This is a genomic window from Yoonia maritima, from assembly GCF_003003285.1.
In the GTDB taxonomy this organism is placed as follows: domain Bacteria; phylum Pseudomonadota; class Alphaproteobacteria; order Rhodobacterales; family Rhodobacteraceae; genus Yoonia; species Yoonia maritima.
In genome coordinates, this window is record NZ_PVTP01000015.1 from 1 (window position 1) to 56,510 (window position 56,510).

The 56,510-nt window shown below is 55.1% G+C and carries 54 protein-coding genes (1 of these 54 running past the window's edge); 28 read left to right on the top strand and 26 right to left on the bottom strand.

Annotated features, from left to right (window positions below; all coding sequences use genetic code 11):
• Positions 1 to 436 precede the first annotated feature (436 nt).
• Both CLV80_RS16810 and CLV80_RS16815 read right to left on the bottom strand, forming a co-directional pair.
• On the bottom strand, positions 437 to 2,017 hold the full coding sequence (locus tag CLV80_RS16810) for a Mur ligase family protein (RefSeq protein ID WP_106359107.1): 1,581 nt from the start codon (positions 2,015 to 2,017) through the stop codon (positions 437 to 439).
• On the bottom strand, positions 2,014 to 2,772 hold the full coding sequence (locus CLV80_RS16815) for an alpha/beta fold hydrolase (RefSeq protein ID WP_165793410.1): 759 nt from the start codon (positions 2,770 to 2,772) through the stop codon (positions 2,014 to 2,016). Before CLV80_RS16815 ends, CLV80_RS16810 begins: the two co-directional genes overlap by 4 nt.
• A 157-nt stretch (positions 2,773 to 2,929) precedes the next feature.
• On the opposite strand from CLV80_RS16815, the gene CLV80_RS16820 reads away from it, so the two are divergent.
• Complete coding sequence (locus CLV80_RS16820) at positions 2,930 to 4,048, top strand: ATP-binding protein (protein ID WP_375342204.1); 1,119 nt, start codon at positions 2,930 to 2,932, stop codon at positions 4,046 to 4,048.
• Here the strand turns inward: CLV80_RS16820 and CLV80_RS16825 are convergent.
• Together CLV80_RS16825 and CLV80_RS16830 are read right to left on the bottom strand one after the other, a co-directional pair.
• Entirely contained in the window at positions 4,034 to 4,534 is a 501-nt protein-coding gene (locus CLV80_RS16825; RefSeq protein WP_207766609.1) for a D-Ala-D-Ala carboxypeptidase family metallohydrolase, read from the bottom strand. The two genes, CLV80_RS16820 and CLV80_RS16825, sit on opposite strands and share 15 nt — an antisense overlap.
• Entirely contained in the window at positions 4,531 to 5,421 is an 891-nt protein-coding gene (locus tag CLV80_RS16830) for a LysR substrate-binding domain-containing protein (protein WP_106359109.1), read from the bottom strand. The genes CLV80_RS16825 and CLV80_RS16830 overlap by 4 nt, the downstream gene beginning before the upstream one ends.
• Before the next feature lie 143 nt (positions 5,422 to 5,564).
• Between CLV80_RS16830 and katG the strand changes: the two genes are divergently transcribed.
• Entirely contained in the window at positions 5,565 to 7,778 is a 2,214-nt protein-coding gene (gene katG, locus CLV80_RS16835) for a catalase/peroxidase HPI (RefSeq protein WP_106359110.1), read from the top strand.
• Between the two features lie 74 nt (positions 7,779 to 7,852).
• Here the strand turns inward: katG and CLV80_RS16840 are convergent, their stop codons facing one another.
• Both CLV80_RS16840 and CLV80_RS16845 read right to left on the bottom strand, forming a co-directional pair.
• On the bottom strand, positions 7,853 to 10,972 hold the full coding sequence (locus CLV80_RS16840) for an efflux RND transporter permease subunit (protein ID WP_106359111.1): 3,120 nt from the start codon (positions 10,970 to 10,972) through the stop codon (positions 7,853 to 7,855).
• Positions 10,969 to 12,111, bottom strand: coding sequence for an efflux RND transporter periplasmic adaptor subunit (locus CLV80_RS16845; RefSeq protein ID WP_106359112.1), 1,143 nt, complete (start codon positions 12,109 to 12,111; stop codon positions 10,969 to 10,971). The genes CLV80_RS16840 and CLV80_RS16845 overlap by 4 nt, the downstream gene beginning before the upstream one ends.
• Positions 12,112 to 12,406: 295 nt before the next feature.
• Here CLV80_RS16845 and CLV80_RS16850 point away from each other — a divergent pair, with 295 nt between their 5' ends.
• From CLV80_RS16850 to CLV80_RS16885, 8 genes are all read left to right on the top strand, one after another.
• Positions 12,407 to 13,846, top strand: a complete 1,440-nt coding sequence (locus tag CLV80_RS16850) for a pyridoxal phosphate-dependent decarboxylase family protein (protein WP_106359113.1) — start codon at positions 12,407 to 12,409, stop codon at positions 13,844 to 13,846.
• Complete coding sequence (locus CLV80_RS16855; protein WP_243394608.1) at positions 13,833 to 14,225, top strand: rhodanese-like domain-containing protein; 393 nt, start codon at positions 13,833 to 13,835, stop codon at positions 14,223 to 14,225. The genes CLV80_RS16850 and CLV80_RS16855 overlap by 14 nt, the downstream gene beginning before the upstream one ends.
• On the top strand, positions 14,222 to 14,944 hold the full coding sequence (locus CLV80_RS16860) for a 5-oxoprolinase subunit B family protein (RefSeq protein WP_106359114.1): 723 nt from the start codon (positions 14,222 to 14,224) through the stop codon (positions 14,942 to 14,944). Before CLV80_RS16855 ends, CLV80_RS16860 begins: the two co-directional genes overlap by 4 nt.
• Positions 14,944 to 15,951, top strand: coding sequence for a 5-oxoprolinase subunit C family protein (locus CLV80_RS16865; RefSeq protein ID WP_106359181.1), 1,008 nt, complete (start codon positions 14,944 to 14,946; stop codon positions 15,949 to 15,951). The genes CLV80_RS16860 and CLV80_RS16865 overlap by 1 nt, the downstream gene beginning before the upstream one ends.
• A 10-nt stretch (positions 15,952 to 15,961) precedes the next feature.
• Positions 15,962 to 16,720 carry a LamB/YcsF family protein gene (locus CLV80_RS16870; protein ID WP_106359115.1) on the top strand — a complete coding sequence of 253 codons (759 nt, stop codon included), beginning with the start codon at positions 15,962 to 15,964 and terminating at the stop codon, positions 16,718 to 16,720.
• A gap of 100 nt (positions 16,721 to 16,820) precedes the next feature.
• A complete protein-coding gene (locus CLV80_RS16875) occupies positions 16,821 to 17,651 on the top strand; it encodes a bifunctional allantoicase/(S)-ureidoglycine aminohydrolase (protein ID WP_106359116.1) in 831 nt (276 codons plus the stop codon).
• Positions 17,651 to 18,388 carry a class II aldolase/adducin family protein gene (locus CLV80_RS16880; RefSeq protein ID WP_106359117.1) on the top strand — a complete coding sequence of 246 codons (738 nt, stop codon included), beginning with the start codon at positions 17,651 to 17,653 and terminating at the stop codon, positions 18,386 to 18,388. The genes CLV80_RS16875 and CLV80_RS16880 overlap by 1 nt, the downstream gene beginning before the upstream one ends.
• Positions 18,389 to 18,640: 252 nt before the next feature.
• On the top strand, positions 18,641 to 19,492 hold the full coding sequence (locus CLV80_RS16885; protein WP_106359118.1) for a hypothetical protein: 852 nt from the start codon (positions 18,641 to 18,643) through the stop codon (positions 19,490 to 19,492).
• Between the two features lie 117 nt (positions 19,493 to 19,609).
• Here the strand turns inward: CLV80_RS16885 and CLV80_RS16890 are convergent, their stop codons facing one another.
• Entirely contained in the window at positions 19,610 to 20,290 is a 681-nt protein-coding gene (locus CLV80_RS16890) for an endonuclease/exonuclease/phosphatase family protein (protein ID WP_106359182.1), read from the bottom strand.
• 45 nt (positions 20,291 to 20,335) lie between these two features.
• Between CLV80_RS16890 and CLV80_RS16895 the strand changes: the two genes are divergently transcribed.
• The gene (locus CLV80_RS16895) at positions 20,336 to 20,995 is read left to right on the top strand and encodes a DUF2238 domain-containing protein (protein WP_106359119.1); all 660 of its coding nucleotides are present in this window, start codon (positions 20,336 to 20,338) and stop codon (positions 20,993 to 20,995) included.
• 3 nt (positions 20,996 to 20,998) lie between these two features.
• On the opposite strand, the gene CLV80_RS16900 is transcribed toward CLV80_RS16895, so the two are convergent.
• On the bottom strand, positions 20,999 to 22,003 hold the full coding sequence (locus CLV80_RS16900; protein ID WP_106359120.1) for an NAD(P)/FAD-dependent oxidoreductase: 1,005 nt from the start codon (positions 22,001 to 22,003) through the stop codon (positions 20,999 to 21,001).
• A 48-nt stretch (positions 22,004 to 22,051) separates the two neighbouring features.
• Between CLV80_RS16900 and mnmC2 the strand changes: the two genes are divergently transcribed.
• Complete coding sequence (gene mnmC2, locus CLV80_RS16905; protein WP_106359121.1) at positions 22,052 to 22,735, top strand: tRNA (5-methylaminomethyl-2-thiouridine)(34)-methyltransferase MnmC2; 684 nt, start codon at positions 22,052 to 22,054, stop codon at positions 22,733 to 22,735.
• Positions 22,725 to 23,588: a DMT family transporter gene (locus tag CLV80_RS16910; protein WP_106359122.1), complete on the top strand. Its 864-nt coding sequence runs from the start codon at positions 22,725 to 22,727 to the stop codon at positions 23,586 to 23,588. Before mnmC2 ends, CLV80_RS16910 begins: the two co-directional genes overlap by 11 nt.
• Here CLV80_RS16910 and CLV80_RS16915 read toward each other — a convergent pair.
• Positions 23,585 to 25,600: a lytic transglycosylase domain-containing protein gene (locus CLV80_RS16915; RefSeq protein ID WP_243394610.1), complete on the bottom strand. Its 2,016-nt coding sequence runs from the start codon at positions 25,598 to 25,600 to the stop codon at positions 23,585 to 23,587. The two genes, CLV80_RS16910 and CLV80_RS16915, sit on opposite strands and share 4 nt — an antisense overlap.
• A 147-nt stretch (positions 25,601 to 25,747) precedes the next feature.
• Between CLV80_RS16915 and dapA the strand changes: the two genes are divergently transcribed.
• Positions 25,748 to 26,620, top strand: a complete 873-nt coding sequence (dapA, locus tag CLV80_RS16920; protein ID WP_106359123.1) for a 4-hydroxy-tetrahydrodipicolinate synthase — start codon at positions 25,748 to 25,750, stop codon at positions 26,618 to 26,620.
• 229 nt (positions 26,621 to 26,849) lie between these two features.
• On the opposite strand, the gene CLV80_RS16925 is transcribed toward dapA, so the two are convergent.
• Together CLV80_RS16925 and CLV80_RS16930 are read right to left on the bottom strand one after the other, a co-directional pair.
• Positions 26,850 to 28,037, bottom strand: coding sequence for a winged helix-turn-helix domain-containing protein (locus CLV80_RS16925; RefSeq protein WP_106359124.1), 1,188 nt, complete (start codon positions 28,035 to 28,037; stop codon positions 26,850 to 26,852).
• Positions 28,034 to 28,477, bottom strand: coding sequence for an ion channel (locus tag CLV80_RS16930; protein ID WP_106359125.1), 444 nt, complete (start codon positions 28,475 to 28,477; stop codon positions 28,034 to 28,036). The genes CLV80_RS16925 and CLV80_RS16930 overlap by 4 nt, the downstream gene beginning before the upstream one ends.
• Positions 28,478 to 28,585: 108 nt before the next feature.
• Between CLV80_RS16930 and smpB the strand changes: the two genes are divergently transcribed.
• From smpB to CLV80_RS16955, 5 genes are all read left to right on the top strand, one after another.
• The gene (smpB, locus tag CLV80_RS16935) at positions 28,586 to 29,059 is read left to right on the top strand and encodes an SsrA-binding protein SmpB (RefSeq protein ID WP_106359126.1); all 474 of its coding nucleotides are present in this window, start codon (positions 28,586 to 28,588) and stop codon (positions 29,057 to 29,059) included.
• Between the two features lie 114 nt (positions 29,060 to 29,173).
• A complete protein-coding gene (locus CLV80_RS16940; RefSeq protein ID WP_106359127.1) occupies positions 29,174 to 29,455 on the top strand; it encodes a hypothetical protein in 282 nt (93 codons plus the stop codon).
• Positions 29,456 to 29,647: 192 nt separating this feature from the next.
• Positions 29,648 to 30,514 carry a 3-mercaptopyruvate sulfurtransferase gene (sseA, locus tag CLV80_RS16945; RefSeq protein ID WP_106359128.1) on the top strand — a complete coding sequence of 289 codons (867 nt, stop codon included), beginning with the start codon at positions 29,648 to 29,650 and terminating at the stop codon, positions 30,512 to 30,514.
• On the top strand, positions 30,514 to 31,698 hold the full coding sequence (locus CLV80_RS16950) for an amino acid aminotransferase (RefSeq protein WP_106359129.1): 1,185 nt from the start codon (positions 30,514 to 30,516) through the stop codon (positions 31,696 to 31,698). Before sseA ends, CLV80_RS16950 begins: the two co-directional genes overlap by 1 nt.
• Before the next feature lie 168 nt (positions 31,699 to 31,866).
• Positions 31,867 to 32,823, top strand: coding sequence for an L-malyl-CoA/beta-methylmalyl-CoA lyase (locus CLV80_RS16955; RefSeq protein WP_106359130.1), 957 nt, complete (start codon positions 31,867 to 31,869; stop codon positions 32,821 to 32,823).
• 10 nt (positions 32,824 to 32,833) lie between these two features.
• Here CLV80_RS16955 and CLV80_RS16960 read toward each other — a convergent pair whose 3' ends face one another.
• Positions 32,834 to 33,259 carry a hypothetical protein gene (locus CLV80_RS16960; protein ID WP_106359131.1) on the bottom strand — a complete coding sequence of 142 codons (426 nt, stop codon included), beginning with the start codon at positions 33,257 to 33,259 and terminating at the stop codon, positions 32,834 to 32,836.
• Positions 33,260 to 33,400: 141 nt separating this feature from the next.
• Between CLV80_RS16960 and CLV80_RS16965 the strand changes: the two genes are divergently transcribed.
• Together CLV80_RS16965 and CLV80_RS16970 are read left to right on the top strand one after the other, a co-directional pair.
• Positions 33,401 to 34,363 (top strand): acetyl-CoA carboxylase carboxyltransferase subunit alpha, encoded by a 963-nt coding sequence (locus CLV80_RS16965; RefSeq protein ID WP_106359132.1) that lies wholly within the window; start codon positions 33,401 to 33,403, stop codon positions 34,361 to 34,363.
• A 6-nt stretch (positions 34,364 to 34,369) separates the two neighbouring features.
• Positions 34,370 to 35,062: a M50 family metallopeptidase gene (locus CLV80_RS16970; protein WP_106359133.1), complete on the top strand. Its 693-nt coding sequence runs from the start codon at positions 34,370 to 34,372 to the stop codon at positions 35,060 to 35,062.
• On the opposite strand, the gene CLV80_RS16975 is transcribed toward CLV80_RS16970, so the two are convergent.
• Genes CLV80_RS16975 through CLV80_RS16990 form a run of 4 tightly spaced genes read right to left on the bottom strand, consistent with a single transcriptional unit; the run spans position 35,052 to position 37,933 of the window.
• Positions 35,052 to 35,660, bottom strand: a complete 609-nt coding sequence (locus CLV80_RS16975) for a pyridoxamine 5'-phosphate oxidase family protein (RefSeq protein WP_106359134.1) — start codon at positions 35,658 to 35,660, stop codon at positions 35,052 to 35,054. The two genes, CLV80_RS16970 and CLV80_RS16975, sit on opposite strands and share 11 nt — an antisense overlap.
• Positions 35,653 to 36,381 carry a lysophospholipid acyltransferase family protein gene (locus tag CLV80_RS16980; RefSeq protein WP_106359135.1) on the bottom strand — a complete coding sequence of 243 codons (729 nt, stop codon included), beginning with the start codon at positions 36,379 to 36,381 and terminating at the stop codon, positions 35,653 to 35,655. The genes CLV80_RS16975 and CLV80_RS16980 overlap by 8 nt, the downstream gene beginning before the upstream one ends.
• Positions 36,378 to 37,262, bottom strand: coding sequence for a cell division protein FtsX (locus tag CLV80_RS16985; protein WP_106359136.1), 885 nt, complete (start codon positions 37,260 to 37,262; stop codon positions 36,378 to 36,380). The genes CLV80_RS16980 and CLV80_RS16985 overlap by 4 nt, the downstream gene beginning before the upstream one ends.
• Positions 37,259 to 37,933 carry a cell division ATP-binding protein FtsE gene (locus CLV80_RS16990; RefSeq protein WP_106359137.1) on the bottom strand — a complete coding sequence of 225 codons (675 nt, stop codon included), beginning with the start codon at positions 37,931 to 37,933 and terminating at the stop codon, positions 37,259 to 37,261. Before CLV80_RS16990 ends, CLV80_RS16985 begins: the two co-directional genes overlap by 4 nt.
• A 169-nt stretch (positions 37,934 to 38,102) precedes the next feature.
• Here CLV80_RS16990 and CLV80_RS16995 point away from each other — a divergent pair, with 169 nt between their 5' ends.
• A complete protein-coding gene (locus tag CLV80_RS16995; protein WP_106359138.1) occupies positions 38,103 to 38,954 on the top strand; it encodes a zinc-ribbon domain-containing protein in 852 nt (283 codons plus the stop codon).
• Positions 38,955 to 38,961: 7 nt separating this feature from the next.
• Here the strand turns inward: CLV80_RS16995 and CLV80_RS17000 are convergent, their stop codons facing one another.
• The 5 genes from CLV80_RS17000 to argH form a co-directional block, all read right to left on the bottom strand.
• A complete protein-coding gene (locus CLV80_RS17000; protein ID WP_311135537.1) occupies positions 38,962 to 41,583 on the bottom strand; it encodes a TIGR02302 family protein in 2,622 nt (873 codons plus the stop codon).
• A gap of 43 nt (positions 41,584 to 41,626) precedes the next feature.
• Positions 41,627 to 42,895: a diaminopimelate decarboxylase gene (gene lysA / locus CLV80_RS17005; RefSeq protein ID WP_106359139.1), complete on the bottom strand. Its 1,269-nt coding sequence runs from the start codon at positions 42,893 to 42,895 to the stop codon at positions 41,627 to 41,629.
• A 72-nt stretch (positions 42,896 to 42,967) separates the two neighbouring features.
• Positions 42,968 to 43,306 carry a DUF2834 domain-containing protein gene (locus CLV80_RS17010; RefSeq protein WP_106359140.1) on the bottom strand — a complete coding sequence of 113 codons (339 nt, stop codon included), beginning with the start codon at positions 43,304 to 43,306 and terminating at the stop codon, positions 42,968 to 42,970.
• Positions 43,306 to 43,479 carry a hypothetical protein gene (locus tag CLV80_RS18520; protein WP_165793412.1) on the bottom strand — a complete coding sequence of 58 codons (174 nt, stop codon included), beginning with the start codon at positions 43,477 to 43,479 and terminating at the stop codon, positions 43,306 to 43,308. Before CLV80_RS18520 ends, CLV80_RS17010 begins: the two co-directional genes overlap by 1 nt.
• Entirely contained in the window at positions 43,476 to 44,864 is a 1,389-nt protein-coding gene (argH, locus tag CLV80_RS17015; protein WP_106359141.1) for an argininosuccinate lyase, read from the bottom strand. Before argH ends, CLV80_RS18520 begins: the two co-directional genes overlap by 4 nt.
• Positions 44,865 to 44,877: 13 nt before the next feature.
• Here argH and CLV80_RS17020 point away from each other — a divergent pair, with 13 nt between their 5' ends.
• Complete coding sequence (locus CLV80_RS17020) at positions 44,878 to 45,438, top strand: TlpA family protein disulfide reductase (RefSeq protein ID WP_106359142.1); 561 nt, start codon at positions 44,878 to 44,880, stop codon at positions 45,436 to 45,438.
• Here CLV80_RS17020 and CLV80_RS17025 read toward each other — a convergent pair.
• Positions 45,435 to 46,004, bottom strand: coding sequence for a YqgE/AlgH family protein (locus CLV80_RS17025; protein WP_106359184.1), 570 nt, complete (start codon positions 46,002 to 46,004; stop codon positions 45,435 to 45,437). The genes CLV80_RS17020 and CLV80_RS17025 overlap by 4 nt on opposite strands.
• A gap of 111 nt (positions 46,005 to 46,115) precedes the next feature.
• Between CLV80_RS17025 and CLV80_RS17030 the strand changes: the two genes are divergently transcribed.
• Entirely contained in the window at positions 46,116 to 46,910 is a 795-nt protein-coding gene (locus tag CLV80_RS17030; protein ID WP_311135538.1) for a protein-disulfide reductase DsbD domain-containing protein, read from the top strand.
• On the opposite strand, the gene CLV80_RS17035 is transcribed toward CLV80_RS17030, so the two are convergent.
• Genes CLV80_RS17035 through CLV80_RS17050 form a run of 4 tightly spaced genes read right to left on the bottom strand, consistent with a single transcriptional unit; the run spans position 46,907 to position 53,139 of the window.
• Positions 46,907 to 50,305, bottom strand: coding sequence for an efflux RND transporter permease subunit (locus CLV80_RS17035; RefSeq protein ID WP_106359144.1), 3,399 nt, complete (start codon positions 50,303 to 50,305; stop codon positions 46,907 to 46,909). The genes CLV80_RS17030 and CLV80_RS17035 overlap by 4 nt on opposite strands.
• On the bottom strand, positions 50,305 to 51,762 hold the full coding sequence (locus CLV80_RS17040; RefSeq protein ID WP_106359145.1) for an efflux RND transporter periplasmic adaptor subunit: 1,458 nt from the start codon (positions 51,760 to 51,762) through the stop codon (positions 50,305 to 50,307). The genes CLV80_RS17035 and CLV80_RS17040 overlap by 1 nt, the downstream gene beginning before the upstream one ends.
• A 58-nt stretch (positions 51,763 to 51,820) precedes the next feature.
• Positions 51,821 to 52,363: a molybdenum cofactor biosynthesis protein B gene (gene moaB, locus CLV80_RS17045; RefSeq protein WP_106359146.1), complete on the bottom strand. Its 543-nt coding sequence runs from the start codon at positions 52,361 to 52,363 to the stop codon at positions 51,821 to 51,823.
• Positions 52,360 to 53,139 (bottom strand): uracil-DNA glycosylase, encoded by a 780-nt coding sequence (locus CLV80_RS17050; RefSeq protein WP_106359147.1) that lies wholly within the window; start codon positions 53,137 to 53,139, stop codon positions 52,360 to 52,362. The genes moaB and CLV80_RS17050 overlap by 4 nt, the downstream gene beginning before the upstream one ends.
• A 183-nt stretch (positions 53,140 to 53,322) precedes the next feature.
• On the opposite strand from CLV80_RS17050, the gene CLV80_RS17055 reads away from it, so the two are divergent.
• The 4 genes in view from CLV80_RS17055 to plsY are tightly spaced (at most 40 nt apart) and all read left to right on the top strand, a layout consistent with a single transcriptional unit that may run on beyond the window.
• Positions 53,323 to 54,279, top strand: coding sequence for an aspartate carbamoyltransferase catalytic subunit (locus CLV80_RS17055; protein WP_106359148.1), 957 nt, complete (start codon positions 53,323 to 53,325; stop codon positions 54,277 to 54,279).
• Between the two features lie 6 nt (positions 54,280 to 54,285).
• Entirely contained in the window at positions 54,286 to 54,807 is a 522-nt protein-coding gene (locus CLV80_RS17060; RefSeq protein ID WP_106359149.1) for a hypothetical protein, read from the top strand.
• A gap of 40 nt (positions 54,808 to 54,847) precedes the next feature.
• Entirely contained in the window at positions 54,848 to 56,128 is a 1,281-nt protein-coding gene (pyrC, locus tag CLV80_RS17065) for a dihydroorotase (RefSeq protein ID WP_106359150.1), read from the top strand.
• On the top strand, positions 56,128 to 56,510 hold the 5' portion of the coding sequence (plsY, locus tag CLV80_RS17070) for a glycerol-3-phosphate 1-O-acyltransferase PlsY (RefSeq protein ID WP_106359151.1). Its footprint extends 226 nt past the window's final position; only the first 383 of its 609 coding nucleotides appear in the window; the start codon lies at positions 56,128 to 56,130; its stop codon lies beyond the right edge, outside the window. Before pyrC ends, plsY begins: the two co-directional genes overlap by 1 nt.

The following is a 56,510-nucleotide window of genomic DNA, read 5'->3' on the forward strand; positions in this document are numbered from 1 at the left end:
ATGGCGCGCCCCGCCTCAAATACCTCAAAATTTCTTACCGCCCCCGATCCATCCCTCAGCGTCTCCGCTTCCGTCTGACCCGTCCGGCGCCCCGTTAGAGCGTCTCTGCTCGTCCGGTAAGGGGGTTCTAAGGTTACCGCCCGGGACCCGCAACCCCTTTTTTGATAAATCGCAAAGTTTTTGCGTTAAATAGAATTTAACAAACAAATTCAAACACATAACAGCCACACGTCATCAAGAAAAAACCCGCCAACGCCATTTTCTTAAGCAGAAAGCAAACACATCACACAATATGTAGACTTATCCACAGAATAGCCCACAAGCAGACCAGGAATCAAACACACCCAACCCAACCAAAACACCAAAACACACACCAAAGAATCAAAAATCCCGGCAAAATGCCGGGATTTTTGATTCTTAAGCTGCTCATCCCGCATTAAAGAAAGCGCTGCTCCTCTAAGAGGTCAGGAAGATCGTTCTCGTAAAGCACAACATCCTTGGTTTGGATGTCCGCATCAATCTTGGCGCGCGCCTCATAGAAGGATGCTACCTCGATCACATTGACCTGCCCTTTATCAAGGCCATCAGCGAAGCTACGGATCCGGCTTGGGTTCACTACATATATAGTGTCACAGAAATCATTGCAGGTCTGGGCAAGTCGGGCGTGCACCGCGTCATGCTCTAACCCAAGCTCAGCGACACCCGGCGTCACAAGGATCGCGCGACCGCCACGTTCTTTGGCAAGATCGTGCATCGTGGCAACGGCAGACTTAAAGCCCAGCTCATTCGCGTTATACGCATCATCAAGAATCAGCGGCTCGCCGGGGTTTTCGACTTTTTGCAAACGGTGCGGGATTTGCGAGACGGTCTTGGTAAAGAACGGCAGGTCGTCGACGAGCGCAGGATCAACATGCAACGTCAAGACAACGGCCAGCGCGGCGTTCATCACGTTATGATCGCCTAGCAATGGCAGATCAAAGCTAGCATCAGCATGCGATCCATCAACCCAGTGCAAGCCAATCGTCCAGCCACCACCTGCAGCCGTTTGCGCATTCACAATCACGTCCGCATCTTGCGCACCGACTGAAATGACCTGCTTACCGTATTGTTCTTTTAGTTTTGCAAACGGCTCATGGCGCAACACATCGACATTGATGATGGCAGTGCCGTTGTTGCTACACACATATTCTACCAGTTCTGACTTTGCCCGCGCGATTGCTTCGATGCTGCCAAAGCGTTCCGTGTGTGCGTCGCCCACTGCGGTCACGATACCAAGGGTCGGCTGTGCAAAATCGCAAAGCCGTTTGATTGACCCTTCACCATATGCGCCCATCTCGGCGATGAAATACTTGTGCGACCATTGCAGGCGCTGGCGGATATGGCGGGTCAGCCCCAGCACAGTATTAATACTGCCCCGGCTATAGAATACGGGGGCTGATCCCTCGAGGATTTCTGCAAGGATGTGTTTAACCGTCGTCTTACCAAAGCTGCCGGTAATCCCGATCCGTTGTGGATCCATGCGTGCCAGCTTTTCGCGGGCCTCTACTATATACTTGTCGTTGATGCGTTGCTGGAACGGTGCAAGCACCTGATTGGCAGCGATCAAGGCAAAGGGGGCAAGCTGAATGGTGATGATCGCGAAGATCAGCCAGTAGAAGCTTATCAAGAACGGCAAAACCAAGAATGCTGCCGCAAGCAGATAGATCCGGCGTGCGCGTTCGGTCATCGCAAGCGGCTTTTTAAAGCGGTACCTTTTCTCGTCCCAGATGATTGCGCCCAGCGTCGCTGCAAGGATCAACATCACGACGGCGCTTGGGCCTGTCATCAACATGATTACCAGCGCGATCAAAATGGCAGCACTTGCACGCACATCGTACAGGCGTACCGATTGCAGTGCGCCGACATAGCGGGCACCGTCGTATTCCTCTTGCTGGAAATACGCGAGCAGCGTGCGCAGTCGCGTTTGTAGCAAATAGCCAAGCGCACCCATGACGATCAGTTTAGCGAGAATAATCATGTGCGGGCCTCGGTCAGGATATCTTTGATCACGTTTGCAATCTGGTGCCGTCCGCGTGTCAGCACAGACAGGTGATCGAATTCAGGACACTCTATATAAGTAGAGTTCGGGATATGAGCGTGCAGCACCCGGCCTTCGGCTGGCGGGGTGGCGGTATCCTTTGATCCGTAAATCAAATGCGTCGGCGCGATGATACGCCCTACATCATTTGTCTGATCTTCCTTCACCGTCTGGATAAAGATGTCCCGCATCCCAATCTCGCGACTATGGACATAATCGGCACTGCCGTATTTCTTTTCTAGGTCGATGATCTCGTAGTCATCTGTCGCGCGGGCCTTTTTGCGTTTGAACAAGAAGCTACGCCATTGACCACGAAGCTGTTGCCAAAGAGAGCGAGGAAGTTTCACCCCTGCCCCCGCAACAATCACCATCTGTGCAATCGGGCTTTGCTGTTGCGCAGCTAATCGCAGCCCCACACGACCACCAAAGCTGTGGCCGACCCAGATACACGGTTTATCACCAATCTTTTCAGCCAGAACCGTACGCATGTAGTCGGCATAGTCATTCGTATCCCACGCATCATCTGGGCGGGGTGTATCGCCAAAGCCGGGCAAATCAAAAAGAATGCAGCGCGCCTGCCCTGCAATCAATTCCGCCACGGGCAGAAAATCTGCATGGGTTCGCCCCCAACCGTGGGCAAAGACAACAACTGGTCCATCTGGTTGCCCCAGCTCGACGCTCGCGATTGGCTTCATCCGCATTCACCTTTTTATCTATTGGCACCACCTGCTGTGGCGCTTGCCTGCCCTTGGACGTATAACTATCACTGAGGCAAACGATATTCTAGGACAGTACAACGTGACCAAGCTAAATATAGCAGTTGTCTTTGGCGGACCAACCCAAGAACACGACGTGAGCGTTGTCAGCGCCCAGCAGTTGATGGATGCCGCCGATCTGCGCAAGCTCAACATCATCCCGATTTATCTAGATTTCGAAGGGCGCTTTATGCAAGGCGCACGCCTGCGTGATCTTGGCGCGTTTCGGCCCCGCCCCGGTGGGCTAAAGCAAGTAACATTTGCATGGGGCGACAATGGCCCTTGTATTAATGCCGCTGACGGCAGCTGGTCTAAGAATATTGACTGCGTATTACCAGTGTTTCACGGCCCCTACGGCGAAGATGGCCGCATCCAAGGCATGATGGAATTGCTCGGCATTCCTGTCACTGGGTTTAACGCCACGAATTCTGCCATCGCGATGCGCAAAGACGCGACTAAAGCGATTGTTAAAACCGTTGGTGTAAATGTGGTTGATCACGTGGTCGCAAACCATGCGACCCTGCAAAATCCCAAAGCCTTTGCACAAAAGGTCGCCCAGCAAATTGGCTATCCTGCGATTGTGAAACCTGCCAACCTTGGGTCCAGCATCGGGGTCGGCATCGCGACTGACGACGAAACCTTAATCGCGCTTAGCCAAGCGGTGCTGCGCCAAGACGGATTTGCGTTGATCGAACCGAAGGTTCAAAATCTGGTCGAATACAATGTCGCGCTAACATATCGCGACGGTCAGATTTGCCATTCCGCGATCGAACGCCCCAAATCATCCGCTGACCTATTAGATTTTAAAGAGAAGTATCTCGCCTCTGGAGACGGCGGCCCACCCAAGAAGGGCGGCAAATTGGGGAATTCCCCCGTGCCATCACAAGGGATGCTTTCACTAACCCGCGACATAAACCCGGACATCCCCGAAGGGCTGAAGGCGCGCATTTACGAATACGCATCAGCTGCATTTTCGGTGCTCGGGCTACGCGGTGCACCACGGATCGACTTTATGGTCGATAGCGAAACCGGTGAACTGTGGTTCAACGAGATCAACCCGATCCCCGGATCATATGGGTTCTTCCTTTGGGAAGCTGCTGATCCGCCACTCCTGTTTTCTGAACTGATCCAGCATTTGGTGGAAGAAGCGATTGGCGACAGCTTAAAAACCTTTGACGATCCGGTACCGCAAGGGGCACATCTACTTCCCCGCTAGGTCGAAATAGTGAAACCCATCATGAAAGGCGTCGCCATCAAAGGTCGACACCTTTTTTCGATTCCCCATGGCCACACAAGACACATGCACCCAGCCATATTCCCCGCAACGCGGGTCGAACTTTTCAAGGATCAGTTCATCGAAATCGGTATTGTCGATAAGCCAAAGCGCCAGCGTGTCATTCGCAATACCACCCATCATGATATCTGCCGCCTCGCCCCGCAAATGCTGCGAATCCGGCAATCCACCGATTTCAGCATTCAAACGGGGGCAGCGATATCCACTAGTGATAAACAACGGGAGATCGAAGTGGGTAATCGCTGGCTGCAATACCTGCTGACAAAGCCGGGTTAGGTTTTCAACCACACCCACCTCTTGCGGCAAGTTATAGATGCCCTGCTCTGCCGCTGTATCGCTTTGGCAAAACGTGAATAGATCCAAATCCGCAGATAACATCGGATTCAATGGGTTCGTTTTATACGTCATAGTTGCCCCGATTTACGGACGATATCGCACAATGCGTCGAACTGGTGCGCCAGCGGATTTGTTTTGCGCCAAATCATCCCGACTGTTCGGCTGGGTTCTTTTCCGGTGAAACGATCCACGCAAACCGGCGCAGCCCGCCCTTCGACTGGAATCGCCATTTCTGGGATCAACGTCACCCCAATGCCAGCGCCGACCATCTGCACCAACGTCGAAAGCGAACTGCCATCCAATCCTTCACGCGGGACAGCGGTTTGGATGTTGCAGAACGAAAGCGCCTGATCACGAAAACAATGGCCCTCTTCCAGCAATAGTAAGCGCATAGCCCGTAATGCGTCCGGACTGGGTACTGGCAGCTCTGCTTGGGATTCATGGCGTACCAAAACCATGCTTTCGTCGAACAATGGGACCTCGGTCATCCAAGGTTCCGACACAGGCAAGGCAACAATCGCAACATCAATCTGACCATCAGACAGCTCATCGATTAATCGCGGCGTCACGGTTTCCCGGATATGCACATCAAGTTCGGGGTGGGCTTCGTCCAGATGGCTAATCAGTTTGGGCAGAAGATAAGGCGCGATCGTGGGTATCACCCCGATCCGCAAACGTCCGTATAATCTGCCACGGGCCGCACGCGCCATTTCACCCAATTCATCCACCGACTGTAGTATGGTCCTCGCCCGCCCAGCGAAGCTTTCGCCAAATGATGTCAGGCGTACATGCCTTGGGCTACGCTCAAAAAGCGGCGTTCCAAGGCTTTCTTCTAGCTCTTTAATCTGAACAGACAAAGCAGGTTGCGAGATAGAACAAGCATCTGCTGCGCGGCCAAAATGACCGTGGCGTGCAAGTGCTTCGAAATAGCGCAGTTGTTTGAGCGTCAAATTCTTCATAAGATGAAGTTATCGTAACAATTAAAAAATGCAACTTAAACTAATTCTAAAACTATGATAATTGACGACCGAGCGGTGGGGAGAGGCCCCGGTCGCGACAGCTTAGCTAATATAAATAGACCCAGCCAGGATCGGAGAAAAAGATGGACGGAGACAACGTCGGGAAATGCCCCGTTGCACACGGAGGTGCAGTGCACACTACATTCGCAGGGCGGTCAAACCGTGACTGGTGGCCAAACCAGCTAAACCTGCGCATTCTGCACCAGAACACACCAGCATCTGATCCGCTTGGCGCGGATTTTGATTATGCGGAAGAGTTCAAAAAACTAGACCTCGAAGCAATCAAGGCCGACCTAACTGCCTTGATGACAGACAGCCAAGATTGGTGGCCTGCTGACTATGGTCATTATGGCCCGTTCTTTATTCGTATGGCTTGGCACAGTGCCGGTACATACCGTACGGCGGATGGCCGCGGCGGCTCGCGTTCAGGTACACAGCGTTTTGCGCCACTGAACAGCTGGCCAGATAACGGCAACCTCGACAAGGCACGCCGCCTGTTGTGGCCAATCAAACAAAAGTACGGCAACCAGATTTCTTGGGCCGACTTGATGATCCTGACCGGCAACATCGCGCTCGAATCTATGGGTTTCAAAACCTTTGGTTTCGCTGGCGGCCGCGAAGACATCTGGGAACCAGAAGAAGACATCTATTGGGGTGGCGAAGCTGAATGGCTAGCGACTTCCGATAAAGAAGGCAGCCGCTATTCTGGTGAGCGTGAACTAGAAAACCCGCTCGCTGCGGTTCAGATGGGTCTGATCTACGTCAACCCAGAAGGCCCAGACGGCAACCCTGACCCACTGGCATCTGGTCGTGACGTACGTGACACCTTTGCACGTATGGCGATGAACGACGAAGAAACTGTTGCGCTGGTTGCGGGTGGTCACACATTCGGTAAGGCACACGGTGCGGGCGACCCAGCACTTGTTGGTCCTGAGCCAGAAGCGGCACCAATGGAAGCGATGGGCTTTGGTTGGACCAACGCATTCGAAAGCGGCAAGGGTGTTCACACCACGACAAGCGGCATCGAAGGCGCATGGAGCCCAACACCGATCAAGTGGGACATGACATTCCTTGAAACTCTGTTGAACAACGACTGGGAGCTTACGAAATCCCCAGCCGGTGCGCACCAGTGGAAACCTGCGAACGGTGCAATGGCTGATGCCGTGCCTGATGCGCACGACGGATCACGCCACGCGCCAATGATGACAACGGCAGATATGTCGCTGAAGCTCGACCCGATCTATGCACCAATTTCCAAGCGCTTCTTGGAAAACCCTGCAGAGTTCGCAGACGCGTTTGCACGTGCTTGGTTCAAACTGACACACCGCGACATGGGTCCAAAGTCACTGTACCTTGGTGCTGACGTTCCCCAAGAAGATCTGCTGTGGCAGGATCCAATCCCTGCTGTTGATCACGACCTGATCGACGACGCCGATATCGCAAAGCTGAAAGCTGACTTGCTTAGCTCTGGCCTGACAATCTCGGAACTCGTTTCTACAGCTTGGGCGTCTGCATCTACATTCCGTGGTTCAGACAACCGTGGTGGTGCAAACGGTGCGCGTATTCGCTTGGCTCCTGCAAAAGACTGGGAAGCAAACGAACCAGCAAAGCTGGCAAAAGTTCTGGCTAAACTGGAAAGCACCCAAAGCGCGTTCAACGCGGCACAGTCCGGCGGCAAGAAAGTATCGATTGCTGACTTGATCGTTCTGGGCGGCAGCGCTGCTGTTGAACAAGCTGCGAAAAATGCGGGCCACAATGTGACTGTTCCGTTCACACCGGGCCGTACCGATGCGTCGCAAGAAGACACCGATGTCGAAAGCTATGACGTGCTAGAGCCGCTTGCAGATGGTTTCCGTAACTACCTGCAAAAAGACTTTACCGTTCCGGCTGAAAAGCTGCTGGTAGACCGTGCTCAGCTTCTGACGCTTTCCGCGCCAGAAATGACCGTTCTGGTTGGTGGCCTGCGCGTACTTGGCGCGAATGTCGGCGATAGCAAAAGCGGCGTCTTCACAGACAAAACTGATGCACTGACCAACGACTTCTTCGTGAACATTCTGGACATCAAGACCGAATGGAAACCAGTCGAAGGTGACGCGAACCTGTTCGAAGGCCGTGATCGCACAACTGGCGAAGTCTTTGGCACAGGCACACGTGCTGACCTCGTGTTTGGTTCCAACTCGCAGCTGCGCGCAATCGCAGAAGTTTACGCGCAAGACGACGCAAAAGCGACGTTCGCGGACAACTTCGTTGCTGCATGGACCAAGGTGATGGAACTTGATCGCTTTGATCTAAAGTAATCAACAACACGTAAGAAACGAAAAGGGCGCGACCAGCAATGGCCGCGCCCTTTTTCTATTGGTCCAGTGTCGGTTTATTCTGCCGGCATTGGCGCCGCGTTCCCGGCAAAGCGTGCCGCCCGGCGTTCGCCCAGCATCAACATCGCAGGTGTCACCAGCAACGTCAGGATGGTCGCAAAAACCAACCCACCTGCGATGGCGCTAGACAGTTCGGTCCACCATTGGCTGGACGGCGCGCCATAGACGATTTCGCGGGTAAAGAAGTTGATATTCAACCCAATTACCATCGGCATCAGACCCAGCGCAGTCGTCACCGAAGTCAGTACAACAGGGCGCAAACGCTGCGCACCTGTGCGCAAAGCAGCCTCTAGCGAAGATAGCCCCTCTTGCTTGAATTCGTTGAACGCGTCGATCAACACGATGTTGTTGTTCACAACAATCCCCGCCAACGCGATCACACCGATCCCGCCCATAACAACACCGAACGGACGCCCGGTGATCATGAGGCCCAGCAACACGCCAGCAATCGAGAAGATGATCGCGGACATGACGATGAACGCCTGCCAGAAGCTATTGAACTGCGTGAGCAGGATCACAAACATCAGACCAATCGCCGCGACGAATGCCCCCATCAAAAAGATCATGGATGACGCCTGATCCTCTGCTTCACCACCGAATTTCACGTCGATACCAGCAGGTAGACCAAGATCCCCCAAACCGTCTTCAAGAGCAACCGTCAGATCGTTTGCCAAAACACCCGGTGCAACGTCAGCAGAAATGGACACTACGCGTTCCTGATCAATGCGCGTGATGATTCCACTACGTGGAGCAGGGATAAACGACACAAAGTTCGAAATCGGAACGAGACCCGACGCAGTTGGAACGCGCAGTGATTCCAGCTCTGCAAGCGTCCGGTCGACCGCTGGGAAGCGGACGACGATGTCGACTTCTTCGTCGGTGTCGTCAGGGCGATAGTCAGCAACGGTAATCCCGCGCGTCAAAAGCTGAACCGCCTGCCCAAGCAGGGCAACGTCAGCACCGCTGCGTGCAGCCTCTGACCGGTCAACGCTGATTTGCCACTCCACACCCGGACTTGGGCGACTGTCGACAACGTCGATGAACCCGCCCATGCGTTCCATTTCATCTAAGATGATTTGAACGCTGGCTTCTTGATCGGCAGTATTGTTACCACGGATTTCAAGGTTAATCGGCTTGCCACCACCCGGCCCACCAGAGTCGGTTTGGACCTGAATATCGATACCTGGAATCTGCGCCATATCCGCGCGAATGTCTTCGGCAATCAACGCCACCGGACGGCGGGTATCCCACTCTGTCAGCTCAAGTTGGATAGAACCAATCACATCGCCGGTGCTGGCCGATGACCCTGACCGAGAATAGATGCTCGCGATTTCATCATAGGTTTCGAGCCGTGCTTCGACCTGTCGGACAAGCGCATCTTGTTCGTAGACAGAGAAGTTGTCTTTGGCGCGCACTTCTACCTGCGCGTAATCAGGTTCGACCGATGGAAAGAACGTCAGCCCGTTACCAAAGGTACCGTAAGCAACAAACGAACCGACCAGCGCCATAACCGCAAAGCTAAGCGTAATCCAAGGGCGCAACAGCGACCATTCAAGAACACGCACATAGCCGCCCATAAAGCCGGTCATCTTGCGTGGATCACCGCGTTCCGCCGCATACATTTGCGCCTGCGCCTTAGCAGACTGCGGTTGCCGCTTGCCGATGATGCCGCCCATCACGGGGATGAAAATCAGCGCCATGAATAGCGATGCCGCCAATGTGCAAATAACCGTAATGGGTAAGAATTTCATGAACTGGCCAACGATGTCTTTCCAGAACAACAGCGGCAGGAACACGCAAAGTGTTGTCGCCGTCGACGCGATGATGGGCCATGCCATCCGCTTAGCCGCTTCGGCATAGGCCGCTTTGGGCGATCGTCCTTCATGAAGATAACGATCCGCCAATTCGACGGTCACAATCGCCCCATCAACCAGCATCCCCACAACAAGAATAAGTGAGAAGAGCACAACGATATTCATTGTGTAGCCCATCATGAACAGCACAGCGACACCCGTCAGGAACGCGCCCGGAATAGCAAGACCAACCAGAATGGATGACCGGAAACCAAGTGCATAAACTACAACAACCATCACAAGAAAGATCGCCGCAATCACGTTCGCCTCTAGGTCCGAAAGCATTGAAACCACGGTTTCGCTTTCATCCAGCGTATAGCGGATATGAACGCTTTCAGGCCAAGCTTCGCTCGACTTGGTTACGACCTCACGGACAGCAGCGACTGTTTCAATAATGTTCGCGCCAGAACGTTTCTTGATCTCAAGCGCAAGCGCAGGCTGGCCATCAATCCGGGCGAACCCTGTTGGGTCAACAAAAGTCCGGCGGACTGTCGCAACATCCCCAAAGGTCACAACCGTTTGGTCGCGCACCATAACAGGTAGTTCCATGACGTCCTCTAGGTCTTCGATCAGACCGGGAACTTTCAAAACCAAACGCCCTGCTTCGCTCTCGATTGCGCCAGCGGCAATCAGTTGGTTGTTGCGCGTGATAGAGCCGATCAATTCGTCAAATGACAAATTGTAAGTCTCGAAAACCGTCGGATCGATAAGAACCTCTAGCAATTCAGTACGCTTACCACCCACATCAACCTCAAGCACCCCACCCAGAGCCTCAATATCGTCTTTCAGGTCCTCGGTGATGGTGTTTAGCGTCCGTTCGGGTACCGGCCCTGACAGAATGACTGTCAAAATCGGGAACAGCGCAGTGTTGATTTCGGTGACCGTGACATTCGCGTCTTGAGGAAGCTCATTCTCGGCTTTGTCAGCCGCTTCACGTACCCGATCAAGCGCCTCGTCAGAATCAAAGCCCGGCTCAAACTCAAGCTGCACACTTGCGTGACCCTCGCTCGCCATACCTGTCATCGACTTCAGGCCGGTCAACGACGCAAATTCAACCTCCATTGGGCCAACAAGAACGTCTTCGGAATCTTCGGGTGAAATACCGTCTAGGCTCGTTGATACATAGACAATTGGAATTGGGACTTCTGGGTTACTTTCTTTTGGGATCGCAGAATAAGAAACTGCACCCACAATAAGCAAAAAGACTAGGACCAGTTGGACAACCTTGCTGCGCTTAAAGGCAGCGTCAATTATGGCGTTCATTGCGATGCATCCGCTGTTTGGTCAGCAACAGGCGCACGCGGGTTAACAACATCACCCGCATTCACAAAGCCTTGGCCAACTGTGATAATATCGGCTTCGTCAGGCAGCCCGGTAACCCAGATACCATCCGGTTGCGCCCGCACGATAGAAACCTGACTAAACGCTACGACGTCACCTTCGGCTACGGTTTTCACCCCAAGATCACCACTGGTGCCAAGCGACAAAATCGCGGGAGAGATAAAGTGACCACGTGCCTGCCCCGTCGGTATCTCGATACGCGCACTTAGACCCGCTGGCATTTCGCTGTTTGGGTTATCAACGGTAACTTCAACACGAAACGTTCGGGTTTGGGCGTCTGCATTACTGCCAATAAAGCCAATCACACCGACACGTTCTTCGCCGGTGATAAAGGAAACCTGCGCGGTATCGCCCTTGTGCAATCGGGAAAGCGCTTGCTGGGGAACTTGCACGACAACAGTTAGTGGATCGTTGTCCAAGACTTCGGCAACGGTATCCCCGTTAGTTACAAACTCACCTTCATCAAGTGTCATATCATTCAAACGGCCGGAAAATGGTGCCGTGATTACAGTGTTATCCAACTGCTCAACCGCGGCGGTTACCGCAGCTTCTGCCGCTGCCTCGGCAGCGCGGGCAGCAGATACACGATCCTCGGTCGCAAGACCGCGATCTTGCAAAGAAACAGCGTTGTTGTAATCGCGCGTTGCTTGGGCAAGTTGCGTTTGCGCCTGTAGCACTTGGGCTTCGATTGTCTCAGCGTCGATCCGACCGATTTCTTGACCGGATGTCACCAGATCGCCGCGTTCGACCAGAACCTCGATGATTTGACCGCTTGCTTTGGCACGAATCTCAGTCGACCTATCAGGAATAGATTGCCCTTCAGCAGCCAGCACCAACTGCACATCTTGCGCCGCCGAAGGAAGAACGGCAACAGTCACCAAGCTTGGCGCGTTATCATCTGCGTTTTCTTCTTCAGGCTCTGTTGGGGCAAAATAACCGCTTCCCATCCAGCCGACCATCGCCAGCCCCATCAGTATGGCCACCCATTTTGACCGCCCCGCTCCTTTGTCGCCATCAAACGTAAGTTTGCCGGTCAAATCCGGAGAACCATCCTGAGACATGTCGTTTATCCTTCGATATCAATAGAGCTTTGGCCGGGCAGAATGCCACACCGCAATCCGCCCCTAGTTAGGGCCGCAGGTCCATGGTTTCCAGTAGGTCATCCCAGAAAAACGCCGGCACATTCGCAAATTGGTCACACATTATGAGCATTTGCCCAGAAATATGTCACCTATGTCGCGCAACCCGGATCTGACCACACTAGATGAAGCCCCTCTTCAGTATTTCAAAAAAGTGATATCACGACTTGTCATTTCTTCGCGCAACCTTCCTATTCTGCATAAATAGCGAGGCAACATGACTGAGAACTCTCTGGACCCTGAAGATTGGGACGCGTTTCGTGCAAGAGCGCACGCGATGTTGGACAAATCAATCGACAAGATGGCAAATGCACGCGAAGGGTGTGTTTGGACGCCTGTACCAGATGATCTTAAATCGCCGCCTCCGTTTCCGGTCCACGGCGACGCAAACAAGGCCGATGATCAAATGGCCGCCCTATTGCCATACGGCGTTGGTAATACCCACCCTCGTTTCTTTGGGTGGGTTCACGGGGCTGGCACGCCATCAAACATCATGGCCGATATGGTCGCGGCTGCGATGAACGCGAATTTAGGCGGACGTGACCACGGCGCAATTTACATCGAAAAACAGGTTGTGAACTGGTGCAAATCGATGTTCGGCTTTCCAGCAACCGCAAGCGGGTTGGTCGTATCTGGGACATCCATCGCGACATTGGTGGCCTTAAAAGCTGCCCGCGATCGCATGAGCAACTTTGCCTCGCGCCAATCAGGCATCCAAGCAGGCCGGTTGGTCGGCTACACATCTACCCAGACCCATTCTTGCGTTGCGCGGACCTTTGATATGCTTGGGCTGGGTACAGATGCACTGCGCAAAATCCCGGTGAACGACGCGTTTGAAATAGACACTAGTGCACTGCAATCCGCGATCTCCGCCGACCGTGCTGCGGGTCTAACGCCTTTTGCCATCATCGGAACAGCGGGCGCGGTGAATGTCGGTGCAATTGATGATCTAGAAGCGCTGGCAGATATCGCGAAAACCGAAAAACTTTGGTTGCATGTCGATGGCGCATTTGGCGCGACTGCGATCTTAAGCGACAAAATCAAGCCGCGCCTATCGGGCCTTACCCGCGCCGACAGCATCGCGTTTGATTTCCACAAATGGCTTCATGTGAATTACGACGCTGGTTTTGTGCTGATCCGAGACGAAGATGCACATCGCCGCGCTTTTTCTGAACGGCCCGATTACCTGAAGGGCACTGATCGTGGTGTCGCTGCGGGAAACCCTTGGCCGACTGAATATGGGCCGGAACTGTCACGCGGGTTTCGTGCGCTCAAAATTTGGGCGCAGCTTGTGGAACACGGGACGGAAAAGCTGGGGCAGTTGATTACGCAAAACTGTGATCAAGCGCAGTATTTGGCCGAACTCATCGACGCTGACCCAGTTCTGGAAACGCGTGCCCCTGTCGCGCTGAATATCTGTTGTTTTAGCTATGTCGCGTCAGGCACCGACCTGAGCCGTTTGAACGAAGAAATCGTGATCCAGCTACAGCTGCAGGGGATCGCGGTACCGTCAACCACGCTGATCCACGGCCAAACCGTGATCAGGGTAAACATCACAAATCACCGAACGACGCGTGCCGATCTGGACATCCTGGTCGACGCTGTGCGTAAAATAGGCGCGCAACTGGTCGAAGGGGGCGAATTTGCGACAGCTTAAAACGACAGCGGCGGCGATGGTCGCCAGCGCCCGCGCCAAAATCACGGAAATCGACACCGCTGATGCCATCCAGATGGCTGATGATCCAGACGTCGTGTTCGTTGACCTGCGCGATGTGCGTGAACGCCAGCGCAGCGGCGCGATCCCCGGCAGCTTTCACTGTCCGCGCGGCATGGTCGAATTCTGGGTCGACCCCGACAGCCCCTACTTCAAAGACATCTTTGCTCAAGACAAACGTTTCGTCTTTCACTGTGCCTCTGGCTGGCGATCCGCGCTGACCGTCGCAACCCTGAGCGAAATGGGGTTTGAGGCGTCACACCTGAAACACGGGTTTACCGACTGGGTGGCCAAGGGCGGACCAATCGAAAATTGCCTATGACCGAACATGAAATCTGTCCACTAGGCGTCGACGGCGTATTGGTACGTTTCGCGCGCATCTTAACGGACGAAGCCAACAGCCAAGCGCTCGCGTTTCGGGCGCAAGTCATACATGCCGAACTGCTAGGCGTGACCGAGGTTGCCTCTTCTCTGACCTCTGTCAGGGTCGGCTTTGATCCGCAGCGAACCAACCGTGCCGATATCACACAGCACATCGTGGACCTTCTTGAACGCCCTGAAAAGCAGGACAGTGGCCCCCGCCGTCTTTGGCGCATCCCTGTGGCCTTTGGTCCTGCCCACGCGCCGCAATTGGCACAGGCTGCAGAACTGGCAGGCGTAACACAAGAACAAGCTGTCAAAGAAATCACATCGCAACGCATGCGTGTGATCGCGCTCGGGTTCGCCCCCGGGCAGCCCTATCTAGGGATGCTGCCGCCACATTGGGACATACCGCGCCAAAGTGAACTGACCCCCAAAATGCCCAACGGCGCTTTGGTCGTCGCCGTACGTCAGCTTATTATTTTCGCGGCGGACGCGCCGACCGGATGGCGGCATATCGGGCAAACCGCATTTCGGGTCTATCAACCCGATGCCCCGGAGCCTTTTGCATTCAACCCCGGCGACGCCGTGGAATTTTGCGCCGTCGCGGACAGTGAATTAATCGCATTGCAAAACCGAACCGACACCAATGGCGGCGCCACATGCAAGGTACTGTGCTGATGCCGACACTTACGATTCACAGCATCGGCCCCGGTGTCACCGTGCAAGATTTAGGACGTCCGGGGTGGACCGTCCAAGGACTATCAACCGGCGGCGCAGCGGATCGGCTAGCGATCCTTGAGGCGGCAGCGTTACTGGGAACACCGCCACAAGCAGGGTTAGAGATGATGGGCTTTGGTGGGGTGTACAGCACGGACACCGACACCCGCATCGTCCTGACCGGGGCGCACATGCAGGCAACCATCGGCGACAGCCCTGCCCCACATAACACAACTATCCTTCTACGGGCCGGACAACGGCTAAACATTGGCGGCGCAAAACACGGTACCTTCGGTTATCTGTCGTTCGCAGGCGGCATCCAGACCGATCTCGTGTTGGAAAGCAGGTCCACGCACCTAACCGCAGGTATCGGAGCAGTGCTACAAACGGGCACCACGCTGCCACTTGGCACAGACAGTGACACCACGTCCGCCCCAAAGCGGTTAACAACTGACGATCGGACCACTGGTGGAACGATCCGCGTGATGCCCGGCCCCCAGACCGCATTCTTTAGTGACGACACGAAAGCCAGCTTTGCGCAGACGACATTCGTTCGAAGCCCGCGCGGCAATCGGCAAGGGGTCCGACTTGATCACGATGGGGCCGGCTTTTCGCTAGATGGCGCGCTCAATATCACTTCCGACCTCATCGTACCGGGTGACATTCAGATGACAGGCGAAGGGGTGCCCTATGTCTTGTTGTCAGAATGCCAAACGATTGGGGGCTATCCCCGCATAGGCACTGTGCTACCCGCCGACTTACCCAAACTTGCCCAAGCCGCCCCGGGAACAAAACTGCGCTTTGCGTTCATCAGCCTTGCCGATGCCGACGCAACGGCCGTTTCAGACACGACATTGTTGGCGAACCTACGCAAAGATTGCCAGCCAATGATCCGTGACCCACATGACATAGTAGACCTGCTTAGCTATCAATTGATCAGCGGTGTTACCGCCGGGAACGACCCATAGGGAGAATACCATGACACGCAAAGTCGATTTAAACGCGGACATGGGCGAAGGTTTTGGCCCGTGGTCAATGGGCGACGACGCAGCACTGCTTGATATCGTGACGTCGGCCAATATTGCCTGTGGTTTTCACGCAGGCGACCCAGATGTCATGGCCAAGACCATGGCCCGTGCCGTCAAAAACGGAGTTGGGATTGGAGCGCATCCAGGTTTTGCGGATCTTAAGGGCTTTGGCAGAAGGCAACTGCCTATTCCCCCTGATGAAATTGCCAACGCTGTGGCCTACCAATTGGGTGCTGCGCAAGCCATGGCGCGGCGTGCCGGTGGGCAAGTGCGTCACCTTAAACTTCACGGGGCCTTGTCAAACATGGCCTGCGTCGATGCCGATCTAGCTCGTGTTTGTTTTGAGACCGCGCTAGCCGTCGATCCCGACATCATCATCATGGTTCTCGCCGCGACCGCGATGGAAGACGTTGTACGCGATTTGGGCTGCGCTTGGGCGGGAGAAATCTTTGCGGATCGCGCCTATAATGACGACGGTACATTGGTCGACCGAAGGCTGCCGGGCGCCGTGCTGCACGATACGGCCATTGCCGCCCCCCGCATTCTTGAAATGCTCAAAGCGGGGGCCATCATCGCCGAAAGCGGCAAACGCATCCCCTGCGAAATCGACACGATCTGCCTGCACGGGGATACGCCAGCGGCTGTCGAAATGGCCTGCGGCATCCGGGATCACCTGCAAAACGCAGGAATTACACTGCAAACACTATAGATTTCTGCACCTTCAAAGATTCCAACTAAATCCTTTCATGCGCTTCCCCCTATCGCTTGGGACGAGGGTACCGTTAACTGCCCCTAAGGGAGATAAATCCATGACAACCGCACCATACTATAGCCCCAAGGGCGGGCTACCTCCGCAGACCCAACTGCTGACCGACCGCGCGATGTTTACCGAAAGCTACGCAGTTATCCCCAAGGGCACGATGACTGACATCGTGACCAGCTATTTGCCACATTGGGAAAAGACCCGTGCCTGGGTTCTTGCGCGGCCAATGTCGGGATTTGCGGAAACCTTTAGCCAGTACATCATGGAAGTCGCCCCCGGTGGTGGCAGCACGCGCCCAGAACCTGATGCAACTGCCCAAGGGGTGCTATTTATTGTCGACGGTGGGTTTACCCTGCGGATCGGCGACGAAACTCATCGGTTGAAAACAGGCGGCTATGCGTACCTACCGGCGAGCTGTGAATGGGCACTGTCGAACGACACCGACGCCCCGGCAACATTCCACTGGGTCCGCAAGACTTATCAGGCCGTCGACGGGATCGACGCGCCGGAACCATTTGTGACGCATGAAGCAGATGCGACGAAAATCGAAATGCCGGACACTGACGGTAAATGGGCCACGACACGCTTCGTTGAGCCAACAGACATGCGCCACGACATGCACGTGAACATCGTGACGTTGGAACCCGGCGGCGTCATACCATTCGCCGAAACCCACGTCATGGAACACGGGCTGTACGTCTTAGAAGGCAAAGCCGTGTACCGCCTGAACCAAGACTGGGTCGAAGTCGAAGCCGGCGATTTCATGTGGCTTCGCGCCTTTTGCCCACAAGCCTGCTATGCTGGCGGTCCGGGGCCATTCCGATATCTACTTTACAAAGACGTGAACCGGCACATGCCGCTAGGTAGGCCCAAATAATGCCAGAACTTGATTACTACAAAGAACGCTGCGCACTTGCCGCCGCGTTCCGCCTCGCGTTTCGCGAAGGTTGGCACGAAGCGGTCGCAAACCACTTTAGTCTCGCGGTGTCGGACGATGGTAAGACGTTTTTGATCAACCCTGCCGGACTACATTTCAGCCGCATCAAAGCGTCTGACCTGATCCTGTGGCACGCCGATGGCCCTGCGCCAACGGTTGGTCAAGAAAATGCGCCCGACCCCACGGCTTGGGCCATCCACGGCGCGTTCCACCGTCATGAGCCACGCGCCCGTGCCTGCCTGCATGTACACGCCGACAACGCTACAGCGCTATCATGTATTGTTGGGGCGGAACTTCCGCCAATCGACCAGAACACTGCACGGTTTTTCCGGCGTTACGGATATGACGACGGATACGGCGGCATGGGATTAGGATCAGAGGGCGAGCGGATTTCCAAAACCCTAGGCCCGCACCGCATTCTGGTGATGGGCAACCACGGTGTGATGGCCGCCGCCGAAAGTGTCGCGCGGGCCTTTGATGAATTATACTACTTTGAACGCGCCTGCGGTACGTACCTCAAAGCCGCCGCAACAGGCCTGCCATTAAAGGTACTAAGCGACGACATCGCCGAAAAAACCGCCCTCGATTGGGAAGACTACCCGATGGAAACATGGGATCAGCACTTTGAGGCAATGTGCGCGATATTGGATCAAGAAGGGTCTGATTATCGGGACTGATTGGTCAAATTTGTTGTTAAAAGAATAACCGCTTTGCGGGACAAAGCGCCATTTCGCAGTGGTGGTATCAATGTCCGCATTGCGTTTAACGCTCACCGTCGTGGCCGATTGCGAGATCGTCAGGGAAGCAATATTGGTCAATTCAAACAGACCTGTGTCTCAAAAGGTTTTGCTTGCTTCATCCAACTTTTGACCTTTGACTGTAGTTTAGAGGCTGGGAACCAGCTCTGTCGAATACTGGAAACTACGAAAATGAAGCAGCTCGACTACCTTTCAAATGTTCTCGCCGGATGGGTCGGCTTCCTTGCAGCTTGGGCGCTTTGGCGACAATCGCGTACGATACTGAACTATGGGTGGTCAGGTGTCGGCACTCAGACACAGGGGGTGTTTGTCGTTTCACTCCTGTTGATCGGGTTGGCTGTCGCATTTTTGGTTTTGTCTTCGCGTGGGAGCCGGCGCGCGCTCTTCGTTTTTGGCGTGCTTGCCACATTAGTAGTGGCCCCGCCAATATTTGCCGGATCACGCCATCGTCTAGATATCTTTGGTTACAATTACTACGCAATGTTTGAGTGGATTGCATCCGCATGGACACAACTGGCATTACTGGTTCTGGCAACGCTTTCGATCTTGGGCTTGATGGGACGGCGCATGACCGGGGCGTTTTCTCGGCCCGGTGAACCACGCGAGAACGTTGACGTAGCGCGTATCCGCGCCGAAACCGTCTACTGGGTTGTACTAGTTTGGTTTTTGGTGACGGTTTTGAACATGTCGGGTCTTTTGGGTTATCGTTTCTGGCCAAATATCATAAACGGGTTTGAGGATTTCGGCGTCCGATCCTTACGTATCTCAGCGGTACTCGCTTTGCCGATCGCCCTGGTGATTGCGCTGTGGTTCCGCTCTGGTGCTGCACTTTGGTTGCTGGCGGTAAACCTGGTTGCCTATGACCTCCATCGGCTCCTTGAATGGGGGAGCTATTGGCCAGAAGATGGGCTCTCTTCGTTCTCCCCCACTAAAGATTTCTATCTCGAACACCCGTTTATGAGGCTCGCAGAGCTTGCGGCCGTGCTGTGGCTGGTCCGAATTGGACTACTACGCAAACCTTAGAGGATGGGACGGAAAAGTTTGAAATGCCCAATGATCTGATCCTCATGTCCGACATTCGCTGCATCGCCGAGAAGTTGAAGTTTGGGCTCACTACCGTCATTCGTGGCACGTATTTCTCTAAACAACATCCGCCCATATTGGCAGATGGTCCGATGCATGTCTCGCTGGTCCTTCTTGCACGACACCTGCGTCGAGTAACTCTATTTTTGATGACATTGCGATCCGATCCAATGCCGCGATGGGCCGCGCTGCGTGGAAGCTGTGGCCGGGGGCGTGGACGTTGAATTGACCTAGCGCCTCCAAACCTTTGTGCGGGGACCATTCGTTGAAATCGCCTGCAACAATAACCCGTTCGGCCCCTTCGACGGCTTTGGCGATCGCATGAAGCTGCCGCACACGGTGACGCCGCATGAGCCCAAGATGGGCGGCGACGAAACTGAAGGCAGGCAGATCAACGCGGACAGCGCCACGCGGTTCTAGCCCCGGCAGGTCGATATGCGTGACTGCGCCAATTTTCATACCCTTACGGACCAAGATCGCATTGCCGTGCCAGCCAAGGCTGACGGCATTACGCGCGACAGGGACGATTTCGAAATCAGTCTCGGCCTCGATCACGTTTCGGGCCAGCGCACCGGGGCGCGCACCCAGTCGTAAATCCGCCTCTTGCAGGGCAATCACGTCGGCCTCGAGACCGTTGAGAACCTGCACAATACGCATCGGATCACGCCTGCGATCCAAACCTTTGGCTTTTCTTATGTTGTAACTCGCGACCCGAAGGCCATTATTAAATGTAGACATGTTAAGAAAGATGGGGGCGCGACCTTCAAATGAAAAGGCCAAGCCATGATCGCTGACAAGGTGCTGAAACAAAGCAGGGTTATGCTCGTGCTTTGGGGATTACTGTTGCTTTCGGCAATTGTAGCCATGTTTGCAGGGCGTTGGTCATTGGCGTTTGTCGCATTCAGCACGCTGGCGTTGGCGATTGCGCCGGTATTCTTGGCCTCTCGCCTTAACCTGACACTGCCTCTGCCCTTTCTTGTTGCAACGACCCTGTTCACCTTTGCGACCGTTTTTATGGGCGAAGCTTTCGATTTTTATGAGAAGGTCTGGTGGTGGGATATTGCCCTACATGGCGGGTCCGCAGTTGGGTTTGGACTAATCGGGTTCTTGTTCGTTTTCATGCTATTCGAGGGAGATCGCTACGCTGCCCCGCCCGCCGCGATCGCTTTTATGGCGTTCTGCGTGGCGATTACCGTCGGTACAATGTGGGAAAATTTCGAATACCTGATGGACCTGACGTTTGGACTAAATATGCAGAAATCCGGACTGCAAGACACGATGGGTGACTTGCTGGTTGATAGCGTCGGCGCCCTGTTGGGCGCACTGTCGGGCTACGTCTTTCTAAAAGGGCATCGTACAGGCGTAACGACCATTCTGATCCATCAGTTCGTAGAAATGAATAAACGACTGTACCGCAAGTCCAAGGATCGGCTGCGGAAATAGCTCTTAAGGGTGGAACCCGACCGGTATGTTGTCGCGGTCGTTTAGCAACAGGTCGGCCATTACCTCGCCTGCTTTTGGAGCCATACCAAAGCCAATCTTAAAGCCACCGTTCGCGACGAATTCACCGTCGCGCGTGGGGTGCCGCCCTAGGATCGGTGATCGGCTACGGCTGCGCGGGCGTACGCCTGCCCAGCGTTCGATCACGGGCGCATTTTTCAGAACTGGAAACGCCGCGATCGCGCGGGTTAGCACGTCGTCCAACTGTTCGTCTGTACTGGTCGGATCATCAAATTCCCGTTCAGACGTCGACCCAATTGCAACCGTGCCGTCCCTGTGCGGAATGATGTGTAGCGCGTCTGCAAATAGCTGCGGCTTGCCTGACGCATTGAATTCCAGCACTGCAGCCTGACCTTTGACACCACCGCCGCCCAGTTCTGCGACGCCTTTCCACCCCGTCGCCCAAACGACCTGCCCGGAAGCCGTGCCAGTCGTATCGACGGAACCGCCAAGCGCAATCACCGCGTCAGCCAAAGCGCGGGTCGCGCGGCGTGGGTGGATCAATGCAGACAGTGTATCGCGAACCAAAAGGCCGGTGGGCGATGGCGGTATCCAATCGCCTTGACCTGCGGGGACGACCTCCCAAATCGCTTTGCCTTTCCAAAGCTTGGCGGCAGTGATCGCCCGATCACGCGCCAGCGTAACTGCCCGGTCATCGGCCAAGGGCTGAAGCCTACCTGACCGTGAATAGCCAACGTTAGACTCTGAAATAGACTCTACTTCGGCCCAAAACTGTTCGGCCAGGATCAGGCTTTCGAATTGGAACGCTTTCTTTTCATTCCAGTTCTCGGGAACATGGGGGGCAAGTGCGCCGACGACACCACCGCTTGAACCTGCAGCAACCCCATTTGGGTCGATCACTTGGACCTTCGCTCCGCGCCGCGCACAGGCATAGGCCACCGACAGCCCAAAAATGCCAGCGCCCATTACTGTCACATCAGCCGTTGCCATTCCGGTTCCTTCCGCCCAAAGATGGGCTGACTCCTAAGGCATGACCTCATGACAAACCAGACCGCAAAACTTGACTGGCGGGACGGCCGTGTGCCGATCTCGACCCAATTCGATGATCCTTACTATTCGCTCGATAATGGGCTGGCTGAAACACGGCATGTGTTTTTGGACGGAAACGACCTGCCCGCCCGTTTTGGCGGCACCTTTCAGATCGCCGAGCTTGGCTTTGGTACAGGCCTAAACCTATTGGTGACTTGGGCGCTGTGGGATCAGGCAGGGCGTCCCGGCCAATTGCAGTTTACGTCGTTCGAGGCCTTTCCGATGGCAAAGGAAGACATGCGAACCGCACTGGCCCATTTCCCCGAGGTCGCCGAATACGCAGACGTTTTGCTTGACCACTGGTCGCCGGGCGACGGGGCGACACAGTTGCCGGACGGTCCATTGCTTGATGTGATCGTTGGGGATGCTCGCGAAACTGTTCCGGCATGGAACGCCAGCGCAGACGCATGGTTTTTAGATGGGTTTTCACCCGCCAAAAACCCAGAGCTATGGGGCGCGGACCTGCTGCGCGCCGTTGGTGAACACACAAAACCCGGCGGAACTGCGGCAACTTATAGCGCTGCTGGCCACGTCCGCCAAAGCCTGACCACGGCTGGGTTCACCGTAACCCGCACCCCCGGATATGGACGCAAACGCCACATGACACGCGCAAGGATCGACGATGCAGAATAACGCGCGGCTTGGCATCATGTTCATGATCGCCACTACTTTTGTTTTTGCGATCCAAGACGGAATTTCGCGCCATTTGGCAGGAAACTATAACGTCCTGATGATCGTGATGATCCGGTACTGGTTCTTTGCCGCCTTCGTGATCACCATCGCGAAAAGGCAATCCGGTTCTATAAAAAAGGCCGCAGCGACAAGCCAGCCTATCCTGCAAATCACGCGCGGCATTTTGCTATCGCTTGAGATTTGCGTGATGGTTACTGGGTTCGTGGCACTTGGACTGGTCGAAAGCCACGCTGTTTTCGCATGCTATCCGCTATTGATCGCAGCCCTATCTGGCCCGGTGTTGGGCGAACAGGTCGGATGGCGACGTTGGACTGCCATTGGGATAGGCTTTGTCGGTGTGCTGGTCATTTTACAGCCGGGCTATGCCGTCTTTGCGCCAGCTGCGATGATCCCATTGATCGCGGCATTAATGTTCGCGCTATACGGCCTTTTGACCCGATACGCGTCACGCAAAGATACCACGGTAACCTCGTTCTTTTGGACGGGCGTCGCGGGTGCTGTCGTCATGACCATCGTCGGCGCGTGGTCATGGGAACCAATGACCAGCCAAGATTGGGCATGGATGGCGACGCTATGCGTTACCGGCGCCACTGGCCACTGGCTGTTGATCAAAACCTATGAAGTCGCCGAAGCCAGCGCGGTGCAACCATTTGCATATCTACAACTGGTTTTTGCCAGCGCTATTGGCGTTTTTCTGATGGGCGAAACCATACGGCCCAACGTGGCACTGGGCGGCGCGATCGTTATTGCGGCGGGGCTGTTCACCCTGTGGCGGGCACGACAAAAGTCTTAGCCGTCTTCAGGTCGGGCAACTGGCCGCTGCTGAGTCGGTGTTTCTTCTTGCGGCTGGCGCTCTGGGCGGGTCCTTGGCCGCAGCAATGGCTTTTCACCGATGAGCAGATCAGTGAACGCAATCGGTCCCGTTTTACCGGTTAACCGTGCCTCATAGATCGGTAGGCTTTCGGTCACCCGCATCACGTAGTTTCGTGTCTCGCGAAATGGGATGTGTTCGATCCAGTCGATTACATCCATTTCACGCAAACGCGGATCACCACGTTCTTCCATCCACGTACGCGGACGGCCCGGCCCTGCGTTATATCCAGCGGCAATCATCACCGGTGTCGGCCCAAACTGTTCTTGCAAGCCAGCCAAGTACTGCGAACCCAACGTGGCATTGTAGCGCCAATCATTCGTTAGCCGACCACGCGAATAGGGCATATCCAGCTGTCCGGCGACCTCCTCTGCGGTGCCTGGCATAAGCTGCATCAACCCAAGAGCCCCGACAGGGCTGCCGATCGTTGTGTTGAATTCGCTTTCGCGCCGGGCAATCGATAAGGCAAGCGCCGGGTCAACCGGCAGGTCCATCTCTGCCAGATCATGGATAGGGTAATAAAGCGATGGAATGATGATTCCCCGCGTTACGGCCGTTTTTCCCAATAACAGAGTATAATATTGCTCGTTTAAGTGGTCGAGATAGGCACCTACTTGTGCCAACTCTACTGGCGATAGTGTCTTGCCCAGCTCTGCAAAGAACGTCACCGCTGCGCCACGTTCACCACCAGCCAACAGCATGAAGGCGACCTTTGTCAGCTCCCGTTCAAAGACGAGCGCTCCCTTCCATTCCACGTCTGTCCCGACGAGAAACGGATCAAGCGGACGGCCCAGCTTTTCTGCGGCAAGCAGACCGTAAAACGCTGTGTGATGCGCTGCGGCCGCGCCATAAGAAAGCGTGGCCAAATCCGCGTTATTCATGACCGCATGCGTACGCCCCATCCAATACTGCATCCGGCTGCTAGAAATCGGGCCAGACACAGCCGCCGACGCCTTTTCAAAATGCTCTAACGCGCGTGATGGGTCGCCAAGATATGTGAGCGCGAGATAGCCGGATAGCCACTCTAAATCGGCATAAAACGCACCTTCATCCAGATAATGGCGTGACGCGATAAGGTATGCTTGTTCGGCCCGACCTTCGCGCATTTCCCAGCGCGCAAGCACACGGCGCCAACCTGCCCAGCGGAATGGGTCGCCCAGCGCCGCGCGGCTGGTTGAACGCTCGCCAAGCATCACAACCGCATCGGTCCAATCACCACGCTGCGCGCGCCAATTATAGCGGTCATATGCGAATCCTGGGTCTTCGCGCAGGGACGCAGGGACGGCTTCGTAAAGCGGCAGCATATTCCGTTTGCCCGCGATATAGCCGATCCGCGCTTCAGCTAGCGCGCGCTGATCAGACTCTATCAAAGGCAACATGCGTGTCGCATCGGTCCGCCTAGATCGCCACAGCATCGCGTCAGCCCGCGCCACATGATAGGGTGCTAGCACATCTGAAAAGGCAGACATCAACGCGTCTTGGCCGTCGTCAGTTAACCCAAGTTCCAGCCAAGCCGTCCGCAAATATTCATGCGCTTTCTCGATTTCTCCGCTTGTCATCAACGCTTCGGCTAGGCGGGTGGCACCTTCGCCGGTTTGGGGCGGATTATCGGCAAACCATGCGATGACTTCATCAGCCGTATGGCCCTTTTCAATCAAAGGTTCGGCCTTAGCACGCAGCCGATCTAGACCCGGCCAATCCGGATGCGCAGAAACAAAACGACGGTAGTCCTGAAAATCAGCATCACCATCACGTAACCGCAACCATGTTAGAACTTCGGCCGTCAAAGGGTCCGCTTGCGAAGCCAGATTGTAGGCGGCATCCCAGTCAACACTGGCTGCAGTTAACGCGGCAACTGCCTTTGGGTCGACCTCTTGGGCCATCAGTGGCGCAGACAGGAATGTCACGGCCATCGCAAAGGTTATATTTCGCATCAGAGTCACCGCACCGTCTGTTTTCAAATAAACTAGCGTTGCGGCTCGTAATAACAACTCACAAACTTGGCAATCGGCAGAAACCCGTCTAGGGTCCGCGCGATTTTACCGGGCGATTCAATGCCCACAGCAACAAGGATGCGTGTCATGTTCAAAGGGTCACTCCCCGCCCTCGTCACGCCGTTTAAAGACGGCCAAGTGGACACTGATGCGCTGAAAAAGCTGGTGGACTGGCATGTGGATCAGGGGTCACATGGTTTGGTTCCTGTGGGTACAACAGGCGAAAGCCCAACCCTGACACACACGGAACATGACGCTGTGGTTGCTTGCGTGGTCGAAGCCGCTGCTGGCCGCATTCCAGTGATCGCAGGTGCTGGTTCGAACAACACAATCGAAACTGTGCGCTTAGTTAAGGCAGCAAAAGCTGCGGGTGCTGACGCCGCGCTTGTGGTGACGCCATACTATAACAAGCCAACACAGGCTGGGCTGATTGCGCATTTCAGCGCCGCTGCTGACTGTGGTCTTCCGATCATCATCTATAACATCCCCGGTCGTTCGGCTGTCGATATGACACCTGAAACGATGGGCGCATTGTCAAAACTAGACATGATCGTTGGTGTCAAAGATGCGACTGGTGACCTGTCCCGCGTGCCAAAACAACGCATGGCCTGCGGTACTGATTTCATGCAGCTATCCGGCGAAGACGCGACTGCGCTAGGCTTTAACGCCCACGGCGGTTGCGGATGCATTTCGGTGACTGCGAACGTGGCGCCCAAACTATGTGCGGAATTCCAAGAAAGCACGCTGGCTGGCGAATACGACAAAGCGCTGACCCAACTGGACCGCTTGATGCCCCTGCACGAAGCGATCTTTACAGAGCCCGGGGTAGCGGGTGCGAAATACGGTATGTCGTTGCTAGGTCTATGCAGCGAAGACGTCCGCTCACCTCTGACAGGGCTAACTGATGGCACCAAAGAAAAAATGCGTGCCGCAATGGTGCACGCTGGCTTGCTGAACTGATCTTTTGGGATGGGTGACATCACCCGTCCCAAATTCATCACCCGGCCGTTGCGCACCCACCGAACGGTGGCTTTTTGCGTTACAGCCCGAATCTTTCATTAACCCCTTATTTCATTGAGGTATGCTCTGTCGGCGATACGTCGGCTAAGCGTCGGACCTATGGCCGGTATTTCCGCGCTTAAGAAGACGCACGGTCTAACCGCAAACAGTGCGCCCAATTCATGCATAGTCATCTGACCCAGCCCGCTGCATAACGCACCTCTTCGCATCCACCAAACACTGCTGCCCGGTCGAGTTCAACCTCTAACGCCTTGATCCGTCCGCCCCCCATACGTACGCCCGGTTCGGCCCAGAACGCGGTCACAGTCAGCACTGTTCTGTCGCGTTTCATGTCGATCCGGCCGATTAGTCGGCCTCCTTCGATCACGGGAAACACGTAGTAGCCGTATTTGCGCTGCGGCGCGGGTACAAAGATTTCGATCCGGTAGTGGAAACCGAATAACCGTTCTGCCCGTTTGCGGTCGCGAAGTGCGGGATCAAACGGGGAAAGGATGCGTAGGCGCGATACCGGTGCCGCGACGGGCCGGTCCATCACTTCGGGCCATGCAAAGGACCGACGTAACTTGCCGTCAACACCTTCGACGTCCACCTCAATAATACGGTTGTCGGCTAGCGCGGTTGCGCACCATGCTTTTGCCTCTGCCGGTGTGACGTTGTCCCAAAACGCCGCCAGTTCGCCACTCGTGGCGAACCCCAAACGATCCAATGCGCCAACGCAGCACCATTCGATTGTGTCTTGCGTATCAGGCTGGTGAGCACGGAAAGCATCGGGAATGACCCGTTCAGTCAGGTCGTAGACTTTGGTAAATCCATCGCGGCGCAGGACCGACAATTGCCCTGAGCGCCACAGGAATTCGAGCGCTGTCTTTGACGGGTGCCAATCCCACCAACCGCCGGAACCACGGCTTTCGTCTTTGCCAACCTGCCCTGATGTGCAGGGTCCGTCGTCCGAGATACGACGCAGGACTTCTTCGGTCTTAGACATAAAGTCGTCGCGCCGCTCATCCTTCCATCGATTTGCGAGCCGGGCTTCGTCGCGTTGAAATCTCAGACGCCAATGTGGAAAACTGGCAATAGGGATCGCAGCGGCGTCATGGGTCCAATGCTCAAACACTTGCCGATCCCGATGCAGCAGGTTTTGCAGCGCGGCAGGACGATATTGTTGCCGGCGCGACCATAAGATTAGGTCGTGCGCACGGGCGAATGTGTTCACGCTGTCGAGCTGCACAAAACCAAGATCATCAATAGCGGCCGCCAAATCCGCGCCTTTACCTGGTCCAGACGGACGCGATGTTAGACCATGCCTTTCTAGGAAAATATGTCGAGCACGTGTGTTCGTCAGAATAGGAGCGGTCATTCAGAATGCTTTCTAGTCGCAAGTTGCTGAAGGCGGACCTGGCGCAATGCCTCGACCAATAATGCCGTGACCATGCCAATGTTTAGCAACCCGTTTGCAGCGGCCAAACCGCCCAGCAAACGCCACTCCATCGGCAATAAAATATCCCCGAAGCCAAGCGTCGTAAACGCAACCAGAGAAAAGTAGACTGCAGGCTCCATCGCGTTGAACACGCCAAGTCCACGCAGCGCAAATGCCCAGATCCAAACGCCAATGGTCATTTGAACCATCACCCAAATCGCGGCAATGCATAGGACCAACATCAGCTTTGGCCGGTGCGGTTCGCGGGTCAACCATGGATGGAGACGCATAGTCATCACCTCCATCACCCAAAAGCTAAGCCCCGCAACGAAAATGGATACCAGCAATAGAGCGGTGCCAAGAGCAAGTTGGATGAACATGACGACGTGCCTCGTGGGGTTTTGAACCCACACCATAACCGCCAAGCACATAATGCAAAGCGGCAATCCCTTGTTCCGCACTGCAACATGCCCTATCTCCGCCATACTATGGCAAAGAAACCTGAAAATAAAAATTACAAAGTCATCGCTGAAAACCGGCGTGCCCGGTATGATTATGCGATTGATAGCGACCTTGAGGTCGGGATCATTTTGCATGGCTCCGAGGTGAAATCGCTGCGCATTGGCCAGTCGAACATTGCTGACAGCTATGCGTCAGTTGATGACGGTGAACTGTGGCTGACGAACGCCTATATCGCGCCTTACGATCGCGCGATGTTCAGCCACGAAGAACGCCGCAAACGCAAACTTTTGGTCAGTCGCAAAGAGCTGTCGAGGCTTTGGAACGCGACGAAGCGCGAAGGCATGACGTTGGTCCCGTTGGTGATGTATTTTAACGACCGCGGATTAGTCAAACTGAAGATCGGGATCGCTAAGGGTAAGAAAAACCACGACAAGCGTGCGACCGAAGCAAAACGTGACTGGGGCCGCCAGAAACAACGCCTGCTTCGCCACGGGGACTAATTGTCGCAGGAAAACCTTTGCTGAATCCGAATCATTGGTTAACCTTCCTTCCAAGCGCGGTAACGGATCAGACCGACGCATTAAAAACAACGATCCACTTGGAAGGGACGAACTATGGAACAGATGATTATTCAGCTCATCTCGGGTGCTGTTGGCGGAAACGCCGCAGGTACCGCGATGAAGGACCTGTCACTGGGCACAATCGGTAACACAATCGCAGGCCTTATTGGCGGTGCAGGTGGTGGCCAACTGGTTGCATTACTAGGTAGTGGTGCAGCGATGGCGGGCGGTAGCGGCGACATTATGGGTATGGTCACCCAAGTCGCTGGTGGCGCTGGCGGCGGTGCTATCCTGACAGCGATTGCAGGTATGATCAAAAACAAGATGTCCAGCTAATCACGCCACGACAGCTTACTTGCGCCTCCGCCATTTGGCGGGGGCGCAATGCATTTCGACAGCGCCTTCGTGTCAATTCCACGCCATTTTATCAATTAAATCGCGCTCCACCTGACCTAGGACTGCAGTCGGACTTGTCATAATACACAGCGCAGGCTACCCCTTCGGCAATTGCCACGAAAGGTGAATGCCATGACAAAATCTGCGCCCGATGACCCCAAAACACTGGTCAGCACAGACTGGCTCTCCGAGCATCTTAAAGATCCCGATTTACGCATATTTGACGCATCTTGGTATTTGCCAGATGCAGGCCGTGATGCACGCGCCGAGTTTGAAAAAGGCCACATCACCGGCGCGCGATTTTTTGACATAGACGAGATCAGCGACCTACGGTCGGAACTACCGCACACAGTACCCCCTGTTGAAAAGTTCATGTCGCGGATGCGCGCGATGGGCGTAGGTGACGGCCATCAGGTGGTTGTTTACGACGGCAGCGGACTGTTTTCCGCCGCACGCGTTTGGTGGCTTTTCCGCCTCATGGGGCAGACCAATATCGCAGTCTTGGATGGTGGTATACCTAAATGGATCGCCGATGGTCACAAGACGACTAAGACGCCTGCGACGATCCGCGATCGACATATGACTGTTAAGCAGCGCACCGATCTTGTGAAGGACGTGACCCAAGTCGCGCGCGCCGCGAAACTGAAGGATCACAACATCGTCGATGCCCGTGCACCGGCCCGCTTTCGTGGTGAAACCGAAGAGCCACGCGAAGGGCTTCGTTCGGGCCACATTCCGGGATCGCGGAACGTGTTTTACCAAGATCTGTTGAACGCTGATGGAACGATGAAGCAAGCAAACGCACTGCGCACGATTTTCACTGATGCAGGCGTTGATATGCAAAAGCCCATCATCACCACCTGTGGGTCCGGCGTGACTGCCGCGATCCTATCGCTCGCCCTCGAGAGGATCGGCAAAACCGACCACTCACTTTACGACGGCTCATGGTCCGAATGGGGCATGTATGCCGACCTTCCAATCGCTACCGGAGCCGCTTAATGCTGGAAAACCTTACAGCCCTACCTGCCGACAAAATTCTTGCCCTGATGGCCAAGTACAAAGAAGATCCACGCACCGATAAGGTCGATCTGGGCGTCGGCGTTTATAAAGATGCCAGCGGCAACACCCCCGTTATGCGTGCGGTCAAAGAAGCAGAGCGTCGGATTTTGGCAGACCAGACCAGCAAAGCATACACTGGCCTTGCCGGTGATCCTGCATTTGGCACAGCGATGCGTGAATTGGTACTGGCTGACAGCGTTCCCGCAGAGCGCGTTGCAGCCGTCGCCACACCTGGCGGTACGGGCGCAATTCGTCAGGCACTTGAGCTGATCAAAATGGCTGCGCCTGACGCGACTGTTTGGCTTTCCAACCCAACATGGCCGAACCACCCGTCGATCATCAAATACCTTGGCATGAAAATGGCCGAGTATCGGTATTTTGACGAAGAAACCCGTGGCGTTGATTTTGACGGCTTGATGGCGGACCTCGATGGCATCGCTGCTGGAGACGTTGTTCTGCTTCACGGCTGCTGCCACAACCCGACCGGTGCGAACCTAACACTTGACCAGATGGATCAAGTGATTGCCAAGCTTCAGGCCAAAGGCGCGGTTCCACTTGTTGATATTGCCTACCAAGGTTTCGGTGATGGTTTGGACGCCGACGCGGTAGCCACTCGCCGGATCGCAAGCAGTTTCGACAATGTGCTGATCGCGGCAAGCTGTTCTAAGAACTTTGGGGTTTACCGTGAGCGTACTGGTATTCTGATGGCCGTCGCAAAAGATGCTGATCAAAAGGCGCTCGCACAACAGACGCTGGCATATCTGAACCGTCAGAACTATTCCTTCCCGCCAGATCACGGCGCACGCGTTGTGACCACGATCCTGACGGATCCCGAACTGCGGGCAGACTGGGAAGCCGAGCTGGAAGAAACCCGCAATGGCATGCTCGCGCTACGTCAACAGCTTGCGGATGAACTGAAACGTCTCACAAACAGTGACCGCTTCAATTTCCTTGCTGATCACCGTGGGATGTTCAGCCGCTTGGGTACATCACCTGAGAAGGTCGAGCAGCTTCGCGCGGAGCACGGCATCTATATGGTAGGCGACAGCCGCATGAACATCGCCGGTCTAAACGCGAAAACTGTTCCGATTCTCGCAAAAGCAATCGTCGACGCTGGTATTTAATCCCTGCGAAGGAATTTCTAGAAATTCCTTCTGCCGATAAAAATTCTAGAATTTTTATGCGCCCGCAGCGTAATTTGCTGCGGGCGCATAATTTTCTTGCGATCCATCGCACAACATTATACCTCGAATGGCGACCAATTCGTAATTTTGATACACGAAGGAAACGCCATGTCATTCCGTCTTCAGCCTACCCCGCCTGCTCGTCCGAACCGCTGCCAGCTCTTTGGGCCGGGTTCAAACACCAAGCTATTCGCAAAGATGGCAGCAAGCGCTGCTGATGTGATCAACCTTGATCTTGAAGACAGCGTATCCCCATCAGACAAGGATACGGCCCGCGCCAATATCATCGAGGCGATCAACACAATCGACTGGAACACAAAGTACCTGAGCGTACGGATCAACGGTCTCGACACCCCCTACTGGTATCGCGATGTCGTTGATTTGCTAGAGCAAGCCGGCGACCGTTTGGACCAGATTATGATCCCAAAGGTGGGGTGCGCTGCGGATGTATACGCTGTCGATGCACTGGTCACCGCGATTGAGACCGCAAAGGGCCGGACAAAGCCAGTCAGCTTTGAGGTCATCATCGAATCTGCGGCTGGCATCGCGCACGTCGAAGAAATCGCGGCAAGCTCACCTCGCCTTGCTGCCATGTCACTAGGCGCTGCGGATTTCGCGGCCTCTATGGGTATGCAAACCACCGGAATCGGCGGGACGCAAGAAAACTATTACATGCTGCATGGTGACACACGGCACTATTCTGACCCGTGGCACTGGGCGCAAACGGCGATTGTTGCCGCGTGCCGTACACATGGCGTGCTGCCCGTCGACGGGCCGTTTGGTGATTTTTCAGACGATGAAGGTTACCGTGCGCAATCCCGCCGGTCGGCAACGCTGGGGATGGTTGGCAAATGGGCGATCCACCCGAAACAAATTGCGCTCGCCAACGAGGTGTTCACCCCGTCAGAAGAGGCCGTTGCCGAGGCGCGCGAAATACTTGCCGCAATGGAAGACGCCAAGGCACGTGGCGAAGGAGCCACAGTGTACAAAGGCCGCTTGGTCGACATCGCATCGATCAAGCAAGCCGAAGTCATCGTGCGTCAGTCCGAGATGATCGCGGGCTGACGCAATAGTTTTACTGGCCCGCGAGGGTCAGCATACCTGCGTTAAATGCGGCTCTGCAATCTGTTGCATCACGCATGATGTCGTCTTGTAGCAAAGGGGTCGACGTCATGCCTGGACCTGCGAAACGCATATCGTCGCATTCCTGATCGTTCGACCATTCACCACTGTCGTTACCAAAATCAATTGTGCCATCGGCAGCGACACCTGCCAGCGTCAGCCGCCCGGCTTCAAACGCACGTTTGCAATCTGTTGCATCGGCAAGAACGTCTTCTTGCAACAACGGTGTGGAGGTCAGGCCAGGGCCAGTAAAGCGGCCGTCATCACATTCACCGTCATTCGCCCATTCGCTACTGTCATCGCCAAAATTGATAGACTGCGCGGAGGCGGTACATGCTGCAAAAGCAGCGATGGTGCTGAGAAGAAGTATGATTCGCATAATATGTTCCTAAAGGCTGAATATCGCCCCACTGTTTCGCCGACATAAATCGCAAATGCAAACAACTTACGGCATCCGTTGCCATCAGCCTGACGTTACGCCATATATCACACAGCTATCGTAACAAGGTTCGCACAACCAATGACACAGTATCTCGATTTCGAAAAACCTCTGGCCGAAATTGAAGGCAAAGCAGAAGAACTGCGCGCCATGGCCCGGGACAATCCAGAAATGGATGTCGAAAAAGAAGCAACCGCACTTGATAAAAAAGCAGCTGACCTTCTTGTGTCGCTTTATGCGGACCTTAGCCCTTGGCGTAAATGTCTGGTGGCCCGCCACCCAGAACGCCCGCATTGCAAAGATTATATCGACGCACTTTTCACGGAATATACACCACTGGCCGGTGACCGGAATTTTGCTGACGACCATGCCATCATGGGTGGTATCGCGCGACTAGACGGTAAACCCGTCATGGTTATCGGCCATGAAAAGGGTAACGATACAAAATCCCGGATTGAGCGTAACTTTGGCATGGCCCGCCCAGAAGGGTACCGTAAGGCGATCCGCCTGATGAACCTTGCTGATCGGTTCGGCATTCCAGTGATCACGCTGGTCGACACCCCCGGCGCCTACCCCGGCAAAGGTGCCGAAGAACGTGGTCAATCCGAGGCAATCGCGCGTTCGACTGAGAAATGTCTTGAGCTTGGCGTTCCGCTGATCAGTGTTGTGATTGGCGAAGGCGGTTCTGGCGGTGCGGTTGCATTTGCGACGGCGAACCGTGTCGTTATGCTCGAAAATTCGATTTATTCGGTGATCAGCCCAGAAGGTTGCGCGTCAATTCTGTGGAAAGATGGCGGAAAGATGCGTGAAGCAGCCGAGGCCCTGCGCCTTACGTCCAAAGACCTGAACGAACTGGGTGTTTGTGACACGATCATCCCTGAACCCAAGGGTGGTGCACACCGCGACGCGCAAAAGGCTATTGAAGCTGTAGGCGCAAAATTGAAAACACTGCTGGCCGAGCTGGATGGGAAAAGCCCCGAAAAGCTGCGTGCTGATCGCCGTAGCAAATATCTCAAACTGGGTTCAAAAGGTTTGGCTGCTTAATCGCCGATGCGCGCCTTTGTTCAAGGGCACTGGCAACTGATCATTCTCACCGTCATAGTTTTCGCGCTATGGCGGACACCCGCCCTCATACCTCTCAAAATCCTGATCGTTTTCTTGCATGAGATGTCTCATGCAATCGCTATCCTTTTGACGGGTGGCGACATTTTGGATTTCTCCATCGACCAAAATCAAGGTGGTGCCGTTTGGAGCCGCGGTGGAAATCGCTTTATGTCACTGACGGCTGGCTATTTGGGGTCGCTTTTGATTGGCATCGGCCTACTGATCGCCGCCATGCGCACAAACGTCGATCGCCTGATCATGGCCGGACTGGGCTGCGCCATGTTGCTTATCACCTTGCTGTATATCCGCACCCCGTTCGCAGTTGTGTTCACGGTTGCGATGGGCAGTAGCATGCTGCTGCTTGCGTGGAAATTCGGACATGCGGTGAACGATTTGGCGCTGCGCGTAATCGGCCTAAGCAGCATGTTTTATGTACCATACGACATTATCAGCGACACAATTTTGCGGTCACAGCTTCGTTCAGATGCCCATATGCTGGCCGAAGAATTCGGCGGTACAACGATGATGTGGGGTGTGATTTGGTTGGTGATTAGTATCGCCGTCATCGGGCTTTGCCTGCGGTATGGGCTGGGCAAGCATAGCAATTTACCCCTGCGTTGGTCGCAATCTACCACATAGTCTTTTGGGCCCGCGCACCCCAAGCTGCGTCATATTCAGCGCCGTCAAACCCTGCTTCTTGCTCAGCAAGCATTTCTCCGACCGTTGGTAGGTCCGCACTTTCGTCGCCGGACTTCCAGACACCGGCGCGCATAAGTGCACGCGCACATTGGCTGTATACCTCGGCAATGGTGATGACCGTGATGCTGCGGGGTTGTTTGCCGCGTTGATCAAACCGCCCTAACAGTTCGGGATCAAGTGTGACAATTGCAGTGCCATTCACCCGGATTACATTGTTTGAACCGGGTACAAAAAACATCAAGCTGATCCGCCCATCTTGGACGATGTTACGCAGGGTATCCATACGGTTGTTGCCGCGCCAATCAGGCAACAGCAGCGTTTTCGGGTCGAGTTCTTGCACAACTGGACCATCATCACCGCGCGGACTGCCATCTGCGCCTTCTGGCCCGACGGTCGACATGATGCAAAGCCGCGATGCCATAATCCATTTACGATAAAGCGGAGTAAGGTGATCGGCGACCTTGATCAATGACGCCTTGCCCGGCTTGCCGTAAATTTCCTCAAGAGCAGCAACATCTGTGACTGTGTAGCTATCCATGAAACCCGGCCTCTGCGTTCAGTCGATCACATGCATCTTCAATATCGGTTTCTAGCTGGTGCATGAATTCGGGTACCTCCATGCCGGTTTCGATCCGAGGAAGAAATTCAAAAATGACGGTTCCCGGAGTACGATAGATGCCACGTTTCGGCCAGTATAGACCCGCATTTGTCGCCACGGGTACAACAGGTTGACCCAATTCGCGATACAACAGACCCGTTCCGATTTTATATTTCGCTTTTACCCCCGGCGCGATGCGCGTGCCTTGGGGATAGATGATAAGTTGACCGGGCAATGCGCGCCCCGCCTTCACATCGGCCAACATTGTTTTGATTGCCGCACCACGTTTGCCACGGTTCACCGGGATGCATCCGATACGCAAACCAAACTGACCGATGATCGGCGCATATTTAAGGATTGCTTTCATAATGAATTTGCCGCGCGGGATAGCCCCGTAAATTGCCAAAACATCCATGAAAGACTGATGTTTTGCAGCAACCATAACTTCGTCGGTTGGCGGTTCACCACGGATTTCCCACTTAAGCCCGATCATCCATCCAGCAGACCAACGCACGTAACGGACGTATGCATGACATGCAGCAATTGCGCCGTGCCGCGATACAATCGCTGCAGGCAAATATAGAACGCCCACGACCAACATCGCGACATACATTTGGCCCACGAAAATCAGCGACCGCAGCCACTGGATTGCATAACTCATGTTTGTTCCCTCAACCTTGCAATTGCTGCCGCGCGTGTCGCGAAAAATGCAACGATCGCTGCCAATAGTGGTATCATTAACGGCCAGATCCACCCTGCGCCATCAAATCCGACCTCAGCAAAGAAACCGCCACCGTCTGGCAAAATTTGCAATACAATCAGCGCCAACACAACGCCTGCAATCGCCCCCAATCCAGCACGAAGCGTATAACGTCGTACAAAAGCACGCGCGATGTAAACATCGCGCGCCCCGACAAGCCGCAGCACACGGACCACCTGCGCATTCGCAGCAAGCGACGCATGCGCCGCAAGCGTGATCATCGCGGCAACGCTGGCACCAATAAGTAGGATAACCGCCCAGCCAATAAGACGGACACGCCCGGCTGCAGCCAACAGCGGGTCCCGCCAAGTTGCATGATCATCAAGAACAACACCGGGAATTTCAGCCGTCAAACGCGCCTGCAAGCCTTCGGGATCATAGGCAGGTTCATCTGCGATAATCTCGACCAATTGCGGAATAGGAAGCGTATCGAGCGGCAAGTCTGTACCGAACCAAGGCTCTAACAATGCTTGCTGTTCTTCATTCGTAAGCGCGCGCGTGCTTGCTACACCGGGTGTTGTTTCTAGAATTTCCAACGCCTTAGCCAATTGCGCATCGGCCTGTTCAGGGTCAGCTGGCAAACGCAGTGTCGCCGCTTGCGCCAATTCTTCGGCCCAGCGGTCAGCAACGCGCCCAGTCGACAGCGACAACGCAAGCGCAATAATCGCCAAAAATGCCATGACAGCAGACACAAAGATGGTTAGCCGCGCCGTGACACCTGTTGGGGGCACAACACGGTCGGCCTGCGGATCACCGACGATTAGGTCCAACAACCCTTTCATAAGACTGACCCCGCTGTGGTCAGCTGCCCGTCTTTCAACCGCAAAACGCGCGCATCAACATCTGACTTTAGTGATCTGATGATGTTCAGATCATGGGTTGCGATCAGCACTGTTTTACCCATGCGGTTCAGTTCAACCAACAACGAAAGTAACCGCTGCGACATTTCCCAATCAACATTCCCCGTTGGCTCATCCGCGATGATGACGTCAGGCGACATGATCACCGCCCGAGCAAGGGCTGCGCGCTGGCGCTCTCCGCCCGAAAGTTCCGGAGGAAGCCGCCCAGATTGCGGACCTAGGCCCACCCACGATAGTAATTCTTTCAAATTTCCCGCAGCCTCTGACACGCGCCCCGCAACGGTCAGCGGCAGCGCGATGTTTTCGGCTACGCTCAGATGATCGATGAACTGGCAATCTTGATGGACCACGCCAATCCGTCGGCGGGACATTGCCACCCCGTCACGATCTAGGGTTGAGGCATCCTGCCCAAACAACCGCGTCTTGCCCTTTTGTGCGCGCAAATCAGCGTAGCACAAGCGCAACAATGTCGTCTTTCCTGCTCCCGACGGTCCGGTTAAAAACTGGAACGATCCGGGCGCAAGTGTCAGGGATAGTTGAGAAAAAAGTGCCGTGCCGTTATGGCCATATGACACGTTATCCAATTCAATCACGGTTTTTCCTTTGCGTCACGCGCATGTATTGCCTAAATCAGCGCACGGTTACAATGACCGCTGAAATCACAATCATGCAAAAGCTTTGCGTTTGATGCTATGGTTGGTAGATTGATGCAGGTTTAGTGGTTTTTAATAATTTTGTGTCGGGCAGAAGGACAATATAAAAATGCGGCTGATTTGCCCTAAATGTAATGCTCAGTATGATATCGCTAGCGATGCGATCCCAGAAGGTGGGCGCGATGTTCAATGTTCGAGCTGCTCTCACACGTGGTTCCAGACAGAACAGACCCCGCCAGCAGCCAGCACAGTTGTACCAACGCCGCCGCCGGCCCCTGTTTCAAGCCCTGCGTCAGATGTTGAAGCAGCAATCACAAAGCGCAAACCGTTGGATTCTTCTATCGCTGATATTTTGCGCCAAGAGGCCGCGCGCGAAAACACCGGTGGGCTTGCCCCAACACCAACGCCCGACGCCCCTGCACAACAAGATATACGCGAACCCGCGCTTACTCGTCCTGCAGAAACGATCAACAAAGATGAGACCCGCCGCCGCATATCGATGATGGCTGCTGAAGACACAACAACACCAGCGACAGTCGCCGCGGCCGCAACCGGTGCTGTTGCGGCAGCTGCAAACATGCGATCGGTGCCAAGCATCGACGAGATCAACGAACAGCTACGCGCGAGGTCGCAGAATGGTGACGGCTCAAACCTGACCGAGGTAGAGCAACAAGAGGTTGCACAACGTCGCGGGTTCCGTCGCGGATTTACCTTAATGCTGCTGCTGCTCGCAATTTTGATCGCACCGTATTTTTTCGCAGACAAAATTATCGACCAGCTGCCACAGCTGGCTGACCCGATGGAATCTTATGTGGAAATCGTCGACAACACCCGGCTTTGGCTGAACGATCAGTTCCAGAACGCGCGTGGGCTTATCGAAGGGTTTACAGGTGCCGAAGATGCCACTGCACCCGCAGTTGATACAGCGCCACCGTCGGCACCCACCGCACCACCGGAATAAATCCTAGTTAAAACTGATCGAGCAAGCGGCGCAGATAGTCGCGCTCGATCTCTGGACGGTTTTGGTCGCCTGATCTGCGGCGGATTTCGTCCAGTAACTCTTCGGCGCGACGATTGATATCGACACCACCAAGCAGCTCTTGGTCAGTGCCAGAAGGGCCAGCGTTTCCAACCTGACGCCCAAGCGGATCACGTGCGCCGGGTACCGGACGCCCACCTGCATCGCCCTGTTCAGTGCCTTGTCCCGGGTCAGTATTACCGTTTTCGGCCAGCGCCTGCTCAAGTTCACGCATCCCGTTCCGCAACGCATCCATTGCTTCAGCTTGGCGGTCGATTGCTTCTGCTAGGTCGCCATTACGCAAGGCGTCCTCTGCGCCTTCCATTGCGCCTTCGGCACGGTCGAGCGACCGGCGCGCAACGTCGCCAGCGCTGCCATCAAGGTTAGGCAGCCCATCACGTTGCCGTTGAAGTTCATCGCGCAAGGCCTGTTGACGTTCCGCAAGGGTGCGTTGATCGCCCGCGCCGCCTGAACCATCTTCGCCTTGCTGCCCGCCTTGGCCACCCTCACCCGGGTTTTCACCTTGTCCCTGTTGCCCATCAGGGCCAGGTTGTTTACCGTTTTGGCCTTGATCGCCCGGCTCTTCGCCAGATTGTCCGCTTTCTTGACCTTGTTCACCTTGATCGCCGGGTTGATCTGATTGTTCGCCTTGCTGGCCGGGATTGAACTGTTCTTGCAGGTCGCGAAATGCGTCATCAGACAAGTCTTGTTGGTCACGCAGCGTTTCAGCAAGATCCTGCATGGACTGTTGCCCGGGCGTCTGCGGTCCGTTGCCCCCTTCGCCTTGGGTGATGCGCAGGTTTTCCATCATCTCGTTCAGCTGTTCCATCAGCTCTTGCGCTTCGGCCATGCGACCCTCTTGCATGAGCTCTTCGATACGATCCATCAGCGCCTGAAGTTCATCCATCGACAGTTCAGTCGAGTTCCCACTGTTGTCAGCCTGATCGGTCCCATCGCTTGGTTCCATCTCTTCTGCCAACATGCGCATGTAATCATTGGTTGCTTCGCGCAATTCCTGCATCAGCTCGGCGATTTCTTCATCGGACGCGCCATTGCGCATCGCCTCTGCTAGACGCTCTTGGGCGCGCTCAAGCCGCTTGCGCGCATCGGCCAAACGTCCGTCTTCAAGCTGCACCGCCAATTCCCAAAGCGCATCGACAATCTCGGCCTGACCTTCGTCGTTCATGCCGAATTCGGCCATCCGGTCCAATTGGCGGATAATCGTGCGAAGCCGCAGATAAGGTGCCTCTTCGATTGAGAGGTCTTCTGGACGGTTGGATAGCGCACGTAGCACTTGGTCCACGCGACGCACGTTCGCTTTGGACCACATCAGGTCACGGCGCTGTTCGATCACTGCTTTGGCAAATGGCTGAAAGAAACGCCGCCCGGGCAGGATCATTGGTTCCGCCGGGGCGTCAGTACTTAGCCCAGCTGCGTCAACCACCTGCAACTGCATCGTTACTGGCAAGTTGGCCAAAGGATGCTCGCTCAGGTTCTCAATCAGGAATTCTTCGAAATCAGTCCGGTCCCCAGTGAATGGCATCGGCAAGTCCAACACCAAGGGTTCGATCGGATCAGGGTCGATGGTCAGACCGTATTCGCGGGTTACCGCAGTCAAGTCCAAGGCAATCGTCGCAGTGCCGCTTTCGACGCCATAATCGTCGAGCGCCATAAACGGTTGGGAAAGCTCGCCCATAGCATCAGATTCGATCGGGCCGGTTAGCTCGACCTCTGGCGGGGCATCGGTGATTGCGGTGATGTCCCAAGCAATGCCGTTTTCGCCCTCGACAGACAGCGTGCCAGATTGCGCCACATCGAACTGCTGTTGCGCATCAGATGCAGCGCCCACTTCGCCTGTGCGCCCTGAAATGGTTTCTGCAACCGTCAGCGCGCCGACTTCGCCATAAAGGCGCAGGGTCACTTGGCTACCTTCGGGTACGGCCAAATCCCCGGCTGGGATATCATTCAGATAAATCGCAGGCTTGCCAGTATACGCAGGGGGTTCGACCCAGCCCTCCCATACCGGACCGGTGACAAGGCTTGGATCGCTGCCAGCCACCATGTCGCCAACCGTCGTGACCCGCAAAAGCGACCCAAACAACAAAGCAACCACGAAGAACAGCAATGCTATAAACCGCAGCCCAAATGGATCGCGATCCGTCAGCCGCAGGTTCGGCTCAATCGCATGGGCTGACTTGGTGCGTTCAGCCATGCGTGCGATATGCGCATTCCAAACAGCTTGCGAAGCTGGATCACTTGCGCCAATGGCCTGGGTATCAGCAATGGCCGCAATGGGGCGGCCCGGCATAGCGGCATCAACACGCGCGACGGCCTCTGCCCTTTTGGGAATGCGGAACCAACGCAGCCCCCAAATCAGCGCAGCAAAGGTTGCAATCGCGGCAACGACGACACCAGCCCAGAATGCCTCGAGCGGGAGCTGTTCGTGCCACCCCATCATCAAAGGCGTCAGAATCAACAACAGCACCGTCCAAAGCGGCCAAAATGCCCGCACGGTTTGTTCTGCGATCATGCCCAAACGCGTGAGCGTGATAGGCCAGCGCAGGTGACGCAATTGCTCGGACTGGTCCTTCAGCGGGCCTCTCCTGTTACTTCGGCTACTTTAGCCATGGGGGTAGTGTATCGCGCGCAATCATTTCTTCATAGGTCGGGCGCTTACGGATAACTGCAAATTGATCCCCATCGACCAAAACCTCTGGGATTAGGGGACGTGAGTTATATTCGGACGCCATCACGGCACCATAGGCACCAGCAGATCGGAACGCGATCAAATCATCGGGGCCGACAGCGGGCATTTCGCGCGCCTTAGCAAAGGTATCGCCGCTTTCGCAGATTGGGCCAACGATATCGTATTTCGCAGGCTCTTCACCCGGTGCAGGTTCAACGACAGGGATGATATCGTGCCATGCCTCGTACATCGCGGGACGGATCAGATCGTTCATAGCGCCGTCAATGATCAGGAATTCGCGATCTTCACCGGATTTCACGTAAATGACTTTGGAAACCAGAATCCCAGCATTCCCTGAAATCAAACGGCCCGGTTCAATCTCAATCTCGCAGCCTAAGTGACCAACAGTTCGCTGAACCATCGCACCGTATTCGGTGGGTAGCGGAGGTGCCTCATTCGAGCGAGTATAAGGAATACCAAGACCGCCACCCAAATCGAGGCGGCTTATTTCATGACCATCAGCGCGCAACTGTTCTGTCAGTTCAGCGACTTTTTTATAGGCCGCCTCAAACGGGGCAAGTTCGGTTAGCTGTGACCCAATGTGCACATCGATCCCAATGACCTTAAGGCCCTGCATTTTTGCAGCCATCGCATAGACCTCGCGCGCGCGCGAAATCGGGATGCCGAACTTGTTTTCGGATTTGCCGGTCGCGATTTTGGCATGCGTTTTGGCGTCGACGTCTGGGTTCACCCGCACGGTGATTGGCGCGACTTTTCCTAGCGACTGCGCAACAGAGTCAAGCATCGCCATCTCGGGTTCGCTTTCGACGTTGAACTGGCGAATACCGCCTTCGAGCGCCACGCGCATTTCGTCTGCGGTTTTCCCGACACCCGAAAACACGATGCGGTCGCCGGGAACGCCAGCAGCTTTGGCGCGCATGTATTCACCTACGGATACAACATCCATGCCAGCCCCAAGGTCAGCAAGGACCTTAAGAACGGCTTGGTTCGACAGGGACTTCATCGCGAAGCAAACGAGGTGGTCACCCCATGAAAGTGCTTCGTCAAAGAGCGTAAAGTGACGTTTCAGCGTCGCCGTGGAGTAGACATAAAACGGGGTGCCAACCGCAGCTGCGATATCAGCTACGGGTACATCTTCGGCGAATAACGCGCCATCACGATACAGAAAGTGATCCAAACTTGTCTTCCTTGTCCAAAATCAGTCTTGGACATATCAGATCAAGGGCAAAGACCAACCCTTGTTTCGCGGTTACAGCGTGCGAACTGTATGGGCGTCGCGTGAAAAAACGACCCGGTCGCGCAGATAGAGATAAAGCGGCAAGCCACAGCTCACGCCGATACAAATCGTAGCGGCGATCGCCCACAAACTTCTTAAGTTACGCGTCTTTGCCACCTCGGATAAAATCCAAATGATCAGTACGATTGCAGCAATCGTTACATCCCAAGTCAGACCAGTTGACGCCAAGTTCGCGCGCCAACCATCGACCAGCCCTGTAAGGCTCCAGCCTTCGATCTGAAACCACTGAATGAAAAAGTACATCGGATGTACCGCGCCCCAAATGGCCAAAACTAGATAAACCGGACGCATTAGAAACTAGCCCCAACACTGACGGCACCATTGGTTGCGCCGACGCTGGTGCTGGTGCTTACGCCCCCAGTACCAACGCTAAGCCCAACGTTTGCAGCGGGCCGCCATGGCGCGCCATCGGCGCCACAACTGGCAAGCGCGCCAACCGACAGAATCAAAGCAATTCGTTTCATCCAAGTACCTCTTTCCAATGCGCGACCTGCGCGCGAACCTGCTCTGGGGCTGTGCCGCCAAAGCTCATTCGCGAGGCGACGGAGTTTTCAACCCCAAGCACATCAAAAACATCGGCGCGGATACCAGCATGAACTGACTGCATGTCCTCAAGCGTCAGGTCTGGCAGGTCACAGCCCTTACCTTCGGCCATAGCAACAAGCGATCCGGTCACATGGTGCGCGTCACGGAACGGTAGCCCAAGTTCGCGCACCAGCCAATCCGCCAGATCAGTTGCAGTCGAAAATCCGCTGGAAGCCGCCGCTTTGAGGCTTTCGCGGTTCGCGGTCATATCGGAAACCATGCCTGTCATCGCAGCAAGCGCCAGCATCAGGTTGTCTGCGGCGTCAAAGGTTTGTTCTTTGTCTTCCTGCATATCCTTGGAATAGGTTAGCGGAAGCCCTTTCATCACTGTCATCAACGCAACGTTGGCACCAAAGATGCGGCCGATCTTAGCGCGGATCAGTTCTGCGGCGTCGGGGTTGCGTTTCTGTGGCATGATGGAAGACCCAGTTGACCATTTGTCGGACATCTTCACAAAGCGGAACTGTGCAGACGACCAGATCACCAGCTCTTCGGCCATGCGTGAAAGGTGCATCGCACAAATGCTGCTTGCGGCAAGGAATTCGAGCGCAAAGTCACGGTCAGAAACGGCGTCCAGAGAGTTGGACATCGGACGATCAAATCCCAATTCTTTTGCTGTCATCTCACGATCAATCGGGAATGATGTTCCAGCCAGCGCCGCCGCACCCAAAGGCGATGTGTTCATACGCTTGCGTGCATCTGCAAAACGCGAACGGTCACGTGCGAACATTTCCACGTAGGCCAACATGTGATGGCCCCAAGTCACAGGCTGCGCAGTTTGCAGGTGGGTAAAGCCGGGCATGACCCAGTCTGCGCCTGCTTCGGCCTGACCAAGCAGCGCATTTTGTAGGGCAGCCAGTGCTTCGTCCGCTTGGTCACATTGATCACGGACCCAAAGGCGGAAATCGACGGCAACCTGATCGTTACGCGACCGGGCCGTGTGCAAGCGGCCAGCTGGTTCGCCAACCAATTCTTTCAAACGCGATTCCACATTCATGTGAATGTCTTCCAACGCAGCCGAGAATTCAAACTTTCCTGTTTCAATCTCTGACAATACGGTGACCAGACCTTCCTTAATCGCCGCGGCGTCGGTATCACTGATTATGCCTTTGGCAGCCAACATGGTTGCATGGGCAAGCGAACCTGTGATGTCTTGCGGCGCGAGGCGGCGGTCATACCCGATTGAAGCGTTAATCGCCTCCATAATCGCGTCTGGTCCGGCGGCGAAACGCCCGCCCCACATCGAGTTTGCGGTCTTGGTCATGAGGAAAAAGCCTATGCGGAAGTTAATGTCAGCCCTGCTTTATACGGCCCTAGCTGTTGTTGCAAATACTGCCACCGCCGACACCACAATGATTGAAGCCCTGCGCGAAGGTGACATGCGCAAGTTAACCTTTCATGAAACCGCGATAGCTGCTCCTGACGTTCCATTTCTGGCCGAGGACGGCCGTGAAATGACGCTCGCTGCGTATCAAGGGCAGTATGTTGTCCTAAACTTCTGGGCCACTTGGTGCGCCCCGTGCCGATTAGAGATGCCGCATCTTGCTTCGCTCCAAGAACAGATGGGCGGCGATGACATGCAAGTCGTCACGATCGCAACAGGCCGCAACCCTGCACCGGCCATTGATCGGTTCTTAGCTGAAATTGAAGTCGACAATTTGCCAAAATATACCGATCCTCGCCAAAGACTAGCGCGCAGCATGGGCGTGCTTGGGCTACCGGTTACGATTTTGCTGGATCGTCAAGGAAAAGAAATTGCGCGTATGCAGGGCGAGGCAGACTGGTCAAGTGACAGCGCTATTGCCATTGTGCAGGCACTTATCGCTAACGATAGCTAAGCCCGGCCAGCGGTATCAGAAAGCAATATGGGATCAATTCCCATATGCTTTAGCGCTGCGGTCCATTTGTGTTCGTTTGCACGACCAAAGACAATATCGCTGCGCGCTTCGCAGGTCAGCCAACCATTATGCGCGATTTCGGACTCTAGCTGCCCGGGTCCCCAGCCTGCATAACCAAGCGCCAGCAACGATGTGTCGGGGCCAGTACCTTTGGCGATGTCTTCGATCACGTCTAATGTCGCGCTCATTGAGATATCTTGCGCAACATTTAGCGTACCCACTGCAGCTTTGTAATCGCTGGAATGCAGGACAAACCCGCGCGATTGATCGACCGGCCCCCCAAAATGCACGCGAATATCGCGCACCCCAGATGCCTTTTCGATCTCCAACTGATCAAGCAAATCAGAAAACTGCACCTCGGTTTGAGGCTTGTTCACGATTAATCCCATGCCCCCATCTTCGGAATGGGCGCACATATAGATCACGCTATGGGCAAATCTTGGATCATCCATAGCAGGCATGGCGATCAGCAATTTACCTGTCAAACTAGGTTCCTGAGCTTTCATGCGCCGCAAACTGTTCATCATTTACTCTATATGCAAGCAATAACGTTGCAGTGGATCGCCTGAAAGTGACTTCCTATTGCAGGCCGGATGCATAATTAATCCGGTATGCGTATGATTTCTTTGATTCCCTTGGCCATGTTGGCCCTTTCTTCACCAGGCTGGGCTTCTCCTTATGATAAGCTCGCGCAGGTCGAAGTCATTCCTGGATGGCGTAATGCCAACGGCGATCACATCGCAGGGTTGCGGATCACGCTGGCGCCGGGTTGGAAAACCTATTGGCGCGCGCCGGGTGACGCGGGGATTCCCCCCAGTTTTTCTTTTTCCGGATCGGAGAATATTCGTGCAGTCGCCCCGCACTGGCCTGTCCCCGAAGTGTTCAACAGCAATGGGATGCAGACGATTGGCTATCATGACGGTGTCGTGTTTCCATTGACTGTATTCACTGATGCACCCGATCAGCCTATGCAAATCAGCGGGCGAATCGACATTGGTGTCTGTGAAGAAATTTGTATCCCCGTCAGCCTTAGCTTTGACGCGGCGTTACCGATTGATGGCGGCCGCGACAGTGCAATCACTGCCGCACTTGTTGATCGTCCGATGACCCAGTCAGAGGCAGGCATTGGCCCGGTGTCTTGCAGCATAGACCCCATTCGTGACGGACTGCGTGTTACAACAAAGTTTGACCTTCCCCCGCTAAGCACCGACGAAGTTGTCGTCGTGGAATCGGGTGACGCGAACGTCTGGGTCTCAGAAGCCCAAACACAGAGATACGGCGATCAGATCAGCGCAACGGTTGATATGGTGCATCACAGCGGATCAGCATTCGCACTGGACCGATCGCGCGTGAAAATATCCGTTTTTGGCGGGCACCAAGCGATTGAAATACTTGGTTGCGCGGGGCGTTAAGCACCGCTGCGTTTCGCACCAGTGCCTAGCAAAGCAGCGAGATAAATGCCGCCCACGACAGCCAACAAAGACACGACATAGATTCCGAAGGCGGCAATGAACCCACCCTGCCCTAAGACTGGCATGATCGTAACCGCAGGTGCCCATGCGGCGCCGGTAACTAGCAGGGGTAAGATCAACGCTGAAAACAGTGCAGTTGCGCAAATGCCAGCGATTGCTGCAGGCACAAACATCGCAGCACGGCGCGCCCTGAACGCGCGCTTTGCAGATGTGATTTGGTGCCTAAAATCCGCCTGCATCGCCATGACAGATGGCACCACGAGCAGCACCAAGACAAACCCAAACGCCAAACCGAATACAAGCGTAATGACTGTTGGTTTTAGGAATTCAGCCTGTGTAGAGCCTTCGTAAAGCAGCGGAGCAAGTCCAAGCACTGTCGTCAACGTCGTCAGCATCACTGGCCGAAGCCGATCAACCGTGCCGTCAATGATGGCCGGGATCAGCCCGCGTTCTTCGGCGTATTCATCAATGGTCGTGACCAGAACAATACTGTCGTTAATGATAATCCCGACCATCCCGATCAGGCCAATGACGGTGAACATGCTCATGGGAATGCCCCATGCGTTGTGGCCGTAAATCGTACCGACCAGCGCAAATGGAATGATCGACATCACCACAACGGGCCGGGTCCAACTGCTGAAAATCCATGAAAGAGTCAGATAGATACCCAGCAAAGCAAGGATTAGTCCGGTGCGCGCATCAGATAAAAATTCGCGTTCTTGTTCACTTTGGCCCGATAGCTGCGTTTCGATACCAAAGTTACTTTCGATACGCGGCAAAATGTCGTCATTGATAAGAGTCTGAATTTCGGTCGCACGGGCCGCATCGTCGCTATCTAAATCGCCAGACACTTCGATTAATTGGATACCATTTTCGCGCCGCACCGTCGAAAACCCCGTACGCGTTTGCACTGTGACCACATCGGCCAGCGGCACATAGATACCGTCCGACGTGCGGATTTGCATGCGGTCAAGAAAGTCGGCCGATAGCTCTGTTTCGGGCATTTCGACTTGAATGGACGCCGAACGGGTCCCATCGGGGTAGGTCGCGGCCTCGATCCCACCTAAGCGGTTGCGCAGCACGCTGCCCAACCCATCAATGCTAAGCCCCAGACGTTCCCCTTGCGGAGTGAGTTCAAGGATCATTTCTTCTTTGTCGTAGGACAGCGAATCTTCGAGGCCGGAAATCTCTCCGAATTGAGCGAGTTCATTTTTCAACGCTTCAGCAGCGCCCTTAAGTGTGTCACTGTCGGCGCCAAACATTTGCACCGACAGGCTATCGCCGCCTGCACCACCGCGGAACCGGCGGAAGCTCACAGTTTCGGCCAGTGGGTGTTGTTGAATGCTATCTTGAAGCGCGCTTACGAAGGCCGCACTGCTGTAGGGGCGGCTATCGCGATCGATCAGTTCAATCGTGATCGCACCCAACTGGTCAGCGTCTTTCGTGTCAGATCCAGCAATCGCGCGGCCCGAATTCCCACCGATTTCAGCAACAACGAATTTCAGGGGGTTATTTCCATATTCCGCTTCGTATTTCGCACCCAAATCGCCGGCCGCGCGTTGCATTTCGCGCATCATCTCTATCGTGTCTTCGCGTGTAGCGCCCGGCAGCATGGCAAAATTGCCGGTGACTTGGCTTTGCTCTGGCGCGTTAAAGAACCGCCAACTGACATCGCCACGGATGAACAGCGCAAGCTGCGATGCAAGCGTGAGCAGTGCCAGAGCAAAAACCGGATAACGCGCCCACACAACAAACCCCATAAATGGGCGGAATAGAGTCTCTCTGAACCACACAAAGCCTTTGTTTACGAACCGCGATGGCGCATCGTACCAGTGGTCTTTTGCGGAATGCCCGATGGTGTGGGACAGGTGATTGGGCAAGATCAAAAAACATTCGGCCAAGCTCGCGATCAGAACCACAATCACGGTGAATGGAATATCGCCGATCATATCCCCAAAGCGACCGCCAATGAGCACGAGGCCATAAAACGCAATAACCGTGGTGATCGTGGCGGACAAAACTGGACTAAACATACGTTTCGCCGCGTTTTCGGATGCGATGACAGGGTGTTCACCCAAATGGCGCACCCGGTAGTCCGCGTGTTCCCCCACCACAATGGCGTCATCCACAACGATCCCTAGCGTAATAATCAACGCGAAAATGGAGATCATGTTGAACGTGATGCCAGATACATACATCAACGCGATTGCCGCCAGCATCGCGACCGGGATACCCGCAGCGACCCAAAATGCAGTGCGCGCATTTAAGAACAGAAACAGAAGGACAACGACAAGCAACAGCCCCGTCGCACCGTTTTCCATCAAGATTTCGAGCCGCGCGGTAATCAGTTCGGCACGGCCGTTGGTAAGCTGAATAGTCACGCCTTCAGGCAATGACGCTGTCAACTCTTCTGCTACATCTTGGACCGTATGCTGTAGTTTGATCGCGTCGCCCTGTGCTGAACGCGTGACCTTGAGCTTGATCGCAGGGTGTTCGTCCACGTAGTAGGCGCGTTCCCGGTCAGTCCCTTCGACCCGAATTGTCGCAACATCCGCAATAGTAAGCTGCGATCCGTCTGCGTTTGAACGCAACACAATCGCACCGATATCTTCGGCACTTCGCTTTGCTACACCTGTGCGCACACGCGCATTCCCAGACACGTCACCTGCAGGGTCTGCGGCGGCTTCTTCGGCGATGCGCGACGCGATATCACTGAGGCCGATGTCGTGTTCAATTATGGACAGTGCGGGTACTTCGACGATGGTCGAGGGCGCGGCAACCCCTTGTACAGACACTTGTGTCACGCCTTCGGCGAATAAACGGGTTGCCAATTCATCGGCAAATCGCGCCAGTTGATCGACACCCACAGGCCCAGCAATGACCACATCGGTAACCGTGTCTGACCAGCCGCCCCGCCGCACGTTAGGGTCTTCGGCGTCAGAAGGAAGGTTGCTTGTACTGTCGACCGCAAGCTGCACGTCTTCGGTGGCGCGTTCGATGTCATAGCCCGGTTCGAACTCAAGCTTGATCGACGCGCGACCTTCAACTGAAGTTGCCTCTGACGACATGACACCTTCTACGGCAAGCAGCGCGGGTTCTAGGACTTGTACGATCGCTGTATCGACATCTTCTGCCCCCGCCCCGGACCATGTTACTGATACCGTCAGATCATCGACCACAACATCGGGGAAATACTGCGCGCGCATCTTTGGCAGCGCCAAGAGCCCTGCTGCCAGCATCAAGACAAGAAGCAAGTTCGCTGCTGTTCGGTGCCGCGTGAAATACGATAGCAATCCGCTTGCGCCGCTTGCTAGATGTTCGCCCCCGGTCGCCATCAGCTTCCCATCCGGCTTTCCAGCCGCTCTACTGTTTCGCTTGAAACTTCGTCTTGTTCTAACTGGGCAAGAATGCGGGCTTTTACGTCATCGGGCATGCGACCGTCGGTAACAAACGCAATGAGCTTTGCGCGCCGGTCAGGGTCTAACCTTAGCATTTCAGGCTCTAACACAGCGATTTCTTGGCCTTCGGGCATGATCGGGCTGACCTTAATTCCGGCACCCAAAAGCGGCGAACGTTCGGCCACAATCGCGCGGCCGGCATAATCACCCACGCTGACAATAACGTTGTCACCTTGGCGGCGCAGCAAACTGACCTGCCCAACGTGAAGCCTTTCGTCGTCACCAATCAACAAAACGGTTTCATCGGCCGCGATGGCCGTAGACGGCACCAATGCGACGTTTTCCAATGCTGGTTCATCAATGCGCACTGTCACAAAGTCACCGGGCCGAAAGCCCAGCGCAGTGTCTAATGTTGCAAACAGCAAACGCCCAGTTTGGCCGCTGGCCACCGATGCGCTTTCGCGGGTAATTTTTCCCGTACCTGCAAGGTTCAACCCCGACACATCCAGCGTCACGGTTACAGGTGCTTGGACAAGCTGACCACGTTCGTCCAACAGTCGTGCATATTGGGATGTAGACACCCGAAATGACACCTCTAGCTGCGTTGGATCAACCAGTTGCGCAAAGGATTCATTCGCGGAAACGCGACCACCTGCGCTAAGGGTGACATTAGACAGTTGACCGTCGAATGCCGCGTATACTTCAGTATCAGAGACATCCCGTTCTGCTTCGGACAGATTGATACGCTGCCGCGCAAGGCTCGTGGTGGCTTGATCAATGCGCGCTTGGGCGGATGCGACAGACTGGCGCTGCGTCAGAACAGATGCCTGCGCAGATGATGAAGCAAGTTCAGCGGTTTCAACCGCAGCCGTCGTTCCCACACCGCGCCCCGCCAAATCTTGGGCACGGGCCAAAGCCTGATCACGTAGTGCAGATTGGGCACGTGCCGCGGTTAATTCATCCTCGGCCAACACAAATGCGCGTTCGGCGTCGCGTAGTTCGGCCTCAGCATCTTGCAAGTCGGCACGCACGCGGTCCAATGCGGCGGTCGCGACGGCTGCATCAATCCGTAAAAGAAGATCGCCTTTGATTACGGTCCCACCGTCGACCAATGCATCACTCACTTCTTCAACGATGCCACCAGTCGCGCTGCGTAAATCAAGCGTCCGCTGACTGCGAAGTTCACCAAAGGCGGTTAGCTCTGGAACGATGGTTTGCGGGTCTAACATGGCGAAATTCACGGATAGGACCCGTTCGCGCTGCGGAAAGCTGCGCGGTTCTTGGTTCATCTTAGCAACGATGGCACCTCGCACCAAACTGCCCGCCCATGCCAGCAGAACAAGCGTCACAGCCAGTAGAAAAACCCCGGTAAGGCTACGTCGCAAAAACCGCATATTTAATTCCTTGAGCTAGGCGCGCATACATTTCTGCAAGATTATACGGAATACAAAACTATTTCCGTCGCAGATGTTCATCTAATCTTGGCATTATCTCGACAAAGTTACAGGGACGGTGCCGATAATCGAGCTGTTTGCACAAAATTTCATCCCACGCGTCCTTGCAAGCACCCGGACTGCCCGGCAAAGCGAACAGATATGTGCCTTGGGCCACGCCAGCAGTTGCACGGCTTTGCACAGCACTTGTCCCGATTTTTTGCATGCTAACCATGGTAAAAACCGTGCCAAAGGCATCGATTTCTTTCTCATACACATCGCGATGCGCCTCGACCGTGACGTCGCGCCCCGTAAGCCCGGTACCCCCGGTCGAGATGACCACATCGATCCCGTCATCAGCACACCATGCACGCAGCTGGTCAGCAATCTGCGCCCGTTCATCAGCGATGATCTTGCGATCCGCTACTACATGTCCTGCGGCAGTGATCCGGTCAACTAGCGTCTGACCTGATTTATCATCTTCCAACTGCCGGGTATCACTTACGGTCAGTACAGCAATGCGGACAGGTACAAAATCAAGCGCCTCGTCAATCCGGCTCATGTCTTTAATCTCGCGTTTACTTCAAGCAAATCGGCCCAGGCCTCGCGCTTGGCCGCAGTGTTGCGTAGCAGATAGGCCGGGTGGAACATTGGCAGACAAGGTTTGCCCAATACCTCGGTCCATGTCCCGCGTATCCGCGTAATCCCTGTTCGCCCAAGAAGCGCCTGACACGGCGTGTTTCCCATCAAGATCACGACATCTGGATCAACCAGCGCAATGTGCCGTTCCAAAAACGGCAGCATCATCGCGATTTCTTCATTATCAGGTGTCCGGTTCGATGGCGGCCGCCACGGCATCACGTTCGTGATATAGACGCTACGGGCAGCATCTTCTTGCGCGCGCCCCAAATTGATCGCACCCAACATCCGATCAAGCAATTGGCCAGCTCGTCCGACAAATGGCTTACCAGCACGATCCTCTTCGCGGCCCGGCGCCTCGCCCACGATCATCACCCTTGCTTCGGGGTTGCCATCGCTAAAGACAAAAGACCGCGCGCCGCGTTTGATCTCACAATGCTCAAACGCCTGCATTGCAGCAGAAAGCGCAGGCAAATCTGCCGCATTCGCTGCGGCTGCTTTGGCAACTGCAACAACGTCGACCTCGACTTCTACAGGTATAGGTGGCGGGCCTGTCAGAGTTTCGGGTTTTGGTTTCGGCTTGGATGCCTCAAGCGTGTAGCGGTCAACAGGGGTGTCCTGAATGGCGTCAGTCGCCCCCAGTTCCACCTGCCATTCCAACAGCGCGCGGTCATCCCAATATGTATTGCCCGAATCCATGTCGCATAGACTACGCGGGAATTCAGAAGATGTGCAGTAGCTTATGCAAAATCTGCAGGAAAGAACGCACGGATGCTACGGGAGGTTTGCATATTGCAGATCCCAACCTCCAATGCCCAGCAAACCATTGATGCCCCTTCGCGGACTGCTATAAGCACTTTAAACCGTGACAAGGGGCCGATCATGACATTTCGCGCAAAACATCTTTTGGGCATTGAACATCTGCACCCGACGGAAATTACCACATTGCTGGATTTAGCCGATAGCTATGCCGAACATAACCGTCGCGGCGTTGCGCATCGTGATGTGCTGGCGGGCATGACGCAGATCAACATGTTCTTTGAAAATTCGACCCGAACACAGGCGAGTTTTGAAATCGCGGGTAAACGTTTGGGCGCCGATGTGATGAACATGGGGATGCAAGCGTCTTCGATAAAAAAGGGCGAAACGCTGATTGATACCGCGCTAACGCTGAATGCGATGCACCCTGATTTGCTGGTTGTTCGGCACCCACATTCCGGCGCGGTCGATTTGCTTGCGCAAAAGGTCAACTGTGCAGTGCTGAATGCTGGCGACGGGAAACACGAACACCCGACACAGGCTTTGCTGGATGCATTGACCATTCGCCGGGCCAAAGGTCGGCTTCACCGTCTGTCCATCGCGATTTGCGGCGATGTCGCGCATAGCCGCGTCGCCCGGTCAAACATCATGCTGTTGGGCAAGATGGAAAACCGCATTCGCCTGATTGCGCCTCCAACCTTGATGCCTTCGGGGATGAATGAATTCGGCTGCGAAGTGTTCGAGAACATGGAAGAGGGGCTAAAAGACGTCGACGTTGTCATGATGCTTCGGCTGCAAAAGGAACGCATGGATGGCGGGTTCATCCCTTCAGAGCGTGAATATTTTCACCGTTACGGGCTGGACGCAGACAAACTGGCGCACGCCAAACCTGACGCCATCGTCATGCACCCCGGCCCAATGAACCGCGGTGTCGAGATCGACGGTAACATCGCTGACGATATCAACCGCTCTGTGATCCAAGAACAGGTCGAAATGGGCGTCGCCGTGCGCATGGCCGCTATGGACCTATTGGCACAAAGCCTTCGCGCGAGTCGTACGCCGCAAGGGCAAATGGTGTGACGACTGATGCAGCTTAACATCCCCGCCAATGATCACGGACAAATTCGGGTCTTCGCGACCGAGTTGCCGTTGCCGCCAGAAGTGACGGGAAAGTCCCCCAAAGGGATTAGGGGCCTGTTCGGTACTAACCTTGACGTGACCTACGTTGATGTCGTTTGCATTGATGATTTGGGCGATATGAGCCTGAGTGATTATATTGCTTCGGGGTATGACATGCAGCCCGATGCGGTCGATAAGGCGGCCGTCGATGCCATCACTGGTTACGCGATTTTGCTGCTTTCACGCGCGACTGGCGGACAAGAGGTCACTTTGAGCCTTGCCCCCGATCTACGGCATGTAACGACATACAGCCCAACCATTCGCATGACACCGCCAACTGAACTGCCCTCTGAAGGTGCCGAAGGCGTCATTACCCCCAAACCCACCAAAGCCCCAAAGTCGGATGCACGTATTGGCGGGATGGTCGCAACCGCCGCCCTTATCGTGATGTTTCTGATTGTGGCCATGATGATTTGGATCGCCGGATGACCCCACGCTGCCCGCTAGAATTTGAGACAGGACCCATCGCATGACCGATATGCTTTTTACCAACGCGCGCCTGATTGATCCGGTGGCCCTGACAGATAGCCTTGGCGCGTTGTTGGTGCGAGACGGCAAGATCGTTGACGTGTATGAAAGCGCGCCCGACGCGAATGGTGCGACCGTGATCGACTGCGGCGGCAAGTGTCTTGCCCCCGGTATTATCGATATCGGCGTTAAGGTGTCGGAACCGGGTGAACGTCACAAAGAGTCCTTTCGTTCTGCTGGTCGTGCGGCAGCGGCAGGTGGTGTGACCACGATTGTCACCCGTCCCGATACCATCCCATCTATCGACACGCCCGAAATTCTAGAGTTTGTCGAACGCCGCGCCCAAGCGGACGCGCCTGTTCACGTCTTGCCTATGGCGGCCTTGACCAAAGGCCGCGATGGCCGCGAAATGACTGAGATCGGGTTTCTGCAGGACGCAGGCGCAGTCGCGTTTTCTGACGCTGACCGGGTGGTTACTGATACCAAAGTATTCAGCCGCGCGCTGACCTATGCCCGCAGTTTGGACGCATTGGTGATCGGTCACACCCAAGATCCAGGGCTTTCCAAAGGTGCAGCTGTAACCTCTGGCAAGTTCGCATCGCTGCGCGGGCTGCCCGGTGTGTCCCCTATGGCCGAACGCATGGCGCTGGACCGCGATATCGCACTGCTGGAAATGACTGGTGCGCGTTATCACGCGAGCCAAATCACGACAGCCCGCGCCCTGCCCGCCCTAGAACGCGCTAAGCGTAACGGGCTTGATATTACCGCAGGCGTTAGCGTTCATCACCTAACGCTGAATGAAATGGATGTCGCGGACTACCGTACATTCTTTAAGGTCAAACCTCCCCTACGCAGCGAAGAAGACCGCGTCGCCGTTGTCCAAGCTGTCGCTGACGGGCTGATAGACATCATCTGTTCGATGCACACGCCGCAAGACGAAGAAAGCAAACGTCTGCCCTATGAGGAAGCAGCCAGCGGTGCCGTGGCACTTGAAACGCTGCTGCCCGCCGCTTTGCGCCTGTACCACGCGGAAATGATCGACCTGCCGCGACTGTTCCGGGCGCTGTCGTTGAACCCGGCACGGTTGCTACGGCTTGACGCCGGTCGGTTACTTGCGGGTGCGCCAGCTGACCTCATCTTGTTCGACCCTGATGCCCCGTTCCAATTGGATCGGACTAAGCTTTTGTCGAAATCGAAAAATACCCCCTTTGACGGTGCGCGTATGCAGGGCAAGGTGCTGGGAACTTGGGTCGATGGCGAACGCGTTTGGGAGAAAGCATAATGCCTGCAATTGAAAGTGGCTTTGCAGTTTTAGCCTTATGGGCTGTGATTGGTTATCTTTTCGGGTCGTTGTCCGGCGGTATGCTCATGGCGCGTGCGATGAACCTTGGGAACCTGCGCGAAATCGGTTCAGGCAATATCGGCGCGACCAATGTGTTACGGACAGGCAACAAAAAGGCGGCTGCGCTTACCTTGCTGTTTGATGCCGCCAAAGGGGCGATCGTCGTATTGCTCGCTCGCGCCTTTGCTGGCGAAGACGCCGCGCAAATTGGTGCGCTTGCTGCCTTTGTTGGGCACTGCCTTCCCGTATGGTTGAATTTCAAGGGCGGTAAGGGTGTTGCGACTTACATCGGCATCTTGCTGGCACTGGCATGGCCGATGGG

What these genes read in the sequence shown, in the direction of transcription:
- CLV80_RS16810 (WP_106359107.1), bottom strand. Translation starts at nt 2,017, where the DNA reads ATGATTATTCTCGCTAAACTGATCGTCATGGGTGCGCTTGGCTATTTG.
- CLV80_RS16815 (WP_165793410.1), bottom strand. Translation starts at nt 2,772, where the DNA reads ATGAAGCCAATCGCGAGCGTCGAGCTGGGGCAACCAGATGGACCAGTT.
- CLV80_RS16825 (WP_207766609.1), bottom strand. Translation starts at nt 4,534, where the DNA reads ATGACGTATAAAACGAACCCATTGAATCCGATGTTATCTGCGGATTTG.
- CLV80_RS16830 (WP_106359109.1), bottom strand. Translation starts at nt 5,421, where the DNA reads ATGAAGAATTTGACGCTCAAACAACTGCGCTATTTCGAAGCACTTGCA.
- katG (WP_106359110.1), top strand. Translation starts at nt 5,565, where the DNA reads ATGGACGGAGACAACGTCGGGAAATGCCCCGTTGCACACGGAGGTGCA.
- CLV80_RS16840 (WP_106359111.1), bottom strand. Translation starts at nt 10,972, where the DNA reads ATGAACGCCATAATTGACGCTGCCTTTAAGCGCAGCAAGGTTGTCCAA.
- CLV80_RS16845 (WP_106359112.1), bottom strand. Translation starts at nt 12,111, where the DNA reads ATGTCTCAGGATGGTTCTCCGGATTTGACCGGCAAACTTACGTTTGAT.
- CLV80_RS16850 (WP_106359113.1), top strand. Translation starts at nt 12,407, where the DNA reads ATGACTGAGAACTCTCTGGACCCTGAAGATTGGGACGCGTTTCGTGCA.
- CLV80_RS16860 (WP_106359114.1), top strand. Translation starts at nt 14,222, where the DNA reads ATGACCGAACATGAAATCTGTCCACTAGGCGTCGACGGCGTATTGGTA.
- CLV80_RS16865 (WP_106359181.1), top strand. Translation starts at nt 14,944, where the DNA reads ATGCCGACACTTACGATTCACAGCATCGGCCCCGGTGTCACCGTGCAA.
- CLV80_RS16870 (WP_106359115.1), top strand. Translation starts at nt 15,962, where the DNA reads ATGACACGCAAAGTCGATTTAAACGCGGACATGGGCGAAGGTTTTGGC.
- CLV80_RS16875 (WP_106359116.1), top strand. Translation starts at nt 16,821, where the DNA reads ATGACAACCGCACCATACTATAGCCCCAAGGGCGGGCTACCTCCGCAG.
- CLV80_RS16880 (WP_106359117.1), top strand. Translation starts at nt 17,651, where the DNA reads ATGCCAGAACTTGATTACTACAAAGAACGCTGCGCACTTGCCGCCGCG.
- CLV80_RS16885 (WP_106359118.1), top strand. Translation starts at nt 18,641, where the DNA reads ATGAAGCAGCTCGACTACCTTTCAAATGTTCTCGCCGGATGGGTCGGC.
- CLV80_RS16890 (WP_106359182.1), bottom strand. Translation starts at nt 20,290, where the DNA reads ATGTCTACATTTAATAATGGCCTTCGGGTCGCGAGTTACAACATAAGA.
- CLV80_RS16895 (WP_106359119.1), top strand. Translation starts at nt 20,336, where the DNA reads ATGATCGCTGACAAGGTGCTGAAACAAAGCAGGGTTATGCTCGTGCTT.
- CLV80_RS16900 (WP_106359120.1), bottom strand. Translation starts at nt 22,003, where the DNA reads ATGGCAACGGCTGATGTGACAGTAATGGGCGCTGGCATTTTTGGGCTG.
- mnmC2 (WP_106359121.1), top strand. Translation starts at nt 22,052, where the DNA reads ATGACAAACCAGACCGCAAAACTTGACTGGCGGGACGGCCGTGTGCCG.
- CLV80_RS16910 (WP_106359122.1), top strand. Translation starts at nt 22,725, where the DNA reads ATGCAGAATAACGCGCGGCTTGGCATCATGTTCATGATCGCCACTACT.
- CLV80_RS16915 (WP_243394610.1), bottom strand. Translation starts at nt 25,600, where the DNA reads ATGCGAAATATAACCTTTGCGATGGCCGTGACATTCCTGTCTGCGCCA.
- dapA (WP_106359123.1), top strand. Translation starts at nt 25,748, where the DNA reads ATGTTCAAAGGGTCACTCCCCGCCCTCGTCACGCCGTTTAAAGACGGC.
- CLV80_RS16925 (WP_106359124.1), bottom strand. Translation starts at nt 28,037, where the DNA reads ATGACCGCTCCTATTCTGACGAACACACGTGCTCGACATATTTTCCTA.
- CLV80_RS16930 (WP_106359125.1), bottom strand. Translation starts at nt 28,477, where the DNA reads ATGTTCATCCAACTTGCTCTTGGCACCGCTCTATTGCTGGTATCCATT.
- smpB (WP_106359126.1), top strand. Translation starts at nt 28,586, where the DNA reads ATGGCAAAGAAACCTGAAAATAAAAATTACAAAGTCATCGCTGAAAAC.
- CLV80_RS16940 (WP_106359127.1), top strand. Translation starts at nt 29,174, where the DNA reads ATGGAACAGATGATTATTCAGCTCATCTCGGGTGCTGTTGGCGGAAAC.
- sseA (WP_106359128.1), top strand. Translation starts at nt 29,648, where the DNA reads ATGACAAAATCTGCGCCCGATGACCCCAAAACACTGGTCAGCACAGAC.
- CLV80_RS16950 (WP_106359129.1), top strand. Translation starts at nt 30,514, where the DNA reads ATGCTGGAAAACCTTACAGCCCTACCTGCCGACAAAATTCTTGCCCTG.
- CLV80_RS16955 (WP_106359130.1), top strand. Translation starts at nt 31,867, where the DNA reads ATGTCATTCCGTCTTCAGCCTACCCCGCCTGCTCGTCCGAACCGCTGC.
- CLV80_RS16960 (WP_106359131.1), bottom strand. Translation starts at nt 33,259, where the DNA reads ATGCGAATCATACTTCTTCTCAGCACCATCGCTGCTTTTGCAGCATGT.
- CLV80_RS16965 (WP_106359132.1), top strand. Translation starts at nt 33,401, where the DNA reads ATGACACAGTATCTCGATTTCGAAAAACCTCTGGCCGAAATTGAAGGC.
- CLV80_RS16970 (WP_106359133.1), top strand. Translation starts at nt 34,370, where the DNA reads ATGCGCGCCTTTGTTCAAGGGCACTGGCAACTGATCATTCTCACCGTC.
- CLV80_RS16975 (WP_106359134.1), bottom strand. Translation starts at nt 35,660, where the DNA reads ATGGATAGCTACACAGTCACAGATGTTGCTGCTCTTGAGGAAATTTAC.
- CLV80_RS16980 (WP_106359135.1), bottom strand. Translation starts at nt 36,381, where the DNA reads ATGAGTTATGCAATCCAGTGGCTGCGGTCGCTGATTTTCGTGGGCCAA.
- CLV80_RS16985 (WP_106359136.1), bottom strand. Translation starts at nt 37,262, where the DNA reads ATGAAAGGGTTGTTGGACCTAATCGTCGGTGATCCGCAGGCCGACCGT.
- CLV80_RS16995 (WP_106359138.1), top strand. Translation starts at nt 38,103, where the DNA reads ATGCGGCTGATTTGCCCTAAATGTAATGCTCAGTATGATATCGCTAGC.
- CLV80_RS17010 (WP_106359140.1), bottom strand. Translation starts at nt 43,306, where the DNA reads ATGCGTCCGGTTTATCTAGTTTTGGCCATTTGGGGCGCGGTACATCCG.
- CLV80_RS18520 (WP_165793412.1), bottom strand. Translation starts at nt 43,479, where the DNA reads ATGAAACGAATTGCTTTGATTCTGTCGGTTGGCGCGCTTGCCAGTTGT.
- argH (WP_106359141.1), bottom strand. Translation starts at nt 44,864, where the DNA reads ATGACCAAGACCGCAAACTCGATGTGGGGCGGGCGTTTCGCCGCCGGA.
- CLV80_RS17020 (WP_106359142.1), top strand. Translation starts at nt 44,878, where the DNA reads ATGCGGAAGTTAATGTCAGCCCTGCTTTATACGGCCCTAGCTGTTGTT.
- CLV80_RS17025 (WP_106359184.1), bottom strand. Translation starts at nt 46,004, where the DNA reads ATGAAAGCTCAGGAACCTAGTTTGACAGGTAAATTGCTGATCGCCATG.
- CLV80_RS17030 (WP_311135538.1), top strand. Translation starts at nt 46,116, where the DNA reads ATGATTTCTTTGATTCCCTTGGCCATGTTGGCCCTTTCTTCACCAGGC.
- CLV80_RS17035 (WP_106359144.1), bottom strand. Translation starts at nt 50,305, where the DNA reads ATGGCGACCGGGGGCGAACATCTAGCAAGCGGCGCAAGCGGATTGCTA.
- CLV80_RS17040 (WP_106359145.1), bottom strand. Translation starts at nt 51,762, where the DNA reads ATGCGGTTTTTGCGACGTAGCCTTACCGGGGTTTTTCTACTGGCTGTG.
- moaB (WP_106359146.1), bottom strand. Translation starts at nt 52,363, where the DNA reads ATGAGCCGGATTGACGAGGCGCTTGATTTTGTACCTGTCCGCATTGCT.
- CLV80_RS17050 (WP_106359147.1), bottom strand. Translation starts at nt 53,139, where the DNA reads ATGGATTCGGGCAATACATATTGGGATGACCGCGCGCTGTTGGAATGG.
- CLV80_RS17055 (WP_106359148.1), top strand. Translation starts at nt 53,323, where the DNA reads ATGACATTTCGCGCAAAACATCTTTTGGGCATTGAACATCTGCACCCG.
- CLV80_RS17060 (WP_106359149.1), top strand. Translation starts at nt 54,286, where the DNA reads ATGCAGCTTAACATCCCCGCCAATGATCACGGACAAATTCGGGTCTTC.
- pyrC (WP_106359150.1), top strand. Translation starts at nt 54,848, where the DNA reads ATGACCGATATGCTTTTTACCAACGCGCGCCTGATTGATCCGGTGGCC.